The sequence below is a fragment of the Clostridium tyrobutyricum DSM 2637 = ATCC 25755 = JCM 11008 genome (assembly GCF_000359585.1).
GTDB classification, from domain to species: domain Bacteria; phylum Bacillota; class Clostridia; order Clostridiales; family Clostridiaceae; genus Clostridium_B; species Clostridium_B tyrobutyricum.
Window position 1 is genome coordinate 1 of sequence record NZ_APMH01000028.1, and the last position, 54,455, is coordinate 54,455.

Annotated in this window: 49 protein-coding genes, 3 tRNA genes, 2 pseudogenes, 1 riboswitch and 1 other annotated feature; of the genes and pseudogenes, 10 read left to right on the forward strand and 44 right to left on the reverse strand. The window is 29.6% G+C overall.

Annotated elements, in window-relative coordinates; translation table 11 throughout:
• Positions 1-33 precede the first annotated feature (33 nt).
• Positions 34-1,209, forward strand: coding sequence for an aspartate aminotransferase family protein (locus tag J418_RS0111215; RefSeq protein ID WP_017750970.1), 1,176 nt, complete (start codon positions 34-36; stop codon positions 1,207-1,209).
• 194 nt (positions 1,210-1,403) lie between these two features.
• Here the strand turns inward: J418_RS0111215 and thiI are convergent, their stop codons facing one another.
• Positions 1,404-2,546, reverse strand: a complete 1,143-nt coding sequence (thiI, locus tag J418_RS0111220) for a tRNA uracil 4-sulfurtransferase ThiI (protein ID WP_017750969.1) — start codon at positions 2,544-2,546, stop codon at positions 1,404-1,406.
• Entirely contained in the window at positions 2,543-3,679 is a 1,137-nt protein-coding gene (locus J418_RS0111225) for a cysteine desulfurase family protein (RefSeq protein ID WP_017750968.1), read from the reverse strand. Before J418_RS0111225 ends, thiI begins: the two co-directional genes overlap by 4 nt.
• Before the next feature lie 183 nt (positions 3,680-3,862).
• Here J418_RS0111225 and J418_RS0111230 point away from each other — a divergent pair, with 183 nt between their 5' ends.
• Complete coding sequence (locus tag J418_RS0111230; protein WP_017895605.1) at positions 3,863-4,573, forward strand: polysaccharide deacetylase family protein; 711 nt, start codon at positions 3,863-3,865, stop codon at positions 4,571-4,573.
• 45 nt (positions 4,574-4,618) lie between these two features.
• Here the strand turns inward: J418_RS0111230 and J418_RS0111235 are convergent, their stop codons facing one another.
• The 8 genes from J418_RS0111235 to J418_RS0111270 form a co-directional block, all read right to left on the reverse strand.
• The gene (locus J418_RS0111235) at positions 4,619-5,146 is read right to left on the reverse strand and encodes a hypothetical protein (RefSeq protein WP_017750966.1); all 528 of its coding nucleotides are present in this window, start codon (positions 5,144-5,146) and stop codon (positions 4,619-4,621) included.
• A gap of 15 nt (positions 5,147-5,161) precedes the next feature.
• Positions 5,162-5,914 (reverse strand): PD-(D/E)XK nuclease family protein, encoded by a 753-nt coding sequence (locus J418_RS0111240; protein WP_017895606.1) that lies wholly within the window; start codon positions 5,912-5,914, stop codon positions 5,162-5,164.
• Positions 5,892-8,081, reverse strand: a complete 2,190-nt coding sequence (locus J418_RS0111245; protein WP_017895607.1) for an ATP-dependent helicase — start codon at positions 8,079-8,081, stop codon at positions 5,892-5,894. The genes J418_RS0111240 and J418_RS0111245 overlap by 23 nt, the downstream gene beginning before the upstream one ends.
• 34 nt (positions 8,082-8,115) lie before the next feature.
• Positions 8,116-10,131 carry a UvrD-helicase domain-containing protein gene (locus J418_RS0111250; RefSeq protein ID WP_017895608.1) on the reverse strand — a complete coding sequence of 672 codons (2,016 nt, stop codon included), beginning with the start codon at positions 10,129-10,131 and terminating at the stop codon, positions 8,116-8,118.
• A 70-nt stretch (positions 10,132-10,201) separates the two neighbouring features.
• Positions 10,202-11,386, reverse strand: coding sequence for an SAM-dependent methyltransferase (locus tag J418_RS0111255; RefSeq protein ID WP_017895609.1), 1,185 nt, complete (start codon positions 11,384-11,386; stop codon positions 10,202-10,204).
• A 105-nt stretch (positions 11,387-11,491) separates the two neighbouring features.
• Positions 11,492-11,575 (reverse strand) — tRNA-Leu (locus J418_RS0111260).
• A gap of 43 nt (positions 11,576-11,618) precedes the next feature.
• Positions 11,619-11,694: transfer RNA gene (locus J418_RS0111265), tRNA-Lys, on the reverse strand.
• A gap of 4 nt (positions 11,695-11,698) precedes the next feature.
• Positions 11,699-11,773 (reverse strand) — tRNA-Gln (locus J418_RS0111270).
• A gap of 157 nt (positions 11,774-11,930) precedes the next feature.
• On the opposite strand from J418_RS0111270, the gene J418_RS0111275 reads away from it, so the two are divergent.
• Positions 11,931-12,617 carry a radical SAM protein gene (locus J418_RS0111275; RefSeq protein ID WP_017750961.1) on the forward strand — a complete coding sequence of 229 codons (687 nt, stop codon included), beginning with the start codon at positions 11,931-11,933 and terminating at the stop codon, positions 12,615-12,617.
• An 18-nt stretch (positions 12,618-12,635) separates the two neighbouring features.
• On the opposite strand, the gene J418_RS0111280 is transcribed toward J418_RS0111275, so the two are convergent.
• Both J418_RS0111280 and rpsA read right to left on the reverse strand, forming a co-directional pair.
• Positions 12,636-14,465, reverse strand: coding sequence for an EAL domain-containing protein (locus J418_RS0111280; protein WP_017895610.1), 1,830 nt, complete (start codon positions 14,463-14,465; stop codon positions 12,636-12,638).
• A 36-nt stretch (positions 14,466-14,501) separates the two neighbouring features.
• Positions 14,502-15,674 (reverse strand): 30S ribosomal protein S1, encoded by a 1,173-nt coding sequence (gene rpsA, locus J418_RS0111285; protein WP_017750959.1) that lies wholly within the window; start codon positions 15,672-15,674, stop codon positions 14,502-14,504.
• Between the two features lie 187 nt (positions 15,675-15,861).
• On the opposite strand from rpsA, the gene J418_RS0111290 reads away from it, so the two are divergent.
• Positions 15,862-16,809, forward strand: coding sequence for an L-lactate dehydrogenase (locus tag J418_RS0111290; protein ID WP_017750958.1), 948 nt, complete (start codon positions 15,862-15,864; stop codon positions 16,807-16,809).
• 25 nt (positions 16,810-16,834) lie between these two features.
• On the opposite strand, the gene J418_RS0111295 is transcribed toward J418_RS0111290, so the two are convergent.
• From J418_RS0111295 to J418_RS0111330, 8 genes are all read right to left on the reverse strand, one after another.
• Positions 16,835-17,806, reverse strand: a complete 972-nt coding sequence (locus J418_RS0111295; RefSeq protein ID WP_017750957.1) for a P1 family peptidase — start codon at positions 17,804-17,806, stop codon at positions 16,835-16,837.
• A 79-nt stretch (positions 17,807-17,885) separates the two neighbouring features.
• A complete protein-coding gene (locus tag J418_RS0111300) occupies positions 17,886-18,476 on the reverse strand; it encodes an ECF transporter S component (protein ID WP_017750956.1) in 591 nt (196 codons plus the stop codon).
• A gap of 150 nt (positions 18,477-18,626) precedes the next feature.
• Positions 18,627-20,147 carry a hypothetical protein gene (locus J418_RS0111305; RefSeq protein WP_017750955.1) on the reverse strand — a complete coding sequence of 507 codons (1,521 nt, stop codon included), beginning with the start codon at positions 20,145-20,147 and terminating at the stop codon, positions 18,627-18,629.
• Positions 20,148-20,224: 77 nt separating this feature from the next.
• Positions 20,225-20,419: an alpha/beta-type small acid-soluble spore protein gene (locus J418_RS0111310; protein ID WP_017750954.1), complete on the reverse strand. Its 195-nt coding sequence runs from the start codon at positions 20,417-20,419 to the stop codon at positions 20,225-20,227.
• A 181-nt stretch (positions 20,420-20,600) separates the two neighbouring features.
• Positions 20,601-21,122 (reverse strand): tryptophan transporter, encoded by a 522-nt coding sequence (locus tag J418_RS0111315; protein ID WP_182915956.1) that lies wholly within the window; start codon positions 21,120-21,122, stop codon positions 20,601-20,603.
• 68 nt (positions 21,123-21,190) lie between these two features.
• Positions 21,191-21,428 (reverse strand) — a binding site (T-box leader).
• A gap of 45 nt (positions 21,429-21,473) precedes the next feature.
• Complete coding sequence (locus J418_RS0111320) at positions 21,474-21,905, reverse strand: CBS domain-containing protein (RefSeq protein WP_017895611.1); 432 nt, start codon at positions 21,903-21,905, stop codon at positions 21,474-21,476.
• Positions 21,906-22,146: 241 nt separating this feature from the next.
• Complete coding sequence (locus J418_RS0111325) at positions 22,147-22,326, reverse strand: hypothetical protein (RefSeq protein WP_017750951.1); 180 nt, start codon at positions 22,324-22,326, stop codon at positions 22,147-22,149.
• 146 nt (positions 22,327-22,472) lie between these two features.
• The gene (locus J418_RS0111330; RefSeq protein WP_017750950.1) at positions 22,473-22,868 is read right to left on the reverse strand and encodes an HNH endonuclease; all 396 of its coding nucleotides are present in this window, start codon (positions 22,866-22,868) and stop codon (positions 22,473-22,475) included.
• A gap of 329 nt (positions 22,869-23,197) precedes the next feature.
• Here J418_RS0111330 and cls point away from each other — a divergent pair, with 329 nt between their 5' ends.
• Positions 23,198-24,622 (forward strand): cardiolipin synthase, encoded by a 1,425-nt coding sequence (gene cls / locus J418_RS0111335; protein WP_017895612.1) that lies wholly within the window; start codon positions 23,198-23,200, stop codon positions 24,620-24,622.
• Between the two features lies 1 nt (position 24,623).
• Here the strand turns inward: cls and J418_RS0111340 are convergent, their stop codons facing one another.
• From J418_RS0111340 to J418_RS0111385, 11 genes and pseudogenes are all read right to left on the reverse strand, one after another.
• Complete coding sequence (locus J418_RS0111340) at positions 24,624-26,597, reverse strand: fructose-bisphosphatase class III (protein WP_017750948.1); 1,974 nt, start codon at positions 26,595-26,597, stop codon at positions 24,624-24,626.
• Between the two features lie 342 nt (positions 26,598-26,939).
• Positions 26,940-29,108: a heavy metal translocating P-type ATPase gene (locus J418_RS0111345; RefSeq protein ID WP_017895613.1), complete on the reverse strand. Its 2,169-nt coding sequence runs from the start codon at positions 29,106-29,108 to the stop codon at positions 26,940-26,942.
• A 158-nt stretch (positions 29,109-29,266) separates the two neighbouring features.
• A complete protein-coding gene (locus J418_RS0111350) occupies positions 29,267-29,494 on the reverse strand; it encodes a heavy-metal-associated domain-containing protein (protein WP_017895614.1) in 228 nt (75 codons plus the stop codon).
• Between the two features lie 61 nt (positions 29,495-29,555).
• Positions 29,556-31,799 (reverse strand): annotated as a pseudogene (locus J418_RS15620) (heavy metal translocating P-type ATPase); the annotation flags it as partial.
• A 30-nt stretch (positions 31,800-31,829) separates the two neighbouring features.
• On the reverse strand, positions 31,830-32,093 hold the full coding sequence (locus J418_RS0111360; RefSeq protein ID WP_023625401.1) for a metal-sensing transcriptional repressor: 264 nt from the start codon (positions 32,091-32,093) through the stop codon (positions 31,830-31,832).
• A 169-nt stretch (positions 32,094-32,262) separates the two neighbouring features.
• Positions 32,263-32,913: a L,D-transpeptidase family protein gene (locus J418_RS0111365; RefSeq protein WP_017895616.1), complete on the reverse strand. Its 651-nt coding sequence runs from the start codon at positions 32,911-32,913 to the stop codon at positions 32,263-32,265.
• Positions 32,914-32,917: 4 nt separating this feature from the next.
• The gene (locus J418_RS0111370; RefSeq protein ID WP_017895617.1) at positions 32,918-33,187 is read right to left on the reverse strand and encodes a hypothetical protein; all 270 of its coding nucleotides are present in this window, start codon (positions 33,185-33,187) and stop codon (positions 32,918-32,920) included.
• 134 nt (positions 33,188-33,321) lie between these two features.
• Positions 33,322-34,092 (reverse strand): type I 3-dehydroquinate dehydratase, encoded by a 771-nt coding sequence (gene aroD, locus J418_RS16845; RefSeq protein ID WP_235807045.1) that lies wholly within the window; start codon positions 34,090-34,092, stop codon positions 33,322-33,324.
• A 30-nt stretch (positions 34,093-34,122) separates the two neighbouring features.
• A pseudogene (locus J418_RS16850) lies at positions 34,123-34,605 on the reverse strand (shikimate kinase); the annotation flags it as partial.
• 39 nt (positions 34,606-34,644) lie between these two features.
• Positions 34,645-35,445: a shikimate dehydrogenase gene (gene aroE / locus J418_RS0111380; protein WP_017895619.1), complete on the reverse strand. Its 801-nt coding sequence runs from the start codon at positions 35,443-35,445 to the stop codon at positions 34,645-34,647.
• A gap of 30 nt (positions 35,446-35,475) precedes the next feature.
• Positions 35,476-37,893, reverse strand: coding sequence for an ATP-dependent DNA helicase (locus tag J418_RS0111385; RefSeq protein ID WP_017895620.1), 2,418 nt, complete (start codon positions 37,891-37,893; stop codon positions 35,476-35,478).
• 267 nt (positions 37,894-38,160) lie between these two features.
• On the opposite strand from J418_RS0111385, the gene J418_RS15630 reads away from it, so the two are divergent.
• On the forward strand, positions 38,161-39,663 hold the full coding sequence (locus J418_RS15630) for an SH3 domain-containing protein (protein ID WP_017895621.1): 1,503 nt from the start codon (positions 38,161-38,163) through the stop codon (positions 39,661-39,663).
• Positions 39,664-39,711: 48 nt separating this feature from the next.
• Here the strand turns inward: J418_RS15630 and J418_RS0111395 are convergent, their stop codons facing one another.
• The gene (locus tag J418_RS0111395; protein WP_017750936.1) at positions 39,712-40,545 is read right to left on the reverse strand and encodes a response regulator; all 834 of its coding nucleotides are present in this window, start codon (positions 40,543-40,545) and stop codon (positions 39,712-39,714) included.
• 83 nt (positions 40,546-40,628) lie between these two features.
• Positions 40,629-41,372, reverse strand: a complete 744-nt coding sequence (ymfI, locus tag J418_RS0111400) for an elongation factor P 5-aminopentanone reductase (RefSeq protein WP_017895622.1) — start codon at positions 41,370-41,372, stop codon at positions 40,629-40,631.
• A 150-nt stretch (positions 41,373-41,522) separates the two neighbouring features.
• Between ymfI and tpx the strand changes: the two genes are divergently transcribed.
• The 3 genes from tpx (at position 41,523) to J418_RS0111415 (ending at position 44,042) form a co-directional block, all read left to right on the forward strand.
• Positions 41,523-42,017 (forward strand): thiol peroxidase, encoded by a 495-nt coding sequence (gene tpx / locus J418_RS0111405; RefSeq protein ID WP_017750934.1) that lies wholly within the window; start codon positions 41,523-41,525, stop codon positions 42,015-42,017.
• 145 nt (positions 42,018-42,162) lie between these two features.
• A riboswitch (glycine riboswitch) is annotated at positions 42,163-42,251 on the forward strand.
• A gap of 121 nt (positions 42,252-42,372) precedes the next feature.
• A complete protein-coding gene (locus J418_RS0111410; RefSeq protein WP_017750933.1) occupies positions 42,373-42,642 on the forward strand; it encodes an ACT domain-containing protein in 270 nt (89 codons plus the stop codon).
• 41 nt (positions 42,643-42,683) lie between these two features.
• Positions 42,684-44,042, forward strand: a complete 1,359-nt coding sequence (locus tag J418_RS0111415) for a PFL family protein (RefSeq protein WP_017750932.1) — start codon at positions 42,684-42,686, stop codon at positions 44,040-44,042.
• 66 nt (positions 44,043-44,108) lie between these two features.
• On the opposite strand, the gene J418_RS0111420 is transcribed toward J418_RS0111415, so the two are convergent.
• From J418_RS0111420 to J418_RS0111470, 11 genes are all read right to left on the reverse strand, one after another.
• Positions 44,109-44,816: an LrgB family protein gene (locus J418_RS0111420; RefSeq protein ID WP_017750931.1), complete on the reverse strand. Its 708-nt coding sequence runs from the start codon at positions 44,814-44,816 to the stop codon at positions 44,109-44,111.
• Complete coding sequence (locus J418_RS0111425; RefSeq protein WP_017750930.1) at positions 44,785-45,204, reverse strand: CidA/LrgA family protein; 420 nt, start codon at positions 45,202-45,204, stop codon at positions 44,785-44,787. Before J418_RS0111425 ends, J418_RS0111420 begins: the two co-directional genes overlap by 32 nt.
• A 185-nt stretch (positions 45,205-45,389) precedes the next feature.
• The gene (gene folK / locus J418_RS0111430) at positions 45,390-46,220 is read right to left on the reverse strand and encodes a 2-amino-4-hydroxy-6-hydroxymethyldihydropteridine diphosphokinase (protein ID WP_017895623.1); all 831 of its coding nucleotides are present in this window, start codon (positions 46,218-46,220) and stop codon (positions 45,390-45,392) included.
• Between the two features lie 2 nt (positions 46,221-46,222).
• Positions 46,223-47,032: a dihydropteroate synthase gene (folP, locus tag J418_RS0111435; protein WP_023625398.1), complete on the reverse strand. Its 810-nt coding sequence runs from the start codon at positions 47,030-47,032 to the stop codon at positions 46,223-46,225.
• Between the two features lie 23 nt (positions 47,033-47,055).
• Positions 47,056-47,535, reverse strand: a complete 480-nt coding sequence (locus tag J418_RS0111440) for an HD domain-containing protein (RefSeq protein WP_017750927.1) — start codon at positions 47,533-47,535, stop codon at positions 47,056-47,058.
• A 14-nt stretch (positions 47,536-47,549) separates the two neighbouring features.
• Positions 47,550-48,110, reverse strand: coding sequence for a GTP cyclohydrolase I FolE (gene folE, locus J418_RS0111445; protein WP_182915964.1), 561 nt, complete (start codon positions 48,108-48,110; stop codon positions 47,550-47,552).
• Positions 48,111-48,148: 38 nt separating this feature from the next.
• Positions 48,149-48,784, reverse strand: coding sequence for a tRNA (guanosine(46)-N7)-methyltransferase TrmB (gene trmB, locus J418_RS0111450; protein ID WP_023625397.1), 636 nt, complete (start codon positions 48,782-48,784; stop codon positions 48,149-48,151).
• A gap of 206 nt (positions 48,785-48,990) precedes the next feature.
• The gene (locus J418_RS0111455) at positions 48,991-49,641 is read right to left on the reverse strand and encodes a site-2 protease family protein (RefSeq protein WP_017750924.1); all 651 of its coding nucleotides are present in this window, start codon (positions 49,639-49,641) and stop codon (positions 48,991-48,993) included.
• A gap of 45 nt (positions 49,642-49,686) precedes the next feature.
• Positions 49,687-50,712 (reverse strand): hypothetical protein, encoded by a 1,026-nt coding sequence (locus tag J418_RS0111460; protein ID WP_017750923.1) that lies wholly within the window; start codon positions 50,710-50,712, stop codon positions 49,687-49,689.
• 30 nt (positions 50,713-50,742) lie between these two features.
• Positions 50,743-51,750: a phosphodiester glycosidase family protein gene (locus J418_RS0111465; protein WP_017895626.1), complete on the reverse strand. Its 1,008-nt coding sequence runs from the start codon at positions 51,748-51,750 to the stop codon at positions 50,743-50,745.
• 209 nt (positions 51,751-51,959) lie between these two features.
• Positions 51,960-53,336, reverse strand: a complete 1,377-nt coding sequence (locus J418_RS0111470; RefSeq protein ID WP_017750921.1) for a PhoH family protein — start codon at positions 53,334-53,336, stop codon at positions 51,960-51,962.
• A 145-nt stretch (positions 53,337-53,481) separates the two neighbouring features.
• Here J418_RS0111470 and J418_RS16625 point away from each other — a divergent pair, with 145 nt between their 5' ends.
• On the forward strand, positions 53,482-53,649 hold the full coding sequence (locus tag J418_RS16625; RefSeq protein ID WP_017750920.1) for a hypothetical protein: 168 nt from the start codon (positions 53,482-53,484) through the stop codon (positions 53,647-53,649).
• Positions 53,650-54,455 lie beyond the last annotated feature (806 nt).

Consider the following 54,455-nt stretch of genomic DNA (forward strand, 5'->3'; position numbering starts at 1 on the left):
GTTATAACCACATTATACAAGGAGGAAATTTATATGGATTATTTATCTTATTCAAAAAATTATCTTATGAACACTTACGGCCAGTTTCCCGTGGTATTTACCCATGGTAAAGGCTGCAAACTTTACGACACTGAAGAAAAAGAATATTTGGATCTTACTTCAGGAATAGGAGTATCATCTTTAGGCTACGGAAATGAAGAATGGATTAAAGCCGTAACTGATCAGGCAAAAAATCTAGCTCACATTTCAAATATATTTTTAAATATACCGGAACTTACATTGGCCAAAAAACTTACTGAAGCAAGTGGTATGAGCAAAGTATTCTTTGGTAACTCTGGAGCAGAAGCAAATGAAGGATCAATTAAACTTGCACGAAAATACAGCTACTTGAAATATGGAAAAGGAAGAAGTACAATACTTACTCTTAATAAAAGCTTCCACGGAAGAACTATAACTACATTAAAAGCTACAGGACAGGAAAAATTTCACAAATATTTTGATCCTTTTACTGAAGGTTTCAAATACACCGATGTAGATGTAAAATCTCTTGAAGCTGCCATAGATCCGACAGTTTGTGCAATCATGATGGAGGCAATTCAAGGTGAAGGTGGAGTGTATCCTCTACCTAAAGAATTTATAGATAAAGTATTTGAAATAAGCAAAAAAAAGGACATACTTGTTATATTCGATGAAGTTCAATGTGGCATGGGGAGAACAGGAAAATTATTTGGATATATGAATTACGGAGTAGAACCAGATATAGTGTCAACCGCAAAGGGATTGGCAGGAGGTCTTCCTATTGGAGCTGTACTATGTAACAAGAAACTTGAAAATACATTTGTTCCAGGAGATCACGGTTCAACATTTGGAGGAAATCCTATTAGTACGGCTGGAGCAAATTGTGTAGTTGATACATTGAAAAAGCCGGGATTTTTAGATGACGTAGCTAAAAAGGGAGCTTTTATTAAGAACTTCTTTAAAAAGGCTTCTTCTAAAAATGTATTGGAAATTAGGGGAATTGGACTTATGCTCGGAATTCAACTAAACTCGGAAAAATCCTCTGAAGTTCAGAAAAAGGCTTTAGAAAATGGTATTCTCGTGCTAACTGCAGGGTCTAGTGTAGTTAGACTACTTCCTCCTCTTGTTATTTCAGAACAAGAACTAGAATCTGTATTGAGTTCATTAGTTAAAATTATAGATGAAATTTAATAAAACTATTGATTTATAATACTGCATATAATATAATAAATTATATCAAACGATATTAATTGTTATTTAACATCGTTTTTGATTAAGTACTGTGATATGGTGCATATCCTTATTTAATCACACTACCCCCTATATATTGTTTTTGTTTACTCATGACAAAATAGAGAATAGATAAATTCTATTCTCTACTTTTTTTAATTAAATAATTCCGTATTATCAATAGATTTTTTCACTAATTCGTCAATATCCAAAATACTTTCAGCTTTTTTTATTTCTTCAAGCCGTGGTTTTGTTTTTGGATGTTTAGGTACAAATATAGTACAGCAATCTTCATATGGAAGTATAGATGTATTATAGGTTCCTATTTTTCTAGCTGCGTCCATTATATCAACTTTATCCATGGCAATTAATGGTCTGAATACAGGTCTGTCTGCAGTATCGTTGCTTACTACAAGTCCTGCCATAGTCTGACTTGCAACCTGACCTATACTCTCTCCTGTAGTTACAGAATCCACATCATATTTCTCTGCAAGTTTGCATGCTATTCTCATCATAAATCTTCTCATTATTATGGTAAGTTCATCTTCCCTGCATTTTTCAATTATCTGCATCTGTATTTCAGTAAAAGGTGCTACAAAAAGATTTATACTTCCTGTATAACTTTTTAATATGTTTGCAAGATCTTTTACCTTTTCCTTTGCTCTTTCACTAGTATATGGATGACTGTGAAAATAAACGCAATTTAATATGACTCCTCTTCTTGCCATCATATATCCGGCTACCGGTGAGTCTATTCCACCTGAAAGCATAAGCATTGTACTTCCATTAGTTCCATATGGCATTCCGCCTTCTGCTTTTATCCTTTCTGAATAAACATATGCATTATCTCTTATTTCTATATTGACTAAAAAATCAGGTTTTTTTACATCTACTGAAATATTTTTAGTATTTTCCAATATGTACGCCCCTATCAATCTACTAACTTCCATAGAATTTATAGGGAATTTTTTATCCGCCCTCTTTGTAACAACTTTAAAGGTATTTCCAATGCATTTAAGTGCACATGTAAGAGCCTGCTTTTTTATACTTTCCATATCTCTTGATATCTCATAAGCTATACACACTTCAGATATACCAAAAACTTTTTTCATCCTATTTACGCCTTCATCTATATTTTCACATTCTATAAACCAGCGGCCTTCATCTTTTACAAAATCATATTCCACTCCTTTCATCACATTTTTTATATTGTTCATAAGTTTTCTTTCAAATTTTCCCTTGTTTAATCCTTTTAAAAATATCTCCGGTGCATATTTAACTAATATCAACTTTCTCATATTTTAATTCTCCTTAAAAATTTTAAAGATTTATCCAGTACTTCCATAGTATAATCAATTTCTTCTTTTGTATTAAATTGACTAAAGCTAAATCTTATAGTACCCCTTATCTCTTCTCCAGTTAATCCAATGGCCTTTAACACATGGCTTTCTTTATTATCCCTGGCTGAGCAGGCAGAACCTGTAGAAACAAATATGCCCTTGTCCTCCAGCATATGTAAAAGTACTTCTCCCCTAACTCCTGAAAATGAAACACTTAAAACATATGGTGAATAAATATGTCCATTGCTGTTTATCCTAACATCGGGAATGTCTTTTAGCTTATCTATAAAATAACCCTTTACTTTACTTACCTTTTTAAAATTGTCCCCATATGTTTTATATGTAATCTCTGCTGCCTCTGCAAAACCAGCTATAGCTGCCAGATTTTCAGTTCCAGACCTAAATCCTCTTTCTTGTCCCCCACCGTATATAAGCGGTTTGGGCCTTAATCCACTTTTTAAATAAGCTATGCCTATTCCTCTAGGTCCATGTATTTTATGTCCACTTACAGAAAGCAAATCTATACTGCATCTTTTTACATCTATTTTATACTTTCCATATCCTTGAACTGCATCTACATGAAATTTTACTCTACTGCTCTTTTCTTTTAGAGCTTTTCCTATATTTTCTATATCCTGCAAAATCCCAGTCTCATTATTAGTATGCATTATACTTACCAGAACTGTTTCTTTGTTTACATTTTTCAAAAGTTCATCTATGTTTATTCTACCAGTCTTATCTACATCTAAATATGTAACCTTTATACCCTGGCTTTCAAGATATTTGCATGTATTTATAACACTTGGATGCTCTATTTTAGTAGTTATTATATGTTTACCTGCGCTTAAAAATCCCCTTATAAGAAAATTATTGCTTTCGCTTCCACCTGATGTAAATATTATTTCATCCCTGCTGCAATTTAAACTATGGGCTATTATATCTCTGCATTCATCTATTTTTCGTTCAGCATTCATTCCAATAGAATAAGCTGAAGATGGATTTGCATAATAATTTTTCATCGTATATGCCATAATATCCATAACCTCTGAATATGGTTTTGTAGTGGCACTGTTGTCAAAATATGCTTCCAATTTATTCACTCCTATTTCATGTTGAATTAAATAAAACTCAGTATAGTCAATAATACATATAATATCACAATTAAACAACATAACAAAATTTATTTTAATTTTTTATACAAAATATCTAATAATAAATAAATATGTGCAAATACTAAATCCAGTTATAAAATCTAGAAAAAGGAGCATTTCAGCATGAGACTTAAAAATATTGCATGGTATTTTGTGATTTCACTGTTAACAATAAGCATACTGTTTAGTCCAATAAAAGTTATGGCAAAAAATAATCCTTCAAAATTAATTTATTTAACTTTTGATGATGGACCAAGTGAAACAGTTACAAATAACATACTTGATATTTTAAAGCATGAAAATATAAAAGCCACATTCTTTGTAATAGGCTATAAATTTGAAGGAAGAGAAGATGTTTTAAAAAGAATAAAAGAGGAAGGGCACAGCATAGGTCTTCATACATTCACTCACGATTACAAAAAAATATATGCAAATGAGGCTTCATTTATAGATGAAATGAATAAATCTGGAGTTGAGTTAAAAAACATAATAGGATTTTCGCCTAAAATAATAAGATTTCCTTCAGGAAGCAAAGATCATCTAAATCCAAACCTCTTAGATAAATTGCACTCATGCGGATATAAAATATTTGATTGGAATTTATGTTTGTCCGACGGTATAAACTATAATACCCCTGTAAACAAATTATATACTGAAGGTACAAAAAAATGTATAAATCCAAACAAGATATTTTTACTGGCACACTGCAGTGGAGAAAATAAAAATACCTGTGAAGCACTTCCTAAAATAATTAAACACTATAAAGAATTAGGATATGAATTTAGAACAATTACAGAAAAAACTCCTGAATATCACTTTAAAATATCCAGATAAATATTACAAGCTTCAAAAAAGTTTAAACTCTTCTGAAGCTTGTAATTAATTTATACCATTTAATTTGTCAGTTGTCAGATCCCATTCATATACTTTTCCATTGGATTTGTCAACATAATACCAACCACTGGTGGCAATATGATCTTTCATACTATCAAAACTATGTATAACATAATATTCTACATTATCCCTTGTTGTATCATGATCAAATGTAACTTTAGTATTGGAGTTTTTCTGTTTCAAAGATTGTTCAACTAATTGAACTGCCTTGTCCTGTGTTATTTTATTATCTGTTTCAGTTTTATTTTCTTTGATATCTTTAACGTTATCTGCGGGTTTCTCAGTATTTTTTGTTTTTGGGACATCTGTGTTAGTATTATTCTCACTACTTGTGTTTTCATTAGTATCTGATGATTTATCCTCTTTCTTAGGCTTGTTTACCTCCGTGTTGGTACTCTGAGTACTTTTAGCATTTTCAGAATTATGCTTCTTTGTATTATAGGCATAATATACTCCAAGAACTACTACTAAAATTATTACTACTGAAATTATTATATTTCTACTCTTATGCACTAAATCTCCTCCATATTAAAAATAACTATTTTTTCGCATGTTACATATATAATTGAATTCACAGAATTTGCACTTGGATCTATATACCTCTTTATTAAAATTACAATTGAAATCATAAGAATTAATAGTATCTATTAATTTTTTTAAATATTTTTCACCTTCAGAATGTTTATGCTCTGAATACTTTATATTTAAAATATTACCAGCATACTGAGGCTGCCAAAAAGTCATGGATATATCTTCAAATTTTGTATTAATCCCAAATAATTTCTCTGCATTTTCAGATATTACATATAGATATACAAGAGTCTGTATTCTGTTTTCCATTTCTTGAAGTGAAAGTTTTCTATTTTCCGTCTTCCAGTCATAAATTTCAATTTTTCCGCCAGGTTTTATTACTATAAGATCATATTTTGCCTGAAGTTTTATAATATGCGACTTCATCTTTATTTCATACTCCGTTAAATATGTATTTTCATCATATAATAAAAATGTTTCTTTCAAGGAATCAACCCATTTAGATAAATTTTGATTTTTATCTAATTTTCCTATAGGAAGTCTGGAAAAATATCTTTCACATATCAAATGGAAATATAGTCCTATTTCTATATTATCATAATATCCACTTTCTATAAAGTCATCTCTTTTCCATGATATGTTGTCTATATATTTAAATTTAAACTTCATAGGACATGTTCTAAAAATATTCAGGGAAGTTTGACTATAATAAAAATATTCTAATTTTCTAATATCCAGAAAAATCACCACATTTCTTATCTGCAAATTTTTTTATTATTTTAAAATATTCAGATGGAAGATCTTTTTTTGATTTATCATAATGTGCCATACATATAAGATATCGTTTAGCCCTCGTTACTGCCACATAAAGAATTCTTATCTTTTCACATAATATTTCAATCCGCGACTGAACAATAGGATCTGATATAATTTCATTACCTAATATTTTCTCTATTTCTGCCTTTCCAAGTGCTGTAGGATTTTTAAATTCATCTTTGAAAAAATAGTATTCAGATCTAAATTTGCCACTAAGTGAAGAAGGATAGGTGTAATTGTTAAGATAAAGTAAAAATACGCAATCCCATTCAAGTCCTTTGGATTTATGATAAGTTGAAACTGCTACTTTTTCAGGATTCGGTTCATATCCATTCACGCTATAAATGACTTCGGACATATGCCTGAATACAGGATTCTTTATATCTAAAAGTTGTTCTGAAATCATATCAAGAGTAATATTGGGATTTTGAAATCTTTCATACTTTATATAAGAAGCTATTAATTGAAGCATGGCGCTGTCTTCGGAATTAAACCTAAATACATTTTCTATATATAATAACAGGCTTAGAATATCCTTATTGGAATTTTCCAGAATGTTCTTTAGCTTATAACAAACATCTACAAGAGTATTAGTCATTTTCTCATCTATCTTTTTTAATTTATTTACAGTGCTAATTCTAAATTCGTTTTCTGAAATCATATATTCTACACTTGATTTTGAAATACATTCTATTATTTTATCCTTTTTTTCAATATCTCCATCAATAATTTCATATATGATATCTTTAAATTTATCTATACTATCTGGTTGAGCTAAAAATGCAAGCAGTTTTCCTAATATATTTGTAATTTTAATTTTTTGACCTGACGTGCTGGATAATTCATCACAATCTATATGATTTTTTATAAGTTCTTGAGATATTTCAGATACATGTTTATTGAATGGTACAAGTACTGCTGTAGTCATATCAGGATGTTTTTTCTTAAAATTAATTATAGCTCTTACAGTAGACTCTTTTTCTTTTTCCCAGGAACTCATACAATAGGTCTTAATCCCATACTCAGTCATTTGTGGATTTTTTAAAGCATCCATATCTTCCATAGGCTTTATAATTTGATTTTTCAAAGCATTTCTGCAATTTTTTTCACTATGATGTTTTTGGGTATATTCAACTATATAATTGGCTAGATCTATTATTTCCCTACTGCTTCTTCCCGCCATATTCATAATGTATTTTTTATCAGCAGTATCTATAAAGTCTTCAAAATACCTTGGATTTGATGAAGTAAAACTTCCCATTATACTCTGATTTAAATCTCCAACTCTAACTAAATTATTATTACTGCCACTTTGGGAAATCAAGGATAATATATTATATTGTATCATATTGGAGTCCTGGCATTCATCTTCAAATACAAAATCATATTTATTTTGAAATTTTATTTTTAAATTTTCATCTGTCTTCAATGCACTATATGCCAGCACGATTATATCCTCATAATCCACGTATCCATTTAATTTAAGCAATTTTTCATAATCTTTATAAATATAATTTATAATTTTAACTATACTATTGTTCCCTAAAATCTCTGAACTTTCATCTATTTTATCACATGATATAGAATTCAATTTCAATTCACTTATAATTATTTCTATTACAGAAACGAAATTCTTCCACCAATATATTCCCTTTTCTTGGTATTTCTTGATTCCATAATCATTAAGCAAATTTTTAAATGTATTTTCCCCTCCTCGCCTTCTCCATAAATCTATACATCTATCAATATAAATTGACTTGTTGATATCATCCAAAACTTTTATATTTTCATCTAATCCAACTACATCCGGCCTTTCTTGAATTATTTTCATAGCCAGGCTGTGTATTGTCATTACTTCATAACTTCTACTTGAGTGTATTCCATGGCTTTCCAATACTTGAGAGATTCTGCTTTTGAAATTATTTACCGCACTATTCATATAAGTTACTATCAGAACTTTTCCTTTATCTGATTTTTTTTCTATTATTTTAGATGCCAAGTGGGATACAATAAAAGTTTTTCCCGCACCAGGTACTGCCGAAACAGCCATAGTTCCGCCATTGTATTCAAGTATGGGAATCTGATCTTCTCTAAATCTCATAATATTTCACCTTTTCTTAAATTTGTAATGAGCATCATTCACCAGTTATTAGATTATAAAGGAGTCCCCTCTGTTCATATCCATTTACAGAATATTCACTTCCATACAAGTATATACTTTTGCTGCACTTTTTAATTAGAGCTTTTGTCAGCAATTTCAAGAGATGCAATCTATTTTTTTCTTCTATTTGTTCTGTGTATATATATCCATTTTCCCAGTTTGCTTTAAATAAATAGCTATTTGAAAATTCTTTTATATTTCTTGGACACCACATATTACTTTGAATATCTGTCCATATTTGTACAGAACACTTCATGTTACTTGTTAAAAAACTATAAGGGGTACCTATAATTATCCCTCTATCCTCAATATGCATTTTTTCAATATCATATCTAGAATAGAAATCCATTGCCTCTCTTCTCACAAAATCTATAAATTTTTGCTGTGGATTTTCTATAGTTTTGAAGTTTTTTAAACTTGATATGAATTTTTCTGAAAATTCGCTTAAATTTTTACATATGCCTATATTTTGTTGTGAGTTATCAATATCTATTAATACATCAAGAAATACCAGCCTTATAATCCTTGATATATTTACTTCATTTTTTGCATATTTATATTTACACTTTTTTATAAAATCCAGAATGTGATAATATTTTATACTTGCATCACTGCCAATAAGATTTTTCATTTCATCAGGCAAATCTGTAAATTCTCCAAAATTCATGATATTTTCAACAAGTTTATATGCTTTTAATGCATCTATACCAAGAACGAAAGAAAAAAATCTTCTATAATCATCTTTAGTAAAATCATGCTTAATACATCCTATACACTTACTCAATATTATTATAATACTGATAATATATATATTATCAATAAGCCTGTTCTTTTTAGAAAGATTTTTTATATTTAAGGATTCAGATGCAAATCTTGTCTTCATCTCATAATTTAAAATGTCATCGTTAACTGGAGAGATAATACATATATCATCAGAATCAATCCCATTTTCCATAAGGTTAAACACCTTTTCTGATATCTTATTAATCATTTCACTTCTAAATATAGAGGATAAATCTATATGAACACTAGCACAATTCAACTTCAATGTATTGGAAAACAAATATAGATTATCGCTGCACAAAAAATGTTCCTCCAATTTCAATCTTTCCGAGCTTAACAACTTACATTTATCCAAATATTCTATATCTGCCCCATAATAATTGCAAAATCCTCCTTGTGGATTAAAAAACAAGTAGATATTTTCCGCCCTTTCCTGTATTAGTTCTAAAAGTTTTAATTGAGCTTTTGATATCTGGTCCACATCATCAACAATTAGATATTTTATGCTGCTTAAACGTTCTATATATATTTTATCATTTAAAAGATACTTATTATATAAATAAATAGCTATAGACATATCCATACTTCCCGAAGACAATAGACTTTTTGTATAATGCTCTATTATTTCATCCATATGTATGTAGTTATCTGTATTTTTATTTTCTTTAAGTCTTATTGAAGAATATATTGTTTTTCCTATATTTTTTAATTCTTTTAGAGAAAGTACTGAAATATTCATGCTATTTATAAATTCTTCTGCAATTTTTTTTGACTGTTCAGCTATATCTAAAAAATATCCTCTATTCTTTCTAAAATAATCAACTAACATTTCCATCATATATACAGCTGTATCTTGATATATAATTTCCGGTTTTATCATATATTCTTTGACTTCATCACAATTTTTCTCTACTATAGGCCAGTATTTTGTTAGTTCTTTAATTATAAAATTATTGTATGTATCTATTTTAAACTGTCCCCATAAATCAAATTGCATTTTACTTGTCCAGTCCACCTTCTGATGAGAATTAAGTACAAATACCATAATATTTTCACTTTTAATTTTTTCTTTTTCTATCATATTTATGTACTTTTCCTGGGCAAGAGTGGTTTTGCCGCTTCCACCTGTACCTTCTACAATTAAATTCTTTCCATGAAAATTATTTTCTAAAATTATATTTTTTAATTCACTATATTTTATTTTCATCACCCTCCCACCATAAATTCTTGTTTATGCAAAAAAAATCAGGGTCTATAACCCTGATTTTACAACATATTTAGTCTTCATACAATTTTTTTCGTGTCATTGGTAATTCATTATTCAATCCCTTGGTAAATAAAAATTGATGAACGTCCATTACCCCATAGTGGAATGATGCAGAACAAGCATTTAAATAGAGATCCCACATTCTTATAAATCTATCATCTTTAATTTTACTAACTTCGTCAAGAGCATTTTCAAAATTTTCAGCCCATATCTTAAGCGTTTTATAATAATGAAGTCTTAAACTTTCAACATCCACAAGATGAAGGTTATTATCAGCCATCAAACTTACAAGTTCTCTTATGGATGGAATATATCCACCTGGGAATATATATCTTTTTATCCACTCGTTTACTTCTGATTCTGTTTGTGCAGTTATACAGTGAAGAAGTGATACTCCTCCCTGTACAAGCATTGAATTTACACCCTCCATATAATAGTGCAAATTTTTTCTTCCTACATGTTCAATCATTCCTACACTTACTATTCTATCAAATTTTTCTTTATTTTTTACTAATTCTCTGTAGTCTGATAATCTTACTTCTACTTTATCTTCTAAATTATTTTCCTTTATTCTCTGTTTAACCTTGCTGTATTGTTCTTCACTTAAAGTTATACCAACAGCATTAACTCCATACTGTTTTGCAGCTGCTATTATAAGTTCACCCCAACCGCATCCTATATCAAGAAGCCTTTGCCCTTCTTTCAAATCCATTTTTTTCAATATATGATTTACTTTATTTATCTGTGCATCATATAAAGAGTCATCTTCATTTTTAAAATATGCGCAGGAATAAGTCATGGTTTTATCCAACCAAAGACTATAAAAATCATTTCCTACATCATAGTGATATTGTATATCTTCTCTACTCTTCTTAATCGTATTTGGAATTACCTTGTATAATCTTGAAAATGCTCCAGCATTATGTAAAAAACTTCCATTGCTTTTATAAACAGATTCAATAATTTCCCTAATATTTCCCTTAAAATCAAGGGTTTTATCCATATATGATTCCCCAAGTGTTAAAAATGGGTCTCTTAAAATTTTCTTTTTAGGAATATGAGAATTGAATATAATTTCAAATTTAGGTTGTCCATCGCCATAGTCTTCCTCAGTTCCATCCCAATATCTTACTTTAACGGGATCTGAAAATGCTCCTTTAAGAAATTTTCTATAAAATATTTTATCTAAATCCATTACTTTCTTCCTACCTTTCAATTAACATATTACTATCAAATAAAATAAAGAATTAGATATATATCTAATTCTATTAAGCCAATGCAATTTAAAATTGTTAATAATTGGTGCAGATGAAGGGAGTCGAACCCCCACGCCAAAGGCGCTAGATCCTAAGTCTAGTGCGTCTGCCAATTCCGCCACACCTGCACAAAAGTAAAATATATAATTAATAGCCTAATAGCTAAAAATATGGTGGCTCACCGGGGAATTGAACCCCGGACAACATGATTAAAAGTCATGTGCTCTACCAACTGAGCTAGTGAACCATTCTGGCTGGGATGGCAGGATTTGAACCTACGAATGATGGAGTCAAAGTCCATTGCCTTACCACTTGGCTACACCCCAAAATATTTTGTGTATCACACATTTATAGATTTTACTCCAGGGTACCTCTAAAGTCAACACCTTTTTGAAAAATTTTTAGCTTAAATACCAATATTAATGTAAAAAACATCAATTATGTAGTAATATATAAGAAAATATAAAAGGAGGAATTAATCTTATGATACGCTACAGTACTGTTGATTCTAAAAATAAAAGAGAAATTGTACTTTTAAAATCATCACCATGTATATGGGGAAAATGTTCCTTTTGCGATTATATAGATGATAATGATTTAGATATTAACAAGAATATTTATTTAAATAAAACTATATTAAAAAATGTTACAGGAAAATACAACTCCCTAGAAGTAATAAACTCAGGCAGCTGTTTTGAATTGCCAAAAGAAACTTTAACTGATATAAAGTATGTATCAACTTCCAAAAATATAAAAAAATTATTTTTTGAAAGTCACTGGTTATATAGAAACAGGCTTCATGAATTTAAGAGTCTCTTTAACATTCCCATAATATTTAAATGTGGTATAGAGTCATTTGACAATGACTTTAGAAACACATTTTTAAATAAAGGGGCGATATTTTCCAGTCCCCAGGAAGTAGCAAAGTATTTTAAATCCATATGTCTTTTAGTAGGAATTAAAGGTCAGACAAAAGACATTATAAAAAGGGATATTGAGTACTTACTTAAATACTTTGAATATGGATGTGTAAATGTATTTATAGAAAATTCCACAAATATAAAAAGAGATGAAAACCTGGTGAATTGGTTTTATGAAAATTTTTCTTTCCTTCAAAATGAAAGAAATATAGAAGTTCTCTGGAATAATACTGATTTTGGTGTTGGTTAAATATTAGAATTCCCTCATTTATCTCAATGAGGTGAATTCCAGCATTTTTTCTGCCTCTTTACAAGGCATTGGTTTTCCGAAATAGTAGCCCTGAATTTTGTTGCATCTTTTTTCTCTTAATGATATAAATTGTTCTTCAGATTCCACTCCTTCTGCTACTACATCAAGTTTCATTATATGAGCAAGATTTATTATACTGTCTACTATTATATTTTCATAAGAGTATTTGCATATTCCATCTATGAAAGTTTTATCAATCTTAATAGTGTTTATAGGTAAACTTTTCAGATAATTCAGTGAAGAATATCCGCTTCCAAAATCATCCAATGCAATTCTTATTCCCATTCTCTTCAATTCATCAATAACACCACAGCTTCTCTCAAGAGATTCCATTACTACACTTTCTGTTATTTCAAGTTCGATTAAATTGGTATCAACTCCCGTTTTCTTAATTACTCTCTTAATCATATCAACAAATCCATTTTTCCTAATTTGAACTGGTGAAACATTTATGGATATAAAATCATAATCATATCCTTTATTTTTCCACTGCATAATTTGAAAACATGCTTTTTCAAAAACCCATTCTCCTATGGATGTTATAATTCCCGTCTCTTCTGCCAAGCTTATAAATTCTCCCGGCATAACCCATCCTAATTTAGAACTATTCCATCTAATAAGTGCTTCAAAACCAACTACTTTATTATTACATACTTCTACCTGAGGTTGATAATACAATTCAAATTCTTCATTTTTTATGGCCTTTCTCAATTCCTTTTCCATTTCACTCTTAATCAATATTTCATCATACATATAATTTTCAAACATTATATAGGAATTCTTTCCATTGGATTTAGCTTTGTTTAAAGCTATATCCGCATTTCTCATCATGACAGTTGCATCTTTACCGTCCTTTGGATATACCGTCATACCTATACTTACTGATATTGGTACTTCAATATCATCCAAATCCCATACATCACATAGTGAATGGAGTAAATATTTAGCTTCTGTATGTAAATTAATTTTATGATTTTCTAGTTTTTTAAGAATCAAAAACTCATTTCCGTAATTTCTAGAAACTATATCATTGCTATACAATTTCCTTATAGTATTCCCTATCTTTTGCAAAAGCCTATCTCCATATTTATAACCAAGTATGTCATTCACATTTTTAAAATTTGATAACTCTACATGAAATAATATAAAACTTCTTTCAGGATATGATTCAATACTCTTTTTCATTTCCGTTTTCAAGTAATTACAATTTCCCAATCCTGTAAGTTCATCGTAATATGCCATTTTAACCATAGTATTATAATTTGATTCAAGTCTTTTTTTGCTTTCAAGCAATTCACTATATTTACTATATGTTCTTATGTTTTTATTTATAATATACGATATATTGCAAAAATACTCTATTATTTTTGCAATTACTTCTTTTGAAAAGCAAGGTATATGTTTTACTACATCTACAATATCATTTTGATGAGCCTTGAAATCACTAATTTCTCCGCTCAAATACTTTAAATTAAGTTTTTGATACAATATAGGAGAGGTAAACATTATAGCTACAGTATTATTATCTATATATATAGGAACACCAAAATACATCAATCCAGTTTTACTTTTAAAAATACCATATTTTCTGTTTTCTTTAATTTGTTTCACAATATTTTCATCATATTTTTTAAATCCAAAGTCCGTTAAAGGCCTAAACTCTGGATGCTTATAAAAAGTTTTTTCCCTATACTTTATCAAACATTTTATACCCATTAAACTATAAAAACTGTGAAGTAAAGTTTTAACTTCATATGAATCAATAACCTTTGAGAAATTAGATTCCATAATTTACACCAACTTTTATATATATTGTGAATAATCTCAATTCAATTTCAAATTTTTCAATTTTCCATTAAAAACTTCTCCTATAGAAAATCCTTCTTCGCTATTATTAGTATATTCACTATAATCTTCTTTAGAAGTATTTTCTGCATCCTTTATACTTAAAGATATTTTCTTTGCATTAGAATCTATGCTTAATATTTTTACATTTACATTATTTCCAACTTGAAGTACATCTTCAGGTTTTGCAATATGTTCATCTGATATTTCAGAAACATGCACTAAGCCCTCTACCCCCGGTTCAATTTGTACAAAAGCCCCTATATTTATAATTTTTACGATCTTTCCCTTTATAATGTCGTCTATTTTATACTTTTTATCAATATTATCCCATGGATTAGGGGTTATATCTTTTAGGGAGAGTGAAATTCTGGATTTTCCTCTGTCTATATCCAATATATACACTTCTACTTCATCTCCAATGGAAACTACATCCGAAGGATTTTTTACTCTTTCCCACGAAAGCTCCGATATATGTATCAAGCCTTCTACTCCGCCTAAATCTACAAAAGCTCCAAATTTCATCAATTTAGTTACTTTCCCCTTTACCTTATCACCAGGCTTGATTTTATTCAAAGTATCATTTTTCTTTTCTTCAAGTTCAACTTCTTCTACCTTTTTTCGTGACAAAACTATATTATTTTTTGCTTCATTTATGTCTATTATTCTTACTTCTAGTTTTCTATCTACAAATTCATTTAAATTTTCTACATACTTTACAGAAAGTTGAGATGTTGGTATAAATCCTCTAATTTCACCTAAGTAAGCTGCAACTCCTCCTTTTACTACTTCTTTTATCTTACATTCAACATTCTCTTCATTTTCAAATGCATTTTTTAAATTATTCCAATGTATTTTTTTGTCAGCCCTTATTTTTGATAAAATCAGAAGTCCCTCTTTATCATTAATTTTTTCTATATAAACGTCAATTTCATCACCTGGTTTAAACATTTCAGCCGGCTTCAAATTTTCCTTAGATATATCTTTTTTATTTAGTATACCATCATACATATATCCTATGTTTACAATTACATTCTCATCTGATATGGAAATCACTTTTCCAGAAACTATCTCTCCAATTTTAATATTGTCCATAGTTGAATTTATTCCATTGATATATTTATTCATTAGATTTTCTTCATTATTGGTCATTATTACACTCCTTGTCATTATTATGTTATACCTTAATTTTATCACAAATATGGATTATAAAATAGATGCTATTAATTATTGATATTGTTTCCATTTATTATATAAAGTATAATAAAGAATAATATTTATATAATTGGTAAAAATTCTATTAGTACGGACTGAAATTTATAATGGAGGTAATTACTTTATGAAAATTAGAGGTATAAAAATATCCATAATTGGTGCTGGTTTTGTAGGTTCGACTACTGCTTTCTCAATTATGAGTTCTGGCTTGGCTTCAGAAATAGTAATCGTAGATGTAAATAAAGATAAGGCTGAAGGAGAAGCAATGGATCTAGCTCACGGAGTGTCATTTGTAAAACCTGTTGATATAAAATCTGGCGATTACAAGGATACAGAAGAATCGAATATTGTTATAATAACAGCAGGTTCCGGTCAAAAACCTGGTGAAAGCAGATTGGATTTAATTAATAGAAATTATTCTATCTTTAAATCCATAGTACCTGAAGTTGTAAAATACAGCCCTAAATCTATACTTTTGGTAGTTTCAAATCCCGTGGATATACTGACTTACATAACCTATAAATTATCTGGATTTCCACCTGAAAGAATAATAGGTTCTGGTACCGTTCTAGACACCTCAAGACTCAGATATATGATAAGTGAAAATTTCAATATAGATGCAAGAAATATTCACAGCTATATAATAGGAGAACATGGAGATTCTGAAATAGCTACATGGAGTTCTACTTCTATTGCCGGAATACCTCTAGAACAATATTGCAATTTGATGGATGCCAGTTGCGATTCGGATTATCAGGATAGGATAATAAATAATGTAAGAAATGCAGCTTATGAGGTAATAGAACGAAAGGGATCAACTTATTTTGCTGTTGCTCTAGCCGTTAGACGAATTGTAGAAGCACTGTCAAGAGATGAAAATTCAATAATGACAGTTTCTGCACTATTTAGTGGTGAATACGATATAGATAATGTTTACATGGGCCTTCCTGCAGTAATAGGATCTGAAGGAATTCAAAAAACCCTCCGTGTTCCACTAAACAGTGCAGAAAAAACAGCTTTGCAAACTTCAGCTGATACACTAAAAGATATAATTGAAAAGTTAAATATTTAAAAGTTGACAGTAAAATCAATTACTGTCAACTTTGAGTTGCCAATTCTTTATATGATTTACGACCTGAAATTGACTCCGCACTTTTTACAGCTCTTATAATGGCCTTTTCCATTACTTCAGCAGCTAGAAATCCGACTGTACTTATATCTGCATCTACTTCATCTGTAGCCATGGTGAATATGGTATCTCCATCAAATACTGAATGTGCAGGCCTCATAGTTCTGCCATATCCATTATGCGCCATGGATGCAATCTTATTCATCTCTGATTTGTTAAATTTTCCATTAGTTATTACGGTTCCAATGGTAGTATTTCCACTAAATAAATTTCTCTTTTCATTATATCTATTCAACATTATTTGCTGGGTATTTGCAAAAGATCTGCCATCTTCTTTCAATGCCCCTGCTATTATTTTTCCGTTTTTGGGATCTATTATATCCCCAAGGCAATTAACTGCAACAACTGCACCTATTTTTAAATCTCCTACCTGGACAGCATAGGTTCCCAAACCACCTTTCATTGAATGTTCGGGTCCGAGTATCTTGCCTATAGTAGCACCTGTTCCAGCTCCTATATTTCCATTTTTACACACATTTATTTCTGAATTCTTACATGCTTCATAACCCATTGATTTGTCGGGCCTTATCCTATAATCTCCTACCACGAGGTCAAATAGTACCGCGCTACATACTATAGGTACCTTGGTAACAGTTACGTCAAATCCCACGTTCTTTTCTTCCAAATATTGCATAACGCCACCTGCTGCATCCAATCCAAATGCACTTCCTCCAGAAAGTATTACAGCATGGATTCTATCTACAAAATTTACCGGATCCAATAAATCCGTTTCACGAGTACCTGGAGATCCTCCTCTAACATCCACTCCTGCAGTTGCACCATCCTTGCAAATTATAACGGTACATCCCGTTTGTCCTTTTAGACTTTGTGCATTTCCTATATTTATTCCATCTATTTCATTAAGTAAAATTTCTTTCATATATATAACCTCATATTTTCCTTTATTAATAATTAAAACTCCAAGCAAAAAACAACGCTTAGAGTTTTATATTTCATAATCACCTACGTCTAATTCTAGTAACAGCACTTACAACGGCAGTAGTAATTATTACAGAAAGTATAGCTTCTGGTATTCCATTTATTGCTCCTACTGTTATAATGCCTTTCTTTGCTGCGGATACACTTATGTTTAAAGCTTTTGCATAGGGTGTTACATAAATAACAAATATGAATCCCAAAACCCCAACAGTATTTATAATTGATCCTATTGCAGCAGCTATTGGAATAGAAACAGATTTTTTTCTCTTCTTTATTAAGTAATATACATAATAGGATGCTATGCCAATACATATTCGCGGTAAAACAGATACTATTGGATTCATGAATACAAATGAAATAGGTGTTGGACTTGTAATAGACTGAATTATACTAAACACTCCAAATATCAATCCAACTAATGCTCCAACCAATGGTCCTTCTAAAATTGCTCCTATTATAACCGGTATATGCATTATAGTAGCTTTGACAGGTGGAATTGGTATAAATCCAAGTCCAGTTACCCCAAGCACAATAGAAATTGCAGACAACATACCTATTACAGTCAATTGTTTAACAGTTAACTTATGCCAAATTTTTATTTGTTTTTCCATAATCCTCTCCGCTGTTATTCCTCATAAGGATATAACTCGGAACCTCCTTTTTTATAATTAGTTCAGTTTATTAGATACCGACAATTTTATTCTATCATATTTAATTATATTTTCAATACACTTAGTTAAAAAAAACACAATATACAATTATCAATCTCTTATTATTGGAAAACCTTCTCTGAAAAATTTTCGTGGATACAATAAATCTATTACTTTCTCTCTACTGCATTTACCATTTTCCATAAATATATCCGGTATACCCTTAAGTGATATCCTTACATTATCAATATTGAATATATCACATATATTTTTAATACACTCCACTTTAGAACTATCTTTATTCACATTTAAATACTCTGATATATTTTGTCCTGTCAGCCAGCTTTTTCCTCCACAATAATCAGAATCATAATTTATCAATGAACATTTTAAAGTTTTTTTATCATTTCCGGATATAGATGACATAAAAAAAGTTTTTACCATTATATCATCTATAGGCAGACTGTATCCTGCAAATACTATGTGTTTAGCATGCTTTATAATAAGTCCCATTTCAGTTTTAATTTCTCTAAGACAGGAAACTTTCTTACTATTAGCCAATGTTTGCATTATAATGGGCATGTCATAGGGATATGTTATTTGTCCACAATATGGGCATTCTATCGAACCTCTTTCATAAGTTTTTTCTTTAGAAGTTCTATACTGCCAGCCAATTTGAAGGTCTTTTAAAAGTGATGGCCCAAATATATTAGTTGACATTTTATTACAGCTGTTAGATAAATTTATTATATACTTGCCGCATTCCGGGCAAATTCTGGAGCCAAACATTCCATGTGGAAACAACATTTTTCCCATACGGATTATTCGAGATGGATAATTATAGTCATTTATCCCTTTACACTGGGATTCATCTACTGTATATTTTATTTCCGATTCACTATAATTTGATCCAATAAATGCTGTTTGTATTCCAAAATCCTCGTATAATTTTAAATTCAAACCGTCTTTTAATTTTATATTTTTTTTATTTATTTCTCTATTTGTATTACACAAATTCCACAATAAGACCGGATCCCAATTGAAAGAAATTATTGCATAAGAATATAGATAAAATCTTCTGCTATCTCTCTTATATCCTCTTCTTTCAAATTCTTTCCCTTCTTCCACCATAAGTTCAGTTAAAACTTTAGAAAATTCATAATAAGGGCTTATATTCTCTTTGTCAAAATATCCAGGTTTATTTTGTACACTTATTCTTTCCAATTCTTCAATAATAAGAATGAGACATCTTTTTGCAGCCTGTATTCTTTCTACTCTCAAAAAATGATTATTGCCATTTAAAAATGCATTATATCCCATATTATTTTCTATAAGTTGATCCATCATAGTAAATAATTCATGCATGTCAAGTTTTGCATTTGTTTTTATTATAATCTTCAAAGCTTTTATATCATATATTTTTGAAAGTCTTTTATCATTAATTAAATCATAATTTATCAGTTTTTTAAATGCATTTATCAATTTCTCATCTTTACCATATAAAAAAGAAAAATCATCTTTAGTTATTTTTAAGATTAATTCTATCAATTGTTTAGTTCCATGAAGGCCTAAATATTTTGTAGCTCCGGCACCCCAGAGTACAATAGTTTCAGGCCAATACTTTTCTGGCATACAACTATCCCCTCTGAATTTGTTATTTTTAACAAAAGACTAGATGATTCAAATCATCCAGTCTTTTATTTCAACTATTATTTCAAATTATTTTCATATGCTTCTATCATCTTTTTAACCATCTGGCCACCTATGGATCCAGCTTCCCTGGAGGTTATGTCTCCATTATAGTCATCCTTTAAAGTTACTCCAACTTCTCTTGCTGCTTCTATCTTAAATCTATCCAAACCTGGCTTTGCCTCTGGAACTAATACTCTATTTCTTCTTGACATAATTAATTCCTCCTTGTTTCAACAAATTTTTTGATTAAAGCATTTTATATTTTGTGTACTTAAAGTTTGTGCATTTTTCAAATTTATAAACTATAAAATTAATTGAAATCAAGAAAATTTTTGCATAAATATACATAAAAAAACTTTCCCTATTTGCAACACAAGGAAAGTTTTAAATTATTTAAATTTGTTTAATAGCTCCTCTTTTTAATGCCACATTTATTATGTTGAACAATATTACAGCTACTATGGTATTTATAACAGCGGCTGGTAATACTACTGTTACAAACATTACATTAAATCCAGAAGCAAGACCTACTGTAATTAGAATAATTGTTAAAAATATAGATCCACTTACTATAGTTCCCAAAGCTGTAGTCAATGCTATATTTATTTGATTGTTTACTCTGTCTCTAAGTGGTTTTAAAAATAAGAACATAACATTTACTGTTATAAATTTGTCTATTACATTGGCATACTGTCCACCTGGTATAGTTGTAGTTGCTGCCGCCAATAATCCGGCTACTATACCAGCACAAAGGCAGACTTTATAATTTTTATTAAGTATAACTATTATAAAAAGCATAGCCAAAGATATATCCGGTTTCATTCCAAGTAAAAGTGGTGGTGATATCTGATGTAATATTGCACCTATAGCAAGTAATATAGAATTTATAATCATCTTTTTTAAATTCATGAACAACACTCTCCTAAAATTAAAATATAATTTCAAATATTAATAAAATATAAAAAATAAAAACCCATCCTAAAAATTAGGACGGGATAATCCGCGGTACCACCTAAGTTGTGCTATAAAAGCACCTCTTAATCTAAAACACTAACATGTTCCGTCCATTATAACGTATGGATTACGGTAACTACTACTCTCCAAAGATTTCGCTTTACTCCTAAAAGGCCCATTCACTATTCGTTACTGTGCTTAGATTCCACCATTCTAAACTCTCTTGAACTAAACTAAATAGTTACTCTTCCCTATCAAAGGATATTTATACTATGATTATAGTATCATTTAATTTTAATATTGTCAATACAATTATTTTTTTACATCATCATTTTTTTGATTTTTAAATATTTCTTCATAGCAATAATTTATTATATCACTTCTTTTTATAATCCCTATAAATATATCATTATCATCTACTACAGGTACAAAGTTTTGATTTACCGCAATTGATATTAAATCCTTCATATCTGAATTAATACTAACTGGTTTATTATTCATATGCCTTGGTATATCCTTCAAAATTACCTTACTTGTATTTTTAAAATTCAAATCAGGAGTATTTTTAAGTTTCCAAAGTAAATCACCCTCTGTAAGAGTTCCTACGTATTTTCCAAATTTATCTATTAATGGGATTGCTGTATACCTATGTTCTTCCATTCTCTCCAACGCCTGTCTCATAGTAGAATTTGGAGTTTCACAGACAACATCTTTTTTCGGTGTAATAAAAAATGCTATATTCAAAGTATCATTCTCCTCAATATTTTGTTTCGTATTTGTAGAACAAATCTGCTCCACAAATACATTTGTTTATATTATAAGTAATATATAATTATTGGTATCCATTGGAACTGTAAGTATTAAAAGTAAAAATCGGCACAGCCTCAAATTTAGGGAAGCAAACACTCCCCTAAATTCAAAAAACCTTTTTTAATTTTAATATGAACAATGGAGGTATTCAAAATTAAACCAGAGATTTCAGATACTATCTAGAACATTCAGCCTCAACTTGTAGTAACTTCTTTAATACATCCTCTATATTATTTTCTAATTTTTCATCTATTTTTGTACCACCCTCGGATACAGAATTTACTGCAATCTTTAACCCCTTCGTTATATTGCTTATTTCCTCCAATGTTAGTAACATGAGTATGTTTTCCTTCATATTAAACAGCCCCCTTTACCTAACTATAAATTTTTATTAATTTAAATAAAAATATTGATTTGCAATAAATGACAAGTGTTCAGTCTACCTCACTTGTCATTTGCATAAGTCATATATTCAATCAATATTATATTTTCAAAAAACTATTAACATCTTGCTATAAAATCATAATATTCTTCAAGCATATATTGTGTGTATTTCTTTCTTCCCATTAGTCTGAATATTATATCTGAACTTTTGTATCCTTCTTTATATAATTTATACTCTCTTAGAAGCTTTTTTAGCATACCTTTATTTATTTGAATCAATTTAACCAATTCATCTAAAGTATAAAACTCCTTATATAATAATTTTTCAAGTTTATTCTGTAATTCAAGCTTATACTCCAAATCAATCTTTCTACTCTTATGTGGTCCATTCTTTCCCCTATGATGTTCTGAACAAAGATATTTGAAATTTAATGGAAAATCAACTCCTCCTTGACTTCTATAAACTATATGATGTTTATCAGCTAGTTTACCACAAATCTCGCATTTGAACAATAGCTTACCTCCTAAAAATTTTAAAATATTAAATTATATAGAGATATTATATCTTATAAGTATTACTTGTCCACTTACTTGTAATTAATTTAAATTCATTATATCATAACTTAAAAATTATTTCACATATAAATATTGTATTTTAAGTCCATAATATAAGTATTTTACAGAATATTAATTGTTATCTAAAATATAACTATGATAAAGTATATTTTAATCATTATTTCAAATTTTACATCTAAAATCAAATTTATAATTATCAGTTTATACAATATGATATAATAGACATCTAAAATAATAAAACAAACTTTAGCGTTAGGATGAAGGTTATGAAAAATATTCTATTTTTAATATTTGAAGTCAATATATTAGTTTCAATTATAGTTATAATACTTGAAAGAAAAAATCCCGAAAAAACTATTGCCTGGCTGGCTATTTTTATACTTCTTCCTCCTTTTGGCCTAATAGCCTACATATTTTTAGGAAGGAACTGGAAAAAGCACAAACTCAATAATGAAATAAGTATTAAAATCGAAAAATTAATAAATGAAGCAATTAAGAAATTAGAAGACGACACCTATAAACCCTTAATAGAACTTCTGTCTAAAAATAGTGAATCACCACTTTTTACAAATAACAACATAAAGATATTTAGAGATGGGATGGAAAAATTTGCATATTTGGAAGAAGAACTTTCAAAAGCAAAGTATCATATTCATATGGAATACTTTATTATGAAAGATGATATAATAGGCAATAAAATAAAAAATATTTTAATTAAAAAATCTCATCAAGGTGTAGTTGTAAGAATAATACTTGATAGAGTTGGATGTATAAAATTAAAAAAGGAATTCATACAGGAATTAAAGGATGCTGGAGTAAAAGTAGTGCAATATTCTTATTTTCTAGCACCTCTTTTAAAACACATAAATACACAGATAAACTACAGGAATCATAGAAAAATAGTAGTTATAGATGGTAAAGTAGGCTTTGTAGGTGGTATAAATATTGGTGATGAATATCTTGGAAATAGTAAATTTGGATATTGGAGAGATACTCATATTATGGTAAAGGGAGATTTTGTATTCGGTCTTCAAGCTGTATTTTTAGATGATTTTACTACTATAAAAAATGCAAATAGAGATTATTTCTTCTATAGTGGAAACTTTGAAGAGTTTTTTCCAAAAACATCAAATATAAATAATAAATTAATGCAACTTGTGAAGAGTGGCCCCGATTCTGAATTTCCAGCTATTGAACAGGCAATTCTCAAAATGATAGGCATGGCTAAAGATCACATATATATAACTACTCCATATTTCATACCCACACAAAGTATATTGAATTCTATAAAGATAGCATCATTAACTGGTGTAGACGTTCGTATACTGTTTCCTGGAAGATATGATCACATATTAGTTTACTATGCTTCCAGGACTTATTTGGAGGAATTGGTAAAGAACAATGTTAAAATATACTTTTATGATAAAAACTCTTTTGTACATGCAAAAACCGTTTCTATAGATGGAAAATTGTGTACTATAGGTACTGCTAATATGGATATACGTAGTTTCGAACTGAATTATGAAATAAATGCTGTTATATATGACCAGGATACTACAGAGGAATTAGAAGATTTATTTTTTAAAGATATACTAAAGAGTAAAAAGGTAACAGAAGAATATTTTATTAGTCTGTCCCCTTTTATAAAAGCCTTCGAAGCTTTCTGTAGAATGTTTTCAGCACTACTTTAACTTACTGTTCTTTGATATATCCTTTTCTATATGCAATTAACAGTGTCTCTAAATCCAACACCTGTTTTTTAAGTTCAATACCAATGTCAGTATCTCCTACACTTTTTCGCTTTGCCGCCTGCTCCAATATTATAGTTGATGATATAATATCTTTATCATTTTCAACAGCATCTTTAATAGATGTAAATGGCTCATGTGAAGTCAGCAGGAATCCATAGGAATTATATATAAGTGTATATCCTGCAATTCCAGTTTCAGGTTGATATGCTTTACAAAATCCTCCATCAATTACAAGCAGTTTGCCATTTGCTTTTACAGGGCTTTCACCATTCTTGGTTTTTACAGGTATGTGACCATTTATAATATGTGAACCTTCAACTTTGAGATTAAATTCTTTAAGTATATTTTCACATACTTTTTCATCATCTCTATATTTGTAATAATAAATTTTTTCTTCATGATGGGTACTTTTGTCATCTATAAAATATCTTTCAAAAGTTGTCATTTTCATTTTTCCAAATAGTGGTGAGTTCTCACCGCACCACATATACCACATCATATCCATACTATATTTTTTATTTTTAATATTATTGTTTAGAAAGTATGCTTCCCTTGCTAATTTATCATATCTATCTAAAAGTCTTCTTCCACTGTAAATAAATTTCCCTATTTTAACTTTTTTAAAGCTTCCATCTTCATTTAAAGGTATACATCCATGATACATTACATTTGAATTGTATACTAGATACATACTTCCATTATTATATAAAAATTTAATATGTCTTTGAAGTTTTTCACTGTTTACAAAAGATTTGGTCAATCTTTTTATAATATATTTTTCTGGATCTGTAAGTTTATATGGATTTTTCCAATCTACAGTTGGAAAATTAGTGTCATTTATCTCATACATCTTTCCATCAATATTTACTTGACTCTTATCTATATCTATTTTATCTAAAAGCAATCTGTTATTCATATTAAATTCTGGATGATTTTTTATTATATTACCTTCAAGTTTAAACTGTATTATAGCTATTGCTTTGTGCATCTTAGCAAAAAGCTCAAAATCACTTTTATTTATATTTTTATCTAATGTTTTTGGACTAAACTCACTGCATGGGTCATCAGCATAAGTATCCATGGCAAATGTGGCAAGTGGAAGTAAATTTATTCCATATCCATCTTCAACAGTAAGCAAATTAGCATATCTTAAAGATATTCTCAATACATTTGCTACACAAGCTTCACAACCAGCTGCAGCCCCCATCCATAGAATATCGTGATTACCCCATTGAATATCTACAGAATGGTGTTTCATTAAAGCATCAACTATTATTTCAGCACCAGGTCCTCTATCATATATATCCCCTATAATATGCAGTCTGTCTACTGATAAATACTGTATAAGTTTAGAAATAGTTATAATAAACTTGTCTGCTCTTCCTATCCTAACTATTGTCTTTATTATTTCTCTATAGTATGCCTTTTTATCTATTTTATCACCTTGTTCATGTAAAAGTTCTTCTATTATATAGGCAAAATCTTTAGGAAGCGCCTTTCTTACCTTTGAACGTGTGTATTTGGAACAAACATTTTTGCACAGCTGTACAAGCTGATATAGAGTTACTGAATACCATTTATCCAAGTTATAATTCTTACTTTGAATAATTTTAAGTTTTTCTTCAGGATAATATACAATAGTTGAAAGTTCCGCCTTTTCTTTTTGCGTAAGAGTATCTAAAAATACGTCGTCTATTTTCCTTTTTATTACTCCTGAAGCATTTCTCAACATATGGGTAAAAGATTCATATTCTCCATGTATATCACTTATAAAATGTTCCGTAGCCTTTGGCAAATTAAGTATTGCCTGAAGATTTATAATTTCAGTACTTGCACTGGATATTGTTGGGTACTCCTTAGAAAGGAGTTTTAAATAACGTAAATCCTTTTCAATCAAGCTATCTTTTATTTCCATAATGCAGTTCTCCCTGTATAAATTTATTTAATATTTATGCTATACTAATATAATTATAATATATTATTTTTACATTGTATACTCTAAATTTTACAATTAGTATAACTTAATCAAATGAATAATTTTCTGTACTCTATAATATATAAGTATACCCGTTGAATTTTTCAACGGGTATACTTATATGTTATATTATTTAATTATAAGATTGTGGGCATTATAAATAATCATACGAAACAACAATTTATAATACTATTATATAATAATTTAAGTTCTGTATCAATATATTTTGTGTTTATTTTATAATATTTTCTTAGCATAAATAGTACAGATTAATATACTGTACTATTTACTTTTAACTTTTAATGCTCTCATGGAATTTAGAACTGCTATAAGTGCAACTCCAACATCCCCAAAAACCGCCATCCACATATTTGCTATACCTAAAGCCTCTAAAATTAGAATAATAACCTTTACCCCTAATGCAAATACAATATTTTGATATACTATTTTATTAGTTCTTTTTGCTATCTTAACAACCGTAGCTATTTTTGAAGGTTCATCCGTCATAATAACTACATCTGCTGCCTCAATAGCTGCATCTGATCCTATACCACCCATGGCAATTCCTACATCGGCCCTTGCAAGTACAGGAGCATCATTTATTCCATCTCCTACATAAGCTATCTTTTTATTCTTTTGTTTTTGTCCGTCTATATACTCCAATTTTTTAACCTTCTCATCAGGCAAAAGCTCGGCATATACTTCATCAATGCCTAATTTATGTCCTATTGATTCTCCTATTTTTTTGTTATCCCCTGTAAGCATTACAGTTTTTCTTATTCCTATACTTTTCAATGCATCAATTGCCGTTTTTGCATCTTTTTTTATTTCATCTGATATTATTATAAGTCCAACATAAGTTTTATCTACAGCTATATGAATTACAGTTCCAATAGCATTAATATGATTGCAGGATATATCCTGATCATCCATGAATACTGAATTTCCTGCCAGAATTTCCTTTCCAGCAACAATAGCCTTAATACCTTTTCCTGATATCTCAGTATAATCTTCAATTAAATCTCTATTTATATCCGAATTATAGGCTTTTAATATTGAAACAGCTATTGGATGATTGGAATAGACTTCTGCATAAGCTGCATATCTTAAAATATCCTCTTTTTCAAAACCGTCACAGGATTTAATATCTGTAACTTTAAATATTCCCTTGGTAAGAGTACCTGTTTTATCAAAAATAACTGTATCTACACTATTTAAAGCTTCTAGATAATTTCCTCCCTTTATTAGGATTCCTTTTTTAGATGCTCCTCCTATCCCTCCAAAGAATCCTAATGGCACTGATATAACCAATGCACATGGACAAGATACTACTAAAAATCCAAGAGCTCTATAGAGCCATTTTGAAAAGATTTCACCAGGTACAATCAATGGTGGCAATACAGCTAAGGCTATTGCCAGCCCCACTACTATAGGAGTATAGTATTTAGCAAATTTTGTAATAAAATTTTCTGTAGGTGATTTTTTACTGCTGGCATTTTGAACCAGATCCAGTATTTTGGATACCGTAGATTCTCCAAACTTTTTATTTACCTTTACAGTTAAAAGTCCATTTTTATTTATATATCCTCCAAGTACAGTGTCTCCATATGATACATCCCTTGGTACGGATTCACCTGTCAATGCTGAAGTATCCACCATAGAATTTCCTTCTGTTATTTCTCCATCTATAGGAACTTTTTCCCCAGGCTTAACCAATATCAAGTCACCTATATTCACATATTCAGGCTTTACCTTTTTTATGCCATCTAGTGTTTTTAAATTTGCAAAATCAGGCTTTATATTCATAAGTTCAGATATGGATTTTCTCGATCTATCCACTGCTTTATCCTGAAAATATTCTCCTATTCTATAAAAAAGCATTACTGCTATGGATTCTGGAAATTGTCCAATTGAAAAGGCACCTATGCTTGCAATGGACATTAAAAAATTTTCATCAAACACTTGACCATGAGAAATATTTTTGCATGACTGCAGCAATACATTTTTTCCTATCATTAAATAACTTATAAGATAAAGTGTAAATTCAGTCCAATGTGAAAAGTTAAAAATAATGGCAATAGCATAAATTATTATTCCTGATACAAGTATCATTTTTTCAATTTTACCGGTTCCCTCGTCACACTCTTCGTTATCTATTACTGCTTCATTTAAACCATATATAACTTCTGCATCAGGTTCTATTTTACCTACTATGGATTTTATATTTTCAATAATAGAAGCAACATTCGAATCATCATAGAGTTCAAATTTAAGTTTTTTTGACAGGAAATCTAGAGATGCATTTTTTATTTCTGGCATTTTTTTTACTTTATCCTCTATCTTCGCTGCACAATGTGCACAATCCAACCCATCAATAATTGCCGTTTCGCTTGAAGTCATTTTTTCTTTTATATTGCTATCTTTTAAGTCCACTCCAAGAATATCATTCATTATATTTTCCCCCCCGCAGTATTTGACGTTATCATAACATATGAACATATGTTCATATGTTATGATATAAGTATAGTTCAATAAAATTTAATTGTCAATACTATAAAAAAAATAGAGGTATCTTAAAATTAATTTCAAGATACCTCTATTTTTCAACTTTACTCTATTTTAGTTACTTCATATCCTGCATCTTTAACAGCTGTTTTTATAAGATCGTCATCTATATCATTTGAAGATTTTATAACAGCAGTTTTGCTGTTCAAATCCACTTTTACACTTGAAACTCCATTTATACCTTCCAGCGATTTCTTGACATGCTGCACGCAGTGCTGACAAGTCATTCCCTCCACATGTACTGTTTTCTTTATTTTACTACCAAAAAACATAATATTACTCCTTTCATATTTTATTCAATTTATATTTTACAATTGATAATTGACAATTTAATCATATTACTTGGACAGGTTTATACCTTTTAAGCCTCAATGCATTTAATAGTACTGAAACTGAACTAAAACTCATAGCAAGAGCAGCTATCATAGGATTTAGAAGTGGTCCTCCAAATATAAAAAGTACTCCCATTGCAACAGGTATTCCCAATGTATTATATCCAAAGGCCCAAAAAAGATTTTCTTTTATATTCTTTATGGTCTTTTTACTTAAATCTATAGCAGTAACTACATCCATTAAATCACTTTTTATAAGTACTATATCTGCTGATTCAATAGCCACATCAGTACCGGAACCTATTGCCATGCCTATATCAGCCTGTGCAAGGGCAGGTGCATCATTTATTCCATCCCCCACCATTGCAACTTTTCTGTTTTGTTTCTGAAGCTTTTTAATTTCATTTGCCTTATCTTCTGGAAGTACTTCTGCCAAAACAGTATCTATACCTATTTGTCTTGCTATAGAATCTGCAGTTTTTTTGTTGTCACCAGTTATCATGGCTACCTCTATTCCAAGAGAATGAAGTTTTTCAATAGCTGCTTTGCTGCTTTCTTTTACGGTATCAGCTACTGCTATTATTCCTGCAAGTTTATTATCAATAGATATATACATTGGAGTTTTTCCATGGGATGCCAATTTATGAAACTTTGATTCCATATCATCCAGAAGAATGTTATTGTCAATCATAAATTTTCTGTTTCCCAAAAGAATACTTTTATTATTTATAACTGATACAATACCATGACCTGGAACAGCATGAAATGAATCCAACTTTTCAATAGTAATTTTTCTATTTTCTGCTTCTTTTACAATAGCTTCTCCAAGCGGGTGTTCAGATGCCTTTTCACAAGAAGCGGCAATTCCAAGCAAATAGTTTTCATCAGTATTTCCAACTGTATATATATCAGTTACCTTAGGTTTACCATCGGTTATAGTACCTGTTTTATCAAAAACCACTGTTTGAATTTTATGAGCAGATTCAAGTGCAACTCCACTTTTTATAAGTACTCCATTTTCTGCGCCTTTCCCTGTACCTACCATTATTGCCGTAGGTGTAGCCAGCCCAAGTGCACATGGACATGCAATTACAAGAACGGATATAAATATAGTTATAGCAAATACAAAAGATTCACCATATATAAACCAGGCAGCAGAAGATAGAATAGCAAGTGTTATAACCACAGGTACAAAATAACCTGCTATTACGTCTGCAAGTTTTTCTATAGGGGCTTTTGAGCCTTGTGCTTCCTCTACTAACCTTATTATTTGTGAAAGTACCGTATCCTTCCCTATTTTAGTAGCCTTATATTTAATAAATCCATTTTTGTTTATACTTGCTCCAATAACTTTGTTGCCTGCTATCTTTTCTATAGGTATACTCTCTCCTGTAAGCATTGATTCATCAATAGATGTTACCCCTTCAACTATTTCTCCATCTACTGGAATCTTCTCTCCAGGTCTTACTACTATTATATCTCCTACTTTTACTTCATCAATGGAAATCTCAACTTCAGCATCATTTTTAATTACCTTGGCAGTTTTAGGTGCAAGTCCCATAAGCTTTTTTATTGCCTCTGATGTCTTTCCCTTGGCTACTGATTCAAAATACTTTCCTAAAGTTATAAGTGTAAGTATTACTCCTGCTGATTCAAAATACATATGATACTGCATCCCATCAATAAATGTCTTGACAACAGACACTGTACTGTATAAAAATGCTGCCGAAGTACCAATAGCTATAAGTGAATCCATATTGGGACTTCTCCTAAATAAAGATTTGTATCCTACACTAAAATATCTTTTTCCTATAATCATTACAGGTACTACTAAAATCAACTGTATCAATCCATAAACCCTGGTATGGATCATGGGATCCATATAATCCGGAAGCATATTGCCAGTTTTTTCGAGGATCATCGGTCCCATGGCTACAATCAATAATGGTATTGCAAATACTGCAGACATTATAAATCTATTCTTTAATTCAGATATTTCCTTCTCCTTCCTTTGTTTATCATCATCCGCTTGTTCCCAATCTTCTAATGCCTTATAACCAGCCTTCTCTATAGACTTTTTAACATCTTCAATTTTAGCTTTTTCAGGATCGTAACTTATTTTTAGCTTTTCTGCTGCAAAATTTACGTTTGCTTCACTTACACCTTCTACCCTCGAGGCTGCTTTTTCTATATTTCTAGCACATGCAGCACACGTCATGCCTTGTACTTGTAAAATTTTACTTGTCAATTTTATGCCTCCCTCTATTTAAATTTACTAATCCAATAATTTTTTTAAAAGGCTCATTATTTCATCAACCTTTTCTTCACCTTTATTATTTAAAAATGCATCCTTTACGCAATTGTCCAAGTGCTGTCTAAGTATCATAAGATTTGCTCTCTTCAATACTGCCTGAGCAGCTATTATTTGATTGGATATATCTATACAATATCTGCCATCCTGTATCATTTTTATTATTCCATCAATCTGTCCCTTTGATGTTTTTAACGCTTGCAAAGCTCTTTTCTTATCTTCATTCATGCAACAATCCATATTATATCCTCCCCACCCCTGTAGGGTGCTATATAGTAAAAAATATAAATTTAAACACTGATGTTTAAATTTACTTTAAATAAATAATAATGATTCTCATTTCTCATCTTATTATACTACTTAATTTTAATTTTTCATAGTATTTAATGAAATTTTGTTACTTGTATATATTTACACAAGTTCCCAATCTTATATATTCCTTTGCTCTATAAATATCCTCATCAGACATTGCAATGCATCCGTACGTCCAGTCATATTTTGTTCCTCCTCCATGAATTCCTATTTCTCCTCCCAAAGGAGTATGCCATGGTGGTGAAATTTTCTCATCAATAGCGTCCTTTATTTTATTATATGTAATTTTGTTTATTAAATTTTTATTCAAACCATTTTCTGCATCTTTTATATTAGGATAGCTTATTCCAAAAAAATATTTATACTTGCTGTTTGTATTTATATAACATACGTAATAACTACCTTCTGGAGTCTTGTTATCCCCTTCTCTTTCTTTTTTGCCTTCAATTTGCCTTCCCAATCCTATTTTAAATCTTCCTATGAGTTTTTTATCAGCATACAATTCCATAATTTTTTTGCTTTTGTATATTGATATAGAAGTATTTACAGGTTCATTTAAAGGTTTTTTAAAAAATACCTTTTTTTGATTTGTTATATTTTTCGAATTTACAGATATTATTTTATTGGTATTATTGATTTTAACATAATTTCTTATGGATAGCCCAGAAATCAAAAGCATTAAAATTATGCCAAATATCAAAAATATCACAGGAAAAATTATATTTTTATTCTTCATTTGATCACCTAATTATACTTTTTACTTTTTGAGTATGGTCCTTTAATTTGTTATCATAAACAACTGTAAGTTTATTGTTAAGCTCTATCATATTATCGCCTAACTCATATACATTCTTCCTACCCCTGTTAATGTCGTTTTTGGCACTTTGTACAATCTTAAAATTACTGGATGAATTTTTAATTTGAATATCTACTAAGTCAGCGATAATTATAATAGAAAAAATACTAATGGCAATTATCAATTCGATTAAAATGTTTTTTATTTTTTCCATAAGTGGCCTTTTCGTATTAATACATTCCCCTTTTAAATAAATTAACTATATTGTTATTTTATCATGTCACTTATGGATTGTCTAACATTTTATTGTTTTAATACCATATAATGCTATTTATATTTGCCGCATATTTATAGATTATTGTGAAGTAAATTTATAATTTTACGTAATTCCCTTATTGGAATCTGACCTGGCGCTGAAATATTTTTAGCTGATCCAAATGTCATATCACTTCCAAACAATTCTCCTGACAATCTACTTATAACACCTTTGCCTGCCATAGACATAGTAATAATAGGCCGTTTTGCATATTTCTCCTTCATAATACGAGTTGCATCCAGCAATGTTATAACATCCTTGGGACAGTTTGGCATAACCGCAATTTTAGAAATATCAGCACCTAACTGTTGAGCTCTGCATAAGCGAGATATTATTTCATCCTTAGTCGGTGTTTTATTGAAATCATGATTTGATATAATTATTGATACACTATTTTCGTGAGCTCTTTTTATCAATTGTTTTATATCTTCAGTATGATTAAACAATTCAATATCAACAATATCAACAAATTTTGTATCAATCATAGAGGTATTCAATTCAATATAGAATTCTCTCGTAGCTTCTATTTCCCCACCTTCACTATAGCTTCGAAATGTAAAAATTATAGGTTTGTCGTAAAGTATCTCTCTAATCATCTTTAATACTTCTTTAACCTTATCTATATTTTTAACATACTCAAAAAAATCTACACGCCACTCTACAACATCCGGATCAATCTTTTTTAGAAAATTTGCTTCATCAATAATATCATCAGTAGTCCTACCTACCATTGGTACACATATCTTAGGATATCCAACTCCAATTACAACATTTTTAACTTTAATGGAAGTATACTGTTTAATATTTATAAATTTATAATATGTTGAAATTATTTCATTTATTAATTCTTCTATATTACAATTATTCTCCACTAAAAAATCAGCATACTTTCTATATAAATCATATCTCTCCTTAAAAATTTTTTCTATTTCTTCAGTACCATTTTTTAAAAGTGGTCTATTTGATATGTCTACATCGCTAACTATGTCCTCTATTTTTCTATCTATAAAAATTACAATTCCATTTTGTTTTAAATTTATTATATTCTGTTCATTCTTTATTACTCCTCCGCCTGTGGATATTATACTATCTTCTTTATTACTAATCTCTTCTACAGACTTTAATTCTATATTTCTGAAGTATTCCTCCCCATTTTCTTTAAATATTTGTGGAATACTCTTATTGTATTTACATTCAATGTATTCATCTACATCTATAAATTTTTTATTTAATTTAGAAGAAATACTTCTTCCAATTGTAGTTTTGCCGCAGCCTGGCATACCTATAAGAACTATATTTTTATTTTTCAACCTCATATTATATACATTCCTTCTACTATAAAATATACTTTAATATTATTTTGATAACTCATTATAAATCTCATCTATAACACTCATAGATATGCTTTTTTTCTGCCAAATCTGTTGAGATGCTACAGCTTGAGCTACCAGCATATATAATCCATTAACTGTTTTAATGCCCAATTCCCTCCCGTACTTTAGAAATAAAGTGTAATTGGGATTATATATCAAGTCTACAGCCGCACTAAAATTATTTAATATTTCCTTGTCAACTGGAGAAACTTCCACATTTGGATACATACCACAAGGAGTACAATTTATTATAATATCTGAATTATTTATATTGTAGAGTTCTTTGTAAGATATGATTTTACAATCATTTTCACTAGTTTTTTCAGGATTTCTACTTACATATGTAATGTCACTGCAATTATTGTCTATAAGATATCTAACTGCTGCTTTAGAAGCTCCGCCTGTACCTAATATAACTATATTTTTATTGGATATATCTATATTATATTTTTTTAATGTCAAACCAAAACCATAATAGTCTGTATTATATCCTTTTAATCTATCATTGCAAAATTCTATTGTGTTTACTGCTCCTATTTTTTCTGCTTCCATAGATACTTCATCTATATACTGCATTATCTTAATTTTATGCGGTATAGTTACATTGACGCCTCTACATTTTAAAGTTTTCAAAGCTTCTACACTCTTCTTTAAATTTCCACTCTCTATTTCAAAAAGATTATAATTTCCCTCTTTATTGATTTTCTTTAAAATAAGATGGTGTATTATAGGTGAGAAGCTATGTCCCAATTTTCCTCCTATAAGTCCATAAAGATCACTCATACCAATACCTCCTGATAATTAAATACTTAACTATTCGTCCCAAAATACTTTCAAAATACTTTCTATATCGTGTTCACAATCTATTATATGATTTGGATACCATTCCCTTGGAAATAATTTCTTATACTTAACTGTCATAAACCTCTTGTCTATTAAGAGTATAACACCTCTATCGCTTTCTGTCCTTATAACTCTACCTGCCGCCTGGAGTATTTTATTCATACCAGGATACATATAAGAATACTCGTATCCCAAGCCATTCTTTTTATTAAAAAAGTCCATTATTATATCTCTTTCAAAAGATATTTTTGGAAGTCCTACTCCTACTATTATACTTCCTATCAATTTATCCCCTTTAAGATCTATACCTTCTGAAAACAATCCTCCAAGTACTGCAAATGATATGAAACTTTCTTTTGAGTCCTCTTTGAAATCATTTAAAAATTTTTCTCTTTCAGATTCACTCATGCCAGATTTCTGGATTGAAGTCTTTACATCAGGAAACTTTTCTATAAAAAGTTCATATACTCTATCCATATACCCATAAGAAGGGAAAAAAACTATATAATTGCCTGTTCTCCTGGAAACAACAGTCTTTATGTAGTTTATAATTGGCAGACAACTTTCTTCCCTGCTTCTATAAACTGTTGAAATATTACTAGATATCAGGATTTCCCTATTTCTTCTTTCAAACGGGCATAAAAGTGTCATATTATAATCCTCTGCTCTGCCTCCAAGTATATCTTTAAAATAATTCATTGGAGATAATGTAGCTGAAAAAAGTATGGAAGCTTCTGCACTTTTCATTCTCTCATCAAGTAGAGTTGATGGATCAATACACAATATTTTAACCTTTAAGTCACCTGCCATATTTTCTATATAAGTTATAAAATTATCATTATATATCTCATATATTCTAATAAAGTTATTTACAGTAAAATATTCATCTAAAATTTCATCATATCCTGTTTGACCAGCATTTTTAATCATCCATTCTTCTATTTGTGAAGAAAAGTTTTTAAGCAAAAAATAGATTTCTGACATTTTACTCTTTTGCGCATATATGTTTTTTTTAATATATACTATATCACCAGACAACTTATCTTTTAAATCTTTGAATTCCAAATTACAATTTTTCTTTAAATCAAGCATATAAGAATTTATTTTATTCAGACACTTTAATATTTTATTATCTTCTTTTTTAATAAACTTTTTTATATGCAAAAATGATTTTTTATAAATTTCCGCTGAAAACATATCTCTTGATCTATCTACTAAATTATGCGCTTCATCAATTAAAAGTACATTTTTTTCCGATGATTCATCAAAAAATCTCCTTAAATATACCCTGGGATTAAAGGCATAATTATAGTCGCATATTACATAGTCACAGAATAGGGCAGTATCTAGGCAAAATTCAAAAGGACAAATTTGGAACTTTTTAGAATATTTTATGATTTTGTCCCTAGTTATCAAATCCTCTGAATTTATAATTTCAAATATAGCTTCATTGACTCTGTTATAATGACCTCTAGCATATTCACAGTGTTCCGGATTACACGCCGTATCATCATTTAAGCATACTTTTTCTTTTGCCGTAATAGTTATACTTTTTAATCTAAGACCACGTTCAAACATAATTTTTAAAGTTTCTTCTGCTGTAGCTCTTGTTGTAGTTTTAGCTGTCAGGTAAAATATTGTAGAAAGCTTTTGGGTAGCCAGGGCCTTTATTGACGGGAAAATTGTAGATATTGTTTTACCTATACCCGTAGGTGCCTGAACAAACAATCTTTTTTTATCCCTTATTGTTCCATAAACTACTGCTGCCAACTTTCTCTGACCAGTTCTATAGCTCTTAAATGGAAACTTTAAATCATCTATGGATTTATTTCTAATATCATTCCAATCTTTTTTAAGTTCAACCCATTTATAATATTTATCCAAAATATCAATAAAAAAACGCCTAAGATCCTCTATGTTGATCTTTTCTTTTATAAATTTAACTTTATGGTCATTTATATTATAATATGTAAGTTGTACACATATATAATCAAGTTTATTTTCATATGCATATATATAGGCATAGCATTTTACCTGTGCTAAATGCAAGGGATTGTAAGTTGCATCTATCATTTCAAGAGGTCTTGTCACTGTTTTTATTTCATCTATAGTTACACAATCGTCTTCTAAAATTATTCCATCTGCTCTACCCTCTATTAAAAATTTAAATTTCCTATATATTATTTCATATTTTAGTGATACCTCACAATTATAAGTGGCGCTTTTGTCTCCTATTATCTTATCTTTGTACTGCTGCTGTATCTTTTGATGTACTCTGGTACCTTCCAATGCTCTAACATTGCTGGTAAACCTGTTGTCTAGATCACCCTGCCTAAGTACAAATTCTACAAGATTTCTCACGGATATCTTTATTACATCCTGATCCATAAAATCAACTCTTTCAAAACTCAATATATTATATTATTTTACTATATACAATTGATAATATCTAATTTATTTTTACAAATTCAATACAATGTACTCCCTTTACTGTAAAATTATATATTTTTATATATTTATTTCTATTTGGTAGATTATTATACAAAAATATAGTATAATTAATCTAAATTGTTCTATAAATTATTTTTAAATATATACGATAATAATTATATTGTATTATAATTCTAAAATTTATTATATATTTAGGAGGTAAGCATGAACGGATCTAAAAAACTAATATTTTCTTTTTTTATTTCAGCTTCTGTTATAAATACTAGTGTTGTTATGTCTAATAGTGTCCATGCTGCTGGAAATTTACCAAACATTCAAAGTACCGCTTATAACAATGTTGGAAATATATTTTCAAAAAGTGGTTATACTGGCGAATGCACTTGGTTTACATATGGAAGGACTCTAGAAAAATTAGGTATAGCATTACCTTCAGAATTTTATGGTAATGCTGTTGACTGGTGGTATGCCAATGCTAGGGATAATATATATTCATATGGAACAGAGCCGAGGGATAATTCCATTGCAGTATGGTATGGAGGCCCAAAAGGTTATGGTCATGTAGGTTTTGTAGAAAAAGTAGAAGGTAACTCTGTATATTTAAATGAGGGAAACTTCAACGTTAGAGGATCATATGACGGAAATGTAAAAGTCATGACAAAGTCTCAAATGCAAAATAGAGGAAATATATTTCTGAAAGGATATATATATGTTGGGTCTGGCAAATCTGCAAGTATTCCAGCTTCTGCAACAACAGAAAATCTAAAAGTTATCAATTCTGGTATAGTTAGCATATCCAGTTCAGGTTCGAGCCTAAATGTACGAAGTGGAGCTGGAACTTCTTTTGGAACCATTGGAAATTTTAAAAATGGTCAATCAGTTCAAATATTAGGAACTGTTGGAAACTGGTATAAAGTCAAATTCAATTCCAGTTATGGATATGTTAATTCAAGCTACATAAAAATAGGTTCTTCACAGCAGATTGCACAGGGAGCAGGTGGAAATTTCGATAATACTACCTCAATTTCCCAAACAAAAGCTTATGTCAAATTAAGTGATGTGTCTTCTTCCTTAAATTTAAGAAGTAATCCTAATGGAGCCGTTATTGGATCTTTATCAAACGGTCAAAGCTTGTCATTAGTGGGTAAAAATGGTAATTGGTATAAAGTTACTACTTCAACTGGTCAAACAGGTTATGTATCTTCTGCTTACGTATCAACTACAGTACCTACTAATTCAGTAACAGTAAATTCAAATACTGTAGGCTCGCCTAACATAAGTTCAACATCAGCTTATGTAAAATTAACTGACAGTTCCTCCATCTTAAATTTAAGAAGTACCCCTAATGGAGCCATTATTGGATTTTTATCAAATGGTACCAAAATATCGTTACTGGGAAAAAGCGGAAACTGGTATAAGGTTTCTGTAAATGGTAAAACAGGTTATATATCCTCAGCTTACGTATCTGCTAATACTGCTGCAGTTAAAACAAGTAGTCCAGTTAATACTGTTTCTGGGAAAACAGGCACAGTCAAGCTTCAAAATTCATCCTCAACTTTAAATTTGAGAAACAGTGCATGGACAGGACGTGTAGTATCATCTCTTAAGAATGGTACTAAAGTTACAATTTTAAGTTCAACTGGTAGATGGTACAAGGTTTCTGTAGGATCAACTATAGGATATGTTCATTCAGATTATATACAATTATAATCATGTAAAAAAGTGGATTCTTTTGAACCCACTTTTTATTATAAAACATTATTCGTTAATTTTATATTTCATTTCAAGTGACAATTTATCTAGAAGTTGATTTTTATCAGTTCCATCTTCAGGAAATGTAACCGAAGAAGTTACTATTTTGTATTTTAAATACCTTAAATCATTATCTCTAATATTTTTGTAATAGTTCATAATCTTACTCGATTTTTCTACTACAACATTTTCATCACAGTTTGGAAGAACTGATATGAATGTTGATATCCCATACTTTTCAAACAAATCAGGCTTTTTAAAAAAATTCTTCATATTTTCATAAAGTATATCCAATAATGCCAAATAACTATCTTTAACTTCTATTTTTTCTTCTGATTCCCTGGCATTTATTTTTATTAAACTCAGCATCATAAGTGATAATTTTTTATTTTTTAATTTAGCCTCATCTATCTGTTTATTAATATATTCTTGAAAATTCAAGTATATTATTTCTCCTGAATCATTATTATTTTCATATGTAGATATAAGTTGTTTTGTTCTATGAATTAATGTTTTAGAACTAAATGGTTTTAATATATATTCTGAGGCACCTTCTTTTATACATTTTATAAACATACTTCTTGTATTTAATTTAGTAAGTATCATAATGGGGATTTTTAATTTTCTAGCTTTAATCTTCCTAAGTATTTCAAGTCCATCTTCTCTAACAAGACCTATCTCCAATATAATTAAACTTATATCATCTTTATTATCAGATAATTTTTTAAAAAAATCAAAAGAACTGCTTGATTCATATATTTCTATTCCTACACTTTCCATTATATCTTTGACCCTATATCTTACATATGGCATATCATCTAATATTATAATTTTATTCATATCAATTCATCCTATTATTCAATATTTTGTATTATACTCTTATTATCGTATACTATTACAATATTTTAATAGGTAAAATTATATTAAAACATTCCTCCATCCACAGTTATAATTTGACCTGTTATATATCTGGATGATTCACTGCACAAAAAAGATACTATATTACTTATGTCCTCAGTTTTTCCAAATCTTCCTGATGGTATTTCATCAATTAGAGCATTTCTTTCATCATTGCTCAGCCATTTATTCATTTTTGTATCAATTACACCAGGTGCAACTGCATTTACTCTTATATTTGAAGGAGCCATTTCTTTAGCAATTGCTTTTGTAAATGAATTCACAGCCCCTTTAGCTGCAGAATAGATTGACTCACAAGAAGCTCCTTCGCTGCCCCATATTGATGATATGTTCACTATAATTCCATTTTTTTTGGATATCATATATTTTAATGCACAGTGAGTACAGTTTAATACTCCTTTTAAATCTACATCAATTATTCTATTCCACTGATCTTCATCAGCATCTATAAAAAGTCCTATATTAGAAACACCTGCATTATTTACCAATATATCGATTTTGCCCATATTATCTACTGCACAATCTATTAATTTTTTAGCACTATTATAATTACTTACATCTCCTTGAAATATAATCCCAGTAACACCATACTTCTTTATGTTATCCAAAGTCCTCCTTGCCTCTATTTCATTTTTCCTATAGTTAACAATAATATTGGCTCCACATTTTGCAAGTTCAATTGATATAGCTCTTCCTATATCTCCAGATCCACCTGTTACTACTGCAACTTTCCCGCTTAAATCAACCAATTAAAACTACACCTCTCATATTTAAATTTTACTATTTTATTATACACCATATATTATCGTAAATATTTATACCTTATATTGCATATTATATTATATTGTGTTATCATAATAATAATTATTGATTAATATGTTTTGTTTGGAGGGATTTATATGCAATTAAAATTTCAAGGAAAACCCGTAACACTTTCTGGTAATACTGTTAAAGTAGGTGATACTGTACCTGACTTTACTGTAATTGATAACAACCTTAATCCAATATCTTTAAAAGATACAAAGGGAGTAAGAATACTTTTAACAGTTCCATCTATTGACACACCTGTATGTGATTTAGAAACAAGAACTTTTAATGAAAAAGCTTCTGAAATTCCAGGAGTTACTGTATATACAATATCAATGGACCTACCATTTGCACAAAGTCGTTGGTGTGCAGCTCATGGAGTTAAAAACGTAACAACAGCTTCTGATTATAAGGATAGGAGTTTTGGAAAAAATTTTGGAACCTATATAGTAGACTTGGGCCTTCTTGCAAGAACTGCATTTGTAGTAGACAGCAATAATAAAGTTACATATGTAAATTATCTTGAAGAAGTAACAGATTATCCTGATTACGATGAAATTTTAAATGCTGCAAAAAAAGCAAAATAATATTTATATAAAGTAAATAGGTTGTTAATATTGCCTCAATAGCCTGTTTACTTTTTTATTTGCTTTGAAATTTACAATATGATATAATTTTCGTATAATTATAAGATTTCGGATGAAGATAATTGAATTTGCATAGACTATTATTGGACGAAACTCTGGAGAGACTCTATTGAGCGCCGAAGGGGAAAGCTTTGTTCCAGCGAAACTCTCAGGTAAAAGGACAGAGATTTTATAGTAAGATGTTTATTGGGTTGCATTGACTAATAATTATCTTGCCATCGAATTGATTTCCCAGAGACTAATAACTTAGTCTCTTTTATTTTTAATTACACAATTAGACAAGGAGATGTAACATATGAAGGCAATTATAACTGTACTTGGGCATGATAAAGTCGGGATTATACATGAAATAACTTCCATATTATCTAAAAATAATATAAATATTTTAGATATAAATCAAACTTTGATAAAAGGTTATTTTACCATGGTAATGCTGGTAAATATATCAAAAATGAATGTAGATTTTAAACAATTAAAAGCTATACTTGATTCTAAAGCTAATGAAATTGAGGTTTCCATTAAAATTCAAAGAGAAGATATCTTCACCTCCATGCATGAGATTTAGAAACTTTAAATTATTAAAATAATATATACGAGGTGTTTGAAATGATTAATTCTAAAAACATAATGGAAACAATAAACATGATTGAAAAAGAAAATCTTGATATAAGAACTATTACTATGGGAATATCTCTTCTAGACTGCATAGAAAGTGATGGTAAAAAAGCAAGGACTAAAATTTACGATAAAATTACCAAATATGCCGAAAATCTAGTAAAAACAGCTGAAGAGATTGAAACTGAATATGGGATTCCTATAATACATAAGAGAGTATCTGTAACTCCTATATCCCTAATAGCCCAAGCAAGTTCTGATACTAACTATGTCGAATTTGCAAAAACTTTGGATAGAGCTACTAAAACTTTAGGAATAGATTTTATCGGAGGTTTTTCAGCTCTTGTACATAAAGGTTATTCAAAAGGAGATAGAATACTTATAGAATCTTTACCCGAGGCCCTGGCTGTAACCGAAAAGGTATGTTCTTCCGTAAACGTAGGCAGTACAAAGTCAGGTATTAATATGGACGCAGTAAAAGATATGGGAAGAATAGTAAAAAAAGCGGCTTATCTTACAAGAGACAATGAAAGTATTGGCTGTGCTAAACTGGTTATATTCTGTAATGCTGTTGAAGACAATCCATTTATGGCAGGTGCTTTTCATGGAGTTGGTGAAGCTGAATCAATAATAAATGTAGGTGTAAGTGGACCGGGAGTTGTCAAATGTGCTCTTGAAGAAGTAAAAGGCAGAAGTTTTAACGTAGTAGCAGAAACCATAAAGAAAACTGCTTTTAAAATTACTAGAATGGGCCAGCTAGTAGCAGAGGAAGCTTCAAAAAGGCTAAATACGCCTTTTGGTATAGTAGATTTATCCCTTGCCCCAACACCAGCTGTAGGTGACAGTGTTGCAAGGGTTCTTGAAGAAATCGGTTTGGAAAGTTGTGGATGTTCTGGAACTACCGCTGCTTTGGCAATGCTAAATGATGCAGTTAAAAAGGGTGGTATAATGGCAGCCTCTCAAGTTGGAGGTCTAAGTGGTGCTTTTATACCTGTAAGTGAAGATGAAGGAATGATAAATGCTGTTAACATAGGTGCACTTAATTTGGAAAAATTAGAAGCAATGACATGTGTATGTTCAGTAGGTCTTGACATGATAGGTATTCCAGGAGATACTCCTGAATCAACTATATCTGCCATAATTGCAGATGAAGCTGCTATTGGTATGATAAATGCAAAGACAACAGCTGTAAGAGTAATACCTGTTTATGGTAAAGGTGTTGGAGATGAAGCCAATTTTGGGGGGCTTCTTGGAAAAGCTCCTATAATGAAGGTAAATACATTTTCAAGTAAGGCCTTTATAGATAGGGGTGGAAGAATTCCAGCTCCAATTCACAGCTTTAAAAATTAAATTAAATACACTATAGTAAGTCCACTTTTTATGGTAATTACTATAGTGTATTTTTACAATATATATCTAACCTCCAATAATTGGGCCAATAAATTTGACTATAATTGGAGCTATAATTACAGTTATAATTCCGGCAATTCCTATAGAAAGCCCACTCATAGAACCTTCAACTTCTCCCATTTCAATAGCCTTAGCAGTACCAACAGCATGAGAAGATGTTCCCAATGCAATACCCTTTGCAACTCTATCATTAATTTTAAGAAGCTTAAATATAATAGGTCCTATTATTGATCCTACTATTCCAGTTAATACAATTGCAGCTACAGTTACTGCAGGTATTCCACCTACTTGTTTTGATATTTCTATACCAATTGGTGTAGTTATCGACTTTGCTACCATGGAATCCATAATAACCCTACTTAATCCAAATAACCTGGATAATATTAATGTACTTACAATTCCACAAACTGAACCTACGGAAATCCCTACAAATATAGGAAGCGCATTTTCTTTTAAAAGTCTTAACTTTTTATATATTGGTACTGCTAAAATTACAGTAGCAGGAGTTAAGAAAAATGTTATATATTGTCCACCCTGATTATAAGTGTTAAAGCTAATATGAAACCTTAATAGGAAAATAATTATAAGCGTTTGACTTATAAGCAGCGGATTTAATATTGGAATTTTAGTTTTATTATATAGAATGGTTCCTATCTCAAAAGTAAACAATGAAATCATAATACTAAACAGTGGAGTTGTTATTAATTGTCTCATTTTCTTCTCTTGGTCCTTTCTGAATAGATTTCGAAGTTTTAATGTCTTGTCTCTTTTTAATAATTCTTACAGTTAATGCAGTAACCACTATTACAATTATGCTTGATATTACCAGGACTGCCAAAATAGGAAACACAACTTTACTGATTGTTTTAAAACATGTCATTAATTGTACTGCTGCAGGCACAAAAAAGAATGCCAAATTTTTAAGCAAGAAACTGCTAACATGTTCTATATCTTCTACTTTAATTACTCCTAAACATAATATAGCAAGCAAAATGAATATCCCTATTACATTTCCCGGGATAGATAATTTTAACACTTTGTTAATAACATTACCTATAAAACTAATTATAAGTATTATGCAAAGTTCCCTTAATAGTTTCAAGTAGTTCACACCTCTTTTCATTACTATAATTAACACTACTATAATAACACTATAATAACATGGTATGACCACCTTATTATATTAACATTTTGTTAATATAATCTTTATTTTCATGCTGTCTACAGAATGATTTTTAGAGAATTGCATCAATACGCCACTTATATCCTTTTCACAAATCAACATTATTATATCAATTTCTGTTTTTTTGATAATTCATTTTCAATTTCAAAAATTCTCTTTTTTAAAATTGGATGTAAAACATATGGTGCTATTTCAGAAAGTGGTTTTAAAACAAACATTCTTTCATGCATTCTTGGATGAGGTATTGTTATTTCTCTTGAATCTGAAATTATATTGTCATAAAGTAATATATCCAAATCTATAGTTCTAGGTCCCCATTTGATAATCCGCTTTCTTTTCAATATTTTTTCAATATTCATAAAAAATTTTATCAATTGTTCAGGGGTTAGTATTGTTCTAACATGTATTGCACAATTTAAAAAATTATGCTGATCCAAATATCCTACAGGCTTAGTTTCATAATTGCTGGAAATGTCTATAACCTTACAATATTTAGAATTATCTATCATAGTAATAGATTTGCTTATATTCTCCTGCTTATTTCCCATATTTGATCCTAAACTAACATATACATTATGCCAGAGTTTATTTATTTCTACAGCTACATAGGAAACGGGTCTTCCAATTGGAGCCCATGGTTTTTTTATAGTAAGTCTTATTCCCTTTATAAAATCATATTTTAAAATAACAAATTCTGCCAGTTTATCTCCTGCAGTTTCAATTAAATTATATTTGCATTTTTTAAACTCATTTTCAATATCAATGCATAATTTGGCATAATTAACTGTTTTAGATAAATCATCATTTTGAGACGCTTCTTTTATGTCAATAAATATTTTAGCGGACAAAAGAAATTTTTGCCCAAGTTCCTTTTCCTGTTGATTTACGCCGTGAAAAGCATATATTTCAAGATTATTTATTAATATACTATCCATATCTATCTCCCCCTCACAATCGCATCAGAAATAAGGCATGCTCTCTTATTCTCAAGCACATCATGAACTCTTATAAAATCACAGCCTTTTAATATTCCTATTGCCGTAGTAGCTAATGTACCTTCAACTCTTTCACTTACGGGAAGGTTAAGTGCATTTCCAATCATTGATTTTCTTGAAGTTCCTAATAAAACTGGATATCCCAATTCAGTAAGACTTTCAAGTTTATTCATTACCTCAAGATTTTGTTTATAATTTTTAGCAAAACCTATACCCGGATCTATAATTATATTTTCTTTTTTGACTCCATTATTTATTGCAATATCTATGGACTCTCTCAGATCATATAAAACATCTTGGATTAAATTTTTATATTCATTATTATTTCTATTGTGCATAATACAGCACGGAGTTTCATATTTAGCTGCAATCTTTACCATATTACTATCTCTCTTAAATCCCCACACATCATTTATCATGTCTGCACCTGCCTTGATAGAACACTCAGCAACTTTACTTTTATATGTATCTATTGAAATCGGTATATCAAATTCCCTTTTTAATATCTCTATTATAGGCATAACCCTGTCTATTTCCTCATTCTTATCAATAGGAGTACAATTTGGTCTTGTAGACTCTCCTCCTACATCAATAATGTCAACTCCATTTTTTATCATCTCGCCTGCATGATATACAGCTTTATCCAAACTATTAAACTTGCCTCCGTCTGAAAATGAATCTGGAGTTACATTTAAAATACCCATAACATATGTTCTGCTCCCGATATCAAAAATTTTATTTCCAATTTTCATTTTTCTTTTCAATTAATCCACCCCTAATACATCAATTTATAATTTTTCTTTTCTTGAGACCAGTTACATTCCTCTAAAGCATTACAACAAAAACATCTTCTAGAAAGCTTATCAGCTCTGTACATAATTTGTGATAAAATATCTTTTTCTATATGTCCATTCCTATGATTTTTAATAGCTCTAATTATATTAAAAATCTCACAATTTTCAAATCCACATTCTTTAAGTATTTCTTCTGCAATTTCAACACTTGCAATATCATGAGGGATATTTTCTTTATACTGTTTATGTCTTCCAATATCGTGTAACAAGGCAACTGCATATATACTTTCTTTTTCAAGATTTAATTTATCTTCAAGACTTATTATGTATGCAATTCGTGCAGTATCAAGCATATGAGATAAATCATGATGACAAAATTTTCTACTCTCTTCACATTTCCTATTTTTTTTTAGACTTTCTTTGAACATTTTATTATTCAATATAAAATTTATCTTTTTCATATTATCCTCTCACACTATTTACCCATATTAATCATAGAATATACTTGATCTATCAATTTTGGATCACCATTAAAAGTTCCAAGTGTAACTGCAGTGACGGTCTTACTGCCAGGTTTTTTAATTCCTCTCATTGTCATACACATATGCTCAGCTTCTACTATTACCATAACACCCTTTGCATTCAAATATTTAAATATGGCATCAGCTATTTGTCTTGTCATTCTCTCCTGCAGCTGTGGACGTTTTGCAAAGACTTCTACAGTCCTTGCAAGTTTACTTAATCCTACTACTTTTCCAGATGAAATATACGCAATATGGGCCTTACCATAAAACGGAAGAAAGTGATGTTCACACATAGAATAAAAGATTATGTCTTTCTCCAAAACAATATCATCACTTTCCAAAGTAAACATCTTGCTTAAATGCTTTTCCGGATCTTGATTTAATCCTTTAAAAACTTCTTTATACATTCTTGCAATTCTATCCGGAGTCTGTAGAAGTCCCTCCCTGTCTGGATTCTCCCCTATAGCTTCAATTATCATTCTGACTGCCTTTTTAATTTTAGTTTCATCTATCAACGAAAACACTCCTAATTTTATTATTATGATATATACTAAAGCATCTTAACTATTAAAAACATGATTTTCATACCTAATCCAATAAATTTTTGTTCATATTCAGTAGTTATATTACCTTTAAAATTACTCTTATGCAAATCATAAGTTAAATATTGTATATTAAATCCACTTTCTTTAAAATAATTTTGTGATTCATTAAACAACTCTAAATTATCAGTTTTAAACCATATTTCACCTTCCGGTTTTAAAAATATTTTGTATTTTTCTAAAAGCCTTGTGTGAGTAAGCCTTCTTTTTTTATGTCTTTCTTTAGGCCATGGATTGCAAAAATTTACGTATATTCTACTTATTTCATCTCTATCAAATACTTCTTCAATATTGTTTATATTCATAGGTACTATTCTTACATTCTCCATTTCCATATCTATAGCTCTTCTAAGTGCATATATTAATACCTCATCTTTTAAATCAATTCCTATATAATTAATATCTTTATTATTACTTGCATTATCACATAGAAATCTTCCTCTTCCACACCCTAGTTCTAAATATATATCTTGAGAATTTTTAAACTCTTCTCTCCATTTTCCCTTATATTCTTGAGGTTTTACTACTGTTAAACGACTAGATCCCATCTCCGGCCTAGCCCACCACTTTTTCCTTAATCTCATAATTCATTACATGGTGTCAAAATAATATAAAAACCTATAACTATCTAAATTTACACATAAAATATGACCATATTAAAAATTTGGTTTTCATATGGTCATATATATTGTCCTTTTATATTATATATTTCGACAAACCTTCTCCTTTCCTATTTTTGTTCATTCATACAATACCTCATATATTCCTCCATATGATTATAGAAATACAGTTACAATATAATACTTTGAGCTATACTCTTAATCAAGTTATACAAATAATTTGACGGAACTCCTACTACATATCTCGCAATTGGAGTAGCAACAAACAAAAGCAGTATTATAATTTGATATTTATAAATTTTATCAGATACCTTATAATAAATAGAAGGAAATATATCCCTCAATATATGAAAGCCATCCAAGCCTGGCAACGGTATAAGATTGAATACAAACAACATACAATTTATACTTACAGCCTGCATAAGCACAATAATTATTATATTTGAAACCGATACATAATTCGAACTATTGTAAGATACAAATTTATATAATAAAACAGCTAAAAATCCAAGTACAAATGCCACAATCAAATTAGCTATAGGCCCTGCTATAGATACTTTAAGATCAGCTCTATTTCTATTCCTATAGGCACTTGGATTTGTCTCAACTGGTTTCGCCCATCCAAATCCAACTAAAAGTATCATTATAAAACCAATTATGTCTATATGTGCAAATGGATTTAAGGTCAACCTTCCCTGAAACTTAGGAGTCTTATCCCCTAAACGATCTGCCACAAAAGCATGGGCATATTCATGAAATGTAAGTCCTATAAGTATGCCAGGTATAATAAGTACTTTATTTAATATATTTATACTATTCAAACAATCCCTCCTTTCAATATAATATAAATCAATTAACTTTATGTATTATTGTATTAAAACTTTTTCTAATTTTTCATTGTCTATAGATACAATTCCACCTTCATACATCTGAACAAATTTTCCATAGTACTTATATTGTTTTCCATTTATAACATTCCTTACTATACCCTGTAGATTGTCATTTACATATATATCACCATTATTGGACACATATACATCTTTTTTATCAACTTCTTCCCTCAAATCTACAACACTATATTTGTTTGTTTGTCCATCCACATTTCCATAATATAGCTTTGTAATTTTCCCATTTTTCAAATCTCCCAAATATATCCTATCTTCTTCATCTACACCTACCCACGTTGGATTTTCAACTCCTGGTATATTAAGTGATTTATCCTGTCCACTTACATAAATACGGTTGTACAAACTATCTTCGTATATTAGTGCATCTTTTAATGATAATATACCTATATCTCCAATCATATAAGACTGAGTCTGAACTTTCTGTACTTCACTCATTATGTTAACTCTATATATATTGGTACCCTTACCCGTACTTACCATTTTTATGTATATAACATTTGTAAGTGGAGATTCTTGTATATCCGAAATTTGAGTTTTACTGTTAAAGCCATCAATTTTTTTAATGTTTTCCTTTATATCTTTATCTACATCATAATATTCCATATTAAAACTATAGTCACTATCTGAACTTTGCTTCTCTGCTATGAGTATTCTATTTCTATCTTTAAGCCATTTGTAAAATGACAAATCTACTCCTGATTTGAATTCTATCCGTTTTTCATAACCAGTTTCTGTGTCTATAACCGTAAGTACATTTTGAGCATAATAAGATGCATACTTACCATCAAAAGATACTTTAATATTATTGGCATCTTGTGGTATTTTTATAACGACATTTGATTTTTTAGGTTCGCTTTTTAAAACTTTTTTTGTTTCTAGTTTAGTATTTGAAGACAAGAAATAATTATTTATATAAAATAATCCAGCAAATTGTACAACTAAGGATATGAGAGCCCATATTACAATTCTTCTAAAAATTTTCATATCATACTTCCCTTCATAATTATTCTTCTACTATTTCTCTACATATATTATAGAAGCTACAGACCTTTCTCCCAACGGATCGCAGGGATTATTTATTATTTCTCCTTCATAATACATAGTAGATGAAGAACCACCGTCCAGATTTGTAGCATTTACAGCCCCATATTTAAGCATTATATTCTGGACATCTTTTAGAGAAGCTCCAACACTTTTAGTTTGTCTGCCATCTATAACAAGTAATAATATAGCCCCATCACTTCTTTGTCCTATAGCAGTTCTAGGTGCTATTCCCCAATTACCATCACCTGATTTTATAGTCCCTTCTCCATTGACTACAAGAGCTGGTCCAAAAGATATGGCATCTCTTACTCCAAGTTTTTTAATTTCATTTATACTGTATTTTCCTACTAATAATTCACCTTTATTTGTGATTCCCATAATTTCTTTTTTTGAGTTCATGTTTTTTATATCATTATATACTATTTTACTATTACTCATAAGAAGTCCTACAGGTTTTCCTCCAGTGCCTGTCCATGCACTATTTTCAGAGGAACTATCAGTAAATCCTCCACCATTTATGGCAGCTACAGCATTGTTGTCTTTAGCTATTCTGCTGGTTAATTCTCCAGATACTCCCAGCCTGTTTGTATAACCAACTTTAACTCTAGTTGGATCATGCACTATAAGTATATATCCTTTAAATTTCTTGCCATCACTTATATCTTCTCTTTCTATACTGCTATCATGTTTACTGCTAAATTTAGAAACATCAACACTTTGTTGTTTTATATTGTCTATCTGACTTTCACCTAATATTTGCTTTATTTCTACATCAGATAAAAATATTTTTGCAATGTATTGATGGCTCAGCGTAGTCATGGCTGCGCCTACCATTGTCCTTGTAACATTTTTAAAAGGTCCTCGAAATATCAGAAATGGTGCCGTAATTCCAGTGAATACGAATTCAAAAATTAAAAATAGTAATACAATTTTCCATATTGATTTTCTAGTTTTACCTGGTATTTCTCTCCTGCCCATTCTACAATTTTCCTTTCTAAAAGTATGTCACTCAATATTGTACAATAAATATGTCATTTTTTAAATAGAAATAATTACAAATTTACTAAAAATTTTGTTAACAAATACATATCAGTTAAAAAATAATAAAATTATGGAATTATAATTTTAAATACTTTATAATTATAATTCCATAATTTTATTAAATAATACTATAAATTTTTAAATTTCTATAATTTCTTAGATGCCTCATATGCAAGTGGTGAACGTTCACATTCACTATGTTTTAAAGTAACTTGATAACATAATTTGCTGCCTTTCATCTTTTCCGATGCATAACTTAATCCATTGGATCTAGAATCCAAAAACGGCTGATCTATTTGTTCAGGATCTCCTACAAGTAAAAGTTTTGTTCCTATACCTACTCTAGTTACAATGGCTTTGACTTGCTTTGGAGTAAGATTTTGAGCTTCATCTATTATAATCCAGTTCCTGACTATAGATCTTCCTCGCAAATATCCAACAGCCTCAGTAGCTATTATTCTTCTGTCAAATAATTCTCTAATCTTATCTGCAAGTTCTTTTTCGTTTTTATATCGTTCTTTTTCATCAGAATCCACCAATATTTCTAAATTATCCAGTACTGGTCTCATAAATGGGGATATTTTTTCTTGCTCAGTACCCGGTAAATAACCTATATCTTCATCCATAGTTATATTGGGCCTGCATATCAATATTCTCCTGTATTGACTCATATTTTCTTCCAATATATTATGAAGTCCAACTGCCAGTGAGAATAAAGTCTTGGCAGTTCCTGCTGGACCTTTTATTATTACAAGTGGTGCCTTATCCGCTCCTGTAAACAATGACTCAAGCATAAATTTTTGTCCTACATTCCTGGCACTTATGCCTATAGCTGAACTATCCTTAAAATTAAGTTGTACAATCTTTTTTCCATCAAATATTCCTAATGCACTTTGTTTTGGATTATCAAAACATCGAATTGTAACAAACTCATTATTATAAAGTTTAGGCGTAAAATACTCATTTTTTGATTCTATATAACAATTTATTTTATCCATCTCTAAATATTTATTTTTATAAAATTCTGCCATATTATCCCGTGATGTATATACTTCTGTCCTTCCGGTATATTGACTTTCATCTTCAGGTACTATTTTCTCATAAAAATCATCTACCGGTATATCTACAGTATCTGCTTTAATTCTTTCAAAAGTATCTTTCGTTATTAAACAAACATCTTCTCCCTGTTCTTTAAGTCCCATACAAACTTGTATTATTCTATTATCAGGCTTAAACTTATCCCATGATTGAGGAATCTTAATATTATAGTGATTCATTTCAACTCTAAGGCTTCCGCCACCAGGCAATTGAACCCCCTTATCAAGCTTTCCATTTTTTCTTAAATCATCTATTAGTCTAGCCGCATTTCTGGCATTTGCACCTAGATCATTTTTATTTTTTTTAAAATTATCTAATTCTTCTAAAACAACTTCTGGAATCACTACATCACACTCTCCAAAACTTAGTATGGAGACAGGTGAATAAAGAATAACATTAGTATCTAAAACATACGTCTTGCTCAAAGTCGCTCCTCCCCTCTCTAATACTATTATATTATGGCAACATTAAAAATAAACATACTAAAATCATTATATTAATTATTATTAAATATAATTGTATTAAAATTAATTATTTGGGAACACTAATTAAGTAAAGGAGTGTTTTCTTATGAATTATAGGCATACAATTAAAAACAAGGAAAATATAAATATAAATTCATCAGCATCTGTAAATTTGGTTTTCAATAATAGTTTAGATAATAATATAGATGAAGACACTTATATAAATAATTGGACTGTAGATACACCTCAAACCAATAACAAAAATACTAAATAGAAAATTTATATTAATAAATTCATGATATTTAATAGTAAATATTTATATGACTTAAGTATGTGAAATCATTCATTTCATTAATTACCAATCTTCATTCTCATCTTTTAACTAGCATCACTATTTTTTGTAAAATATATTGAAAATAAGTACCGACGAAGCGATACTTATTTTTATTTTATATTTTTAATATTATAACTAATAATTTTATACAATCGTTTATATGTAGGAGTTTTTAAAGTATATTCAATACATAACTTTTGAAGTGATGTATGACATAGCAATAAACACTCCCAAAGTTATTAATGCCAATTCTTTTTATGATAAACTTATAGAAACATTTGGTTAAGAAAATACAGACTGGTTTTTATTTAATTGTTATAGAATAGATCGATAACTCCTTAAATATAGATACGTCATAAATTTCAGTACAGTAGATCAGATATTGTAAATACTATTAGTGTACATTCATTACCTTCTATTGATTAATTATCATACCATAGATTTTTATTCCTGGCTTTTTTATGTACAAGAACTATGACAAGGTCCTAGAATTAACTAGGCCCTTGCTAATTAGAGTTAAAGCTTAACAATGGAGCCTTCAACTACTATTATATATAATTATGATAATGATTACAATAGATAATTAATCCATAATAAATTTAGCAGAAATATTTTCAGGAAACTTTTGTTTTAGATTTAAAAAATAAATATTTAATAGCAACCCCACCTATATACATAAAAAATACTATTTGAATTAAAAAAACATAAGTAATATTTATTCCTCCTTGTATAATGTGGTTATAACA

Bases quoted from the DNA above. Each gene is read 5' to 3' on its own strand.
- tpx (WP_017750934.1), top strand. From the start codon at position 41,523: ATGCAATTAAAATTTCAAGGAAAACCCGTAACACTTTCTGGTAATACT.
- J418_RS0111305 (WP_017750955.1), bottom strand. From the start codon at position 20,147: ATGCCAGAAAAGTATTGGCCTGAAACTATTGTACTCTGGGGTGCCGGA.
- J418_RS0111420 (WP_017750931.1), bottom strand. From the start codon at position 44,816: ATGAGACAATTAATAACAACTCCACTGTTTAGTATTATGATTTCATTG.
- folK (WP_017895623.1), bottom strand. From the start codon at position 46,220: ATGGATAGTATATTAATAAATAATCTTGAAATATATGCTTTTCACGGC.
- J418_RS0111365 (WP_017895616.1), bottom strand. From the start codon at position 32,913: ATGAAGAATAAAAATATAATTTTTCCTGTGATATTTTTGATATTTGGC.
- J418_RS0111410 (WP_017750933.1), top strand. From the start codon at position 42,373: ATGAAGGCAATTATAACTGTACTTGGGCATGATAAAGTCGGGATTATA.
- folP (WP_023625398.1), bottom strand. From the start codon at position 47,032: ATGAAAATTGGAAATAAAATTTTTGATATCGGGAGCAGAACATATGTT.
- J418_RS0111215 (WP_017750970.1), top strand. From the start codon at position 34: ATGGATTATTTATCTTATTCAAAAAATTATCTTATGAACACTTACGGC.
- aroE (WP_017895619.1), bottom strand. From the start codon at position 35,445: ATGAGTGATCTTTATGGACTTATAGGAGGAAAATTGGGACATAGCTTC.
- J418_RS0111290 (WP_017750958.1), top strand. From the start codon at position 15,862: ATGAAAATTAGAGGTATAAAAATATCCATAATTGGTGCTGGTTTTGTA.
- J418_RS0111230 (WP_017895605.1), top strand. From the start codon at position 3,863: ATGAGACTTAAAAATATTGCATGGTATTTTGTGATTTCACTGTTAACA.
- cls (WP_017895612.1), top strand. From the start codon at position 23,198: ATGAAAAATATTCTATTTTTAATATTTGAAGTCAATATATTAGTTTCA.
- J418_RS16625 (WP_017750920.1), top strand. From the start codon at position 53,482: ATGAATTATAGGCATACAATTAAAAACAAGGAAAATATAAATATAAAT.
- thiI (WP_017750969.1), bottom strand. From the start codon at position 2,546: ATGAGAAAGTTGATATTAGTTAAATATGCACCGGAGATATTTTTAAAA.
- J418_RS0111440 (WP_017750927.1), bottom strand. From the start codon at position 47,535: ATGAAAAAGATAAATTTTATATTGAATAATAAAATGTTCAAAGAAAGT.
- J418_RS0111345 (WP_017895613.1), bottom strand. From the start codon at position 29,108: ATGAATGATATTCTTGGAGTGGACTTAAAAGATAGCAATATAAAAGAA.
- trmB (WP_023625397.1), bottom strand. From the start codon at position 48,784: ATGAGATTAAGGAAAAAGTGGTGGGCTAGGCCGGAGATGGGATCTAGT.
- J418_RS0111385 (WP_017895620.1), bottom strand. From the start codon at position 37,893: ATGGATCAGGATGTAATAAAGATATCCGTGAGAAATCTTGTAGAATTT.
- J418_RS0111350 (WP_017895614.1), bottom strand. From the start codon at position 29,494: ATGTTTTTTGGTAGTAAAATAAAGAAAACAGTACATGTGGAGGGAATG.
- J418_RS0111300 (WP_017750956.1), bottom strand. From the start codon at position 18,476: ATGGAAAAACAAATAAAAATTTGGCATAAGTTAACTGTTAAACAATTG.
- J418_RS0111275 (WP_017750961.1), top strand. From the start codon at position 11,931: ATGATACGCTACAGTACTGTTGATTCTAAAAATAAAAGAGAAATTGTA.
- J418_RS0111280 (WP_017895610.1), bottom strand. From the start codon at position 14,465: ATGGAATCTAATTTCTCAAAGGTTATTGATTCATATGAAGTTAAAACT.
- rpsA (WP_017750959.1), bottom strand. From the start codon at position 15,674: ATGACCAATAATGAAGAAAATCTAATGAATAAATATATCAATGGAATA.
- J418_RS0111325 (WP_017750951.1), bottom strand. From the start codon at position 22,326: ATGAAGGAAAACATACTCATGTTACTAACATTGGAGGAAATAAGCAAT.
- J418_RS0111340 (WP_017750948.1), bottom strand. From the start codon at position 26,597: ATGGAAATAAAAGATAGCTTGATTGAAAAGGATTTACGTTATTTAAAA.
- J418_RS0111460 (WP_017750923.1), bottom strand. From the start codon at position 50,712: ATGAAAATTTTTAGAAGAATTGTAATATGGGCTCTCATATCCTTAGTT.
- J418_RS0111255 (WP_017895609.1), bottom strand. From the start codon at position 11,386: ATGGATTTAGATAAAATATTTTATAGAAAATTTCTTAAAGGAGCATTT.
- J418_RS0111370 (WP_017895617.1), bottom strand. From the start codon at position 33,187: ATGGAAAAAATAAAAAACATTTTAATCGAATTGATAATTGCCATTAGT.
- J418_RS0111395 (WP_017750936.1), bottom strand. From the start codon at position 40,545: ATGAATAAAATTATAATATTAGATGATATGCCATATGTAAGATATAGG.
- J418_RS0111295 (WP_017750957.1), bottom strand. From the start codon at position 17,806: ATGAAAGAAATTTTACTTAATGAAATAGATGGAATAAATATAGGAAAT.
- J418_RS0111360 (WP_023625401.1), bottom strand. From the start codon at position 32,093: ATGAATGAAGATAAGAAAAGAGCTTTGCAAGCGTTAAAAACATCAAAG.
- J418_RS0111250 (WP_017895608.1), bottom strand. From the start codon at position 10,131: ATGAAAATAAAATATAGTGAATTAAAAAATATAATTTTAGAAAATAAT.
- J418_RS0111245 (WP_017895607.1), bottom strand. From the start codon at position 8,081: ATGAGATTTAGAGAAGATCAGATTCCCATACTTGAATACAATGGCGGA.
- J418_RS0111415 (WP_017750932.1), top strand. From the start codon at position 42,684: ATGATTAATTCTAAAAACATAATGGAAACAATAAACATGATTGAAAAA.
- J418_RS0111465 (WP_017895626.1), bottom strand. From the start codon at position 51,750: ATGGGCAGGAGAGAAATACCAGGTAAAACTAGAAAATCAATATGGAAA.
- J418_RS15630 (WP_017895621.1), top strand. From the start codon at position 38,161: ATGAACGGATCTAAAAAACTAATATTTTCTTTTTTTATTTCAGCTTCT.
- J418_RS0111310 (WP_017750954.1), bottom strand. From the start codon at position 20,419: ATGTCAAGAAGAAATAGAGTATTAGTTCCAGAGGCAAAGCCAGGTTTG.